The sequence below is a fragment of the Segetibacter sp. genome, assembly GCF_025963695.1.
Taxonomy (GTDB): domain Bacteria; phylum Bacteroidota; class Bacteroidia; order Chitinophagales; family Chitinophagaceae; genus Segetibacter.
This window is the reverse complement of sequence record NZ_JAOQAH010000036.1, coordinates 1-42,935: the sequence shown is the minus strand read 5'-3', so window position 1 is coordinate 42,935 and position 42,935 is coordinate 1. Positions and strand designations below refer to the sequence as shown.

Below are 42,935 nucleotides of genomic sequence, written 5' to 3'. Positions count from 1 at the left end.
GAACTTTAAAGGCAATCATTTATAGCTCAAGCCGCATAGCTTCGTTATTGCAACAGGACTGCTTCGCTTGTTTCTGAAACTGCTTCGCTGGTTTCAGAATGCCTGCGCCTTCGCTTGGCACCAACCGGCTGATGTTCCTTATGCAATAATTGTTGTCGGAAGCGAATATTATAACACTCGTCCAGGAGAAAAAACAATACGAACTTTACTCTTTTTGTTGCCACCAGCAATGCAGGTAAAAGGATTGCGACGCAACGATGATTATTATAGTACCAAAAGTTGGTATCTAAAAAAGACAAAAAATCAAGACAGTAAAAATGTGTTCATTGGTAGAACGATGCTATGGAAACAATTGCTGGTATTAGAAAAAAATAATGATAGAACTAGCAAATGAAATAGCATTATTTAAAGAGGAGATCGCAACATTCATTAAACAATTTCTGGCGGTTTATTGCAACGGTTCCTACTTCTTCGCAAACAAGGCCTCCTGCTATGTTTGCCATCGCTGCTGCAAAAGCAATGTCTTTTGTAGCAGCGTATACAAGGGAAGCAACTGCTATAACAGTGTCGCCGGCTCCACTTACATCGGCGATAGATCTTATATGCGTAGGAATGATTTTCGACGTATGATCGTCTTTAAAAAAAACGCCTTTTTCAGAAAGGGTGATCAATGAAATGGAATGCTGTAAAACGTTTTTTAGCTGCAGGTGGATATCATTTAAAAAAGCTTCATTCACATCATCAAGCAAAACATTGAGACCATCTTTAACCTCTTTTAAATTCGGTTTAAAAATGGTGGCGTTTTTGAATGAAAAGAAGTTTTTACGTTTGGGATCTACCGTAGTAACAATATTGTTTTTTAGACAAACAGTCATCATTTGCTCTATTCCCGACGCAGTGAGCACGCCTTTGTTATAATCTTCGAAAATTACTACCGACGGATTTTCAGCCTCAACAAAATCTGTGAACTTTTTTATCAATACCGCCTCTTCATCCTTGTTGATGTCTCTGGTCATTTCCGCATCTAATCGCAACATGTGCTGGTTGCGGCTGATGACACGGGTTTTGTTAGTAGTAATACGATCGTTGCTTATTACAATCTGGTTGCAATTAATATTATTTTTCTCTAACAGATTTACCAGTGAACGTCCGTCATCATCATTTCCTATAACTGAAAAGACGGTAGTAGACGCGCCCAACGAAGCCGTATTAAGCGCTACATTTCCTGCACCGCCCATTCTCAATTCTTTCTGATCTAACACCACTACCGGAACCGGCGCTTCGGGAGATATGCGCTCTACATTTCCCCACCAGTAAGTATCTAACATTACATCGCCAACTATAACCGCCTTCATTGAAGAAAACGCGGAGAACAACTGTTCAAGATCGGGCATGCTTACATCTGGTTTTTAGCAGACCGCAAAGAAAAGAAATAAATAGGAATACCTATTAACACAATGATGAGCCCGGGCCACGTATACTCGGGTTTATAAATAATGAGGGCGATACAAAATGTGGCAGCCATCATTATATAGATAGCAGGCAAAACAGGATAACCAAAAGCTTTATAGGGTCTTTCAGCTTCGGGCCGTTTTTTACGTAAAATGAAAATACCTGCTATAGTCAGAATGTAAAATAGCACCACCACGAACGAAATCATGTCAAGCAGGTCGCCGTATTTGCCACTTAAACAGAGTATAGAAGCAACCAAACACTGTAGCCAGAGCGCAGGCTCGGGAACCGCATTTTTATTTAATACACCTGTTCGCTTAAAAAACAAACCATCTTTTGCCATGGTATAATACACTCTTGCGCCTGCCAGTATCAAACCGTTATTGCAACCGAAGGTTGAGATCATAATCATGATGGCAATTATGATGGTACCGGCATTTCCAAAAATGACATTGGAGGCAGAGACTGCTACGCGATCGTTTTCAGCATGCGCAATTTCATTTAACGGAAGTACAGAAATGTACATCAGGTTGACGGTTACATAAATAACGGTAACGATAAGCGTTCCGAGGAACAAGCTAAGTCCAATGTTGCGTTTAGGATTTTTAACTTCCCCGGCAATAAAAGTTACGTTGTTCCAGGCATCGCTGCTAAAAATAGAACCAACCATTGCAGCAGCAATGCCACCCATTAAAGCAGCGCCGGTAATGCCAGATACACTAAAGCCCTGGCCAGGATTACAGGAATTAATGAGTTGATCTTTTGTAGCCTGCCAGGCATTGGCCCAATTGGCATTCCAGATCTCGCTTTTGGCAGCTAAAAGAAACCCAAATATGATCAATCCAAAAAGAGAAAGAAGCTTAGCCGATGTAAAAAGGGTTTGAATAATTTTACCACTTTTAACCCCTTTGGTATTAATATAGGTAAGCAGCACGATGATAGAAATAGATACCAGCTGTGCAGCGCTGATAGAAAAATACTTCGGATCACCGCACAGGTTTACACCTGTTTGTATGTGCCAGAGTATATTCTTTTCACTTAGAACAGGAAGCAGGTAGGCGGCAAACTTTGAAAAGGCGACACCGACAGCAGCAATGGTTCCGGTCTGAATAACTGCAAAAAAACTCCACCCGTATAAGAACCCAACAAGGGGGTTATAAGCCTCTTTCAAATAAACATACTGTCCGCCGGCTTTAGGAAACATGGCACTCAATTCGCCATAACTTAATGCAGCAGTCAGGGTCATAAAACCGGTAATAACCCAAACGAAGATCAACCAGCCAGCACTGCCTACATTACGTGTAATGTCGGCACTTACTATAAAGATACCTGAGCCGATCATGCTGCCAGCTACAAGCATGGTAGCATCTAATAAACCCAAAGTTGGTTTAAACGAAGCAGTAGTGTTAGTCATATAAAAAATTATCCCGCCTAACCAAAGGAGAGGCGGGATGAAGATATGAAAATGACTATTCTTAAAGGTTACCCTTTATCTTTCTTTTTATAACTGCCATTTAAACCTCTCAACATTTCCATAGTAATATCGTAACTGCTGTCTTTAAAATATATAGTACCAGGCTGGGCCGCGAGTATATAAGAATATCCTTTGTCTTTATTAAAATTTTTCAAAAAATCTTCGATGGTTTTGTTAACCACCTGCATTTTTTTAAATGACTCATCCTGTAAATCGCCGCCCATCGCCTGCTCTTTATTTTGAATCATCTTTTGCTCCTGCATCAGTTCCTGCTGCATTGCACCCTGCCTTTCCTGGGTCATAGTCTGCGCTTCCTGCTGAAACTTATTCACTTTTTGCATGTAACGGTTCTTCATACTATTCAGTTGGCCCGATAACTGGTTTTCTTTTGCCTTCAATTCGTCTTTAACCTCTTTAAGGTACTCGTAATTATTCTCAATTGAATCCATTTCGAAATAAGCAATTTTAAAAGGACCTGCCGGACCTGCAGGAGCATTAGAAGCATTATTAGCCATTACTTTAGTGGCTTCGGGCACGTGTGTTTTTGAAGCAGATGAAAAATGAAGGTAAAACAGCACACCTACTAAAATCAGTAAAACAACATTAAAGGCAAGGAGAAAATTTCTATTCATAAAAAAATTTGAACCGGCAAAGTAAAAGGAAAGCGGAGAATAAAAGTGTTAAAAAGCATTACCTTCCAGCTATTCGTCGATCTATTTTAAGTCTCAAAAAAGTTTTTTAGTACAGCTTTTGGGTAGTGGTGGGGCATTGTTGTGTCACTCTCTTGTACGGCAAATTTCTATTGAGCTCGGTTCTCTGCAATACCCTTTATTGCTTCATATCAGCATTGATTATATCAGCAGGAAATGGGTGGCGAAATAAACTTTCGGAGTACACCGTTATGTATTATTGCGTACGGGGTAATTGGGGCACTAATCATAGTAATATGAAACCTTTATTAAAGAGCTTCCGCTAAAAGGAAACAACAAAAGAACACATTGTTTATCTTTCGGCTTCGCAAGCGGCAAGCTTTGGCGTCTTTTCCGGTAAACGATATCTTGCCCTAGCGGTTAAATAAACCAAATTTTTTGCAATGCCTGAACCTATAAACGCTTTAGCGTTGCGGGCAACCGCATGAGAAAGCATTAAAATTTTTAGACTACTTGAAAACTAAACAATGACAGACGAAATCAATCAAACAATTCCAGACTCTTATTTTGATATAGACAAAGCGACAAAGGAAAATGGTTTTACGATGCCTTCCGACATTTTGACTTGCTCTTTGTTACGCACACTTGCGGCATCAAAGCCGGCAGGTAAATTTCTAGAACTTGGTACAGGAACAGGTCTTTCAACATCTTGGATTCTTGATGGAATGGATCATGATTCAACTATAACTTCTTTTGACAACGATGAAACTCTATTGCAAATTGCTCGCGCATTTCTTGGTAAAGACAAACGATTGAATTTAATTCAATCAGATGGCGAGGAATGGGTAATGAGTAACTTAGAACAAAAGTTTGATTATGTTTTTGCAGACACCTGGCATGGCAAGTACCTTTTACTAGACGAAGTTTTAGAAATGATAAATAAAGGGGGCTTTTACATTGTTGACGACATGCTTCCTCAACCTAATTGGCCCGAAGGACATCAGGAAAAAGCAATCAATTTTGTAAAGTATTTAGAAAGTAGAAGTGATTTAATTGTAACAAAACAACATTGGGCGACAGGAATAATCATTGCCGTAAAAAAATAATTTACAGACTCATTTGCGGACATTTTATTTGACAGGTAAAAGCCCATGGACCAACAAGCGTATTGGCAATAGCGGGCCTGAACGTTGGAGCAAGCGAAACAAATTGATAGAGTTACCCTTAAAATTGCTAATTCTTTTTCTTTCCTTTCTTCTCCCATTCCTCCAGCAATTCTTTTTCCGTTTTGAGAACAGGAATAATGTCTATTTTTTTCATGTAGATAGTAACCATTTTTTTTACTTCGGGGCGCGCTTTGAGTACGGCAGTTATAACAACCGAATCGGCTTTACTTGCGCTATCAATAATAAGATTATTGCCGTCCCATTTACCGCACGAGCTGGAGAACTGTACCTCATCTGCCATTAAAGGAAGAAATGAGCCAGAGGAAAGCTTTCCGTCAACATTTATATAATTATACACGCCTTTCTTCAGGCTGTCTACATACAGGTTGAAATAAATACTTTCTACCTTTTGAGCTTTAGTAGCAAAAGAAGCTATAATAACAACCAAAAGAATTGTGAGCTTTTTCATAATTAAAATCCGATTCGACGACTTTGGAGCGAATTGATATTAGAAATCCCGATTAACTCATCGTGACGTCCGGAAAGAGAACGGTAATAAATTAATACTGTATAATCATTTTCAGTCTCCCAGTAGTTGCCATCCGTTTGTTCAACAGACGCCACACTATTACGATTAGCAGCATCTTTAGTTACATAGGTGTATGAATAATAGCCTTGTTTTAAGTACAACGTTTTTTCGTACAAGCCTTTGGTAGCATTGTACTCCATTGCGCTGGTGTCGTTCATGTTGTACTTATTCATTTCGCCAACTACAAAAACCTTTTTATTAGGATAGGGAACATTGCCTTGCGGCATAAAAGTAAAATGAACGGCAGCGTAATCGGTTTGCCACCAGGGATTGGAAACTTCTGTTGACTCAATGAAGTACAAGCCATTGTAGTCAGTAAACTTAAGATAACGCATTTGGGTTCTTTCAGGATCAACCTGTAAATGAACATTGATATTACCAGGTTGAAAATCAGCTTTGGCCACACGCTCACTCTGGTAATGAAAGCTTCGGAGGTCGGCCCAGCGAAATTCTTTCCCGGCAGGAAAAACAAGATCATTTTCTGTACTAAACTCCATCATGTTGTTTCTAATAAAAGTTGGCGCGATATTCAACTTAGCATTGTCCCATCTAAAGTTTTGCAACACCACAGCCTTTATTTGCTGCACAGGGTTTACCACGTTCAACTGTCCTTTATTTACCTGGAACTCAATTTTTTGGTGAGTTTTAAAAATTTCAGAATTAAAAGGCTGAACTACTTTAGAACCTACTTCTGCTAACTTTTCGTACACTAAGACACGACGGGTGAAGGCAAGTTTACTGGTATCTCCATCTAAAAAAACTTTTAACAGGTAGTTGCCACTGCGGGAAGGCACGCAATTTCGATCGGGAAGAACAGCCTGGTAGTGAACGTACTTAAGCTGCGATATAGAAGAAAGCCGGTATTGATTAAGTCGGATTTGGCTAAAGCCTTTTAAGTAATCAAAAGTGCTAAGATTAACGGGCCCCCAGTCGGCATTACAAAGCTGGAAAGTATAATAATAATTCTTTACCCTTCCATCCATATCATCAAAATGCAGTTCGAGCAACTCGTTACTATTAAGGCCGATAATAGGATAGCTTAATTGGTTGCCCTGCAAATAAAGCTTGATGCCCTGCACATTAGCCATAAGGGTAACGTCGGGTATTTGTGCAGAAGAAGAAAAGTTTAGATTAAATACAATTAGGAAAGCTAATAATCGCAACATGTAAAAGTGTAATTGAAGACTCTAACCTACAACATTCCAAATGATTTTGTTGCATTGGTGCCATCAATGTAGTTTTGGCATTTATCTAAAATCATGCCGATTGAATGTTGCTGTTTTCATAGCCCGTCGTATTGCATTTAATGCTCAGCATTCATTTTCCCGCTTCATTATTCGCCTCGCTGTAACTGCCACTGCAGTAAGCGTTGCCGCTATGATTATTACACTCGCTTTTGTAAATGGGTTCCAGGAAACAGTAAGCCAAAAGGTGTTTAGTTTTTGGGGGCATATCCGGCTGCAACAGTATGAGCCAAACAAAGCTTTGGTGGCAGAAGAATCTCCTCTTGCAAAAAATGACTCTATCGCAGATGCATTAAAAAAACTGCCACAGGTGCAAACGATACAAGCGTTCGCAACCAAGAGCGCCGTGCTTCAAAGGCAGGCAAATATTGAGGGAATATTATTTAAGGGTGTTGAGAAGAACTATGACTTTACCAACCTTAAAAATTTTTTGCGTGAGGGTAAGTGGCCCGATTTCGCAGATAGTATGTACAGTCATGACATAGTAGTTTCAAGGGCGATAGCAGACCAGATGGAGATTGCAGTAAACGACAGCATTAAAATTCATTTTATAGATGCGACCGGCGGTAAAAGTAACTTCAGAAGAATGCGGGTTAGTGGTATTTATAAAACAGGTATCGAAGAATATGACAACCTTTTTGCCATTGGGGACATTCGCTTAATTCAACGCTTAAACAATTGGGAGGGGAATCAGATAGGAGGTTACGAGATTTTTTTGCATAACTACAAAACAATGGACACGGTTAATAACACCATTCTTGAAAGTACTTTTATTCCTATCAACTGGACCAGTAAGACTGTGAGAGAAGTATATCCTAACATCTTTGATTGGCTGGGTATACAAGATGTTAACCGGGATGTAATTTTTATTGTAATGGCTGTGGTTGCTATTATTAACCTAATTACCTGTTTGTTGATACTTGTGTTGGAAAGAACAAGAATGGTGGGAATCTTAAAGGCGGTTGGCAGCCCTGATATTACCATTCAAAAAATATTTTTAATACATGCTACCTACATTACTTTATTAGGCGCAGGAGCGGGTTTTTTGTTTGGTGTGGGTTTATGCCTGTTGCAACAGTACACTGGTTTAATTACCTTAAATGAGTCGGCCTATTATGTCTCTGTTGCACCGGTAAAAATAATCTGGTGGCAGGTGGGCGCAGTTTGCGCAGGTACGGTCTTCGTTTGTTTTCTTTCCTTAATACTGCCAACCCTATTGGTAAAAAGTGTACAGCCGGTTAAAGCAATACAATTCAGATAAAGTCAGGTCAAGATACAAGGATTACTGAGAAACATGAGCTTTTGTGAAGTAGCTTTTACACACATATAAGACCAGTTTCCTCACTTTTTTCATTTTTTCTTCTCTAAAACCTTGGAAAGAAATTAGCATATACTAATTGAGATATTCTTAGTATTTAAAATAATCACTAAAAACCTATATATGAAAAAATTGTTTTTTGCAAGCCTGGTATGTATAGCATTAGCCTCGTGCGGGGGTGGGTCTGAAAGTAATACTGCTGCAAGTGATAGTGCCGCCACAACCACTATGGGTAGCGGTACAGAAACCGGTATTGGGGGAGACAGTACAACAGGGCAAACTGCAACAGGAAGCGGCACCGGAATTGGCGATGGTACAGTAACCGGAACTACAGGCAGTGGAACGCCGTTAGGTAGTGAGGCCGGCGGTTCTTCAGGTACTACTTCTGGCTCAAGCTCAACCGGTAATGCATCGGGCGGAAGTACTACAGGTACAGGTGCATCAACCACTGGAAGCGGATCTGTACCTGGCGGAAATGGAACTGGTACGGTAACCGGAACCACTGGAAGCGGAACAGGAAATGCCGGAACTTCAGGTAAAGGTACCGGCACATCAGGAAGCGGAACAGGAAAAAGCGGGAGTGATAGAAAGCCCTAGGATCTTTAGAATATGAATATTGAAAGCAACCAGTAAAGGAAATCGTAAAACCTTTTTGGTTGCTTTTTATTTTTGGTTGATTATCCTTTTATGTTAGAGTAGTGTGTTTGAGTGACCGGGAAACTATTTTGAAATGAATAAGCAAAGCTGCAAAAAGATTTGCCGTTGAACGGATTGCGACGCAACGATGACGCTTTAAAAATCTGGCGCTGGTACCAGAAGAAAGGAGTAACTCACAATCAGCATGGAGGCTTTTTTTCATAAAAAAACCTTTCATTACCCTTGAACTATTTAAGCTGAAGATTTACCAAGCAACCAACAATTATCCCGGTAGCTACTGCAGCATTTAAAGACTCCGCTTCACCTGTGCGTGGTATTGTAACCGGGTGAGTAATTTTTGATAACATAGGCTCACGAATACCTTTTGATTCGTTGCCAATTACCAACAGCCCTTCAACTGTTTTATTGATAGTATAAATATTTGTGCCGTTTAACAATGCTCCAAAGACCGGAATTTCTTCGGCCGGTTCCCACACTTCCAAATCTTTATACCAACACTTTACCCGTAATATACTACCCATCGTAGACTGTACTACTTTAAGATTATATATATCCACGCTGTCTGTGCTGCATATAATTTGGTCTATTCCAAACCAATCTGCAATTCTTAAAATTGTTCCCATGTTGCCTGGATCCTGTATGCCGTCAAGCACTATAGTTAGCTTTCCTTTTAGCATCGGCTCGCCCGCTGTGATTGACTGCTTTGCAATTACAACTACTTCGTTAGGTGCCTGCAGGCCGCTGATCCGGCCAAGTTCTGTTTGCGAAATTTCTGTTACCGGTGCTTTTACAGCAGGGTTTCTTTGCAGCCATTCTTTTACGGCGTACACTTGTTTTATTTCAAACCGGCTGTTAAGTAACTCTTCAGCAAGCTTCGGTCCTTCGGCAATAAACAATCCATCCTCGTCCCTCTGTTTTTTGTGGTATAAAGATTGAATATATTTGAGTTCATTTTTCGTCAGCATAACATTTGTATAATAAATATGTTTCATTACGGCACAGCCACCTACTTTCTAATTACTGTTCTCGCTATTACGCTGCTGGCTTCGTGTACTGTTGTAAAAAACTATCCTGCAAACACGCCTTTTGTTTTCAAAAATAAGATTAATGTTACTGGCGCGATTTCGAAAGATGAGAAAAATCGTTTGCAGACTGAATTGTATAGTTACTGGGACGACAGTTTAAAAGTGAATAGCATATTGCAGTTTGGGGTTCGTACTGTTATAAAAAATCCCAACGTTTTTGATAGTGCCGACATCAATCGAAGTATCGTGTTTATGAATTCATTTCTTACGGCGCAGGGCTACTATAATTCACTTATTACACCTCAGGCACCTATAATTGATACCCTGGAAGATCAATACCGAACAACGGTGCAAATGGATATAAATGTCAATAAGAGCTTAAAAATAGATTCGGTTGCATATGACTCCTCATTTACTCCCGAACTACAACAACTTGCTTTAGCAAATAGGGATAAGAGTGCATTGGTCAGGAATAAGCCATTTACTCAATTGCTTGTATCGAGCGAATTAGATCGCCTTGTTTCACTATTCAGAAAAAACGGGTATTATAAATTTACCAGGGAGAACCTTTATGCTGAAGTGGATACTACCGATATTTCACTGTTAGAAGTAACCCTGGACCCTTTTGAGCAAGCAAGAAAAATTTCTGAATCAATTGCAAAAAGAAAAGAGAACCCTACCATCAATATCACCATCAAGCCCGATGTCTCTGCTGATACAAATGCCTTCAAAAAGTATTACACGGGCAAAATATATTACTATCCTCAAACCTTAATTAATCAGCCTTTAGACTCGGTAATAAATAAAGATTTTCCGCTGGTTACAAGTTCAAGAGAGTTTACGCTTAAACAGGAAAGCCCGATGGTTATTATGAGACCTCTTAGAGAGCATACTTATCTGAAAGAGGGAACGATTTATAATGAAGAAAGTTATTATAAGACCATTAATGCTTTTTCTCAGCTAGGGCCATGGAACCAGGTAGATGTACGCGCAATTCCCCGACGCGATTCGGCCAATATTCTCGACTTTCATTTCTTTCTTACACCTGCTTCAAAATATTCTTTTGGATACGATTTTGAGGTGAGCCGCAATAGCGGAAGCATTTATTCGAGCAACTTGCTTGGTATTACCAATGTGCTTACACTTCGTAATCGTAATATATGGAAAAGGGCTATCCAGGCAAGCACTAACATAAGGGCGGGAGTTGAATTAGGATTTACTGACACTGCTGTGCTGCAAACAATCCAGGCAAGTATTTCGCAAACCTATAGTATCCCTCGTTTTATAACACCGTTCAGAATAAATAACGTAAAAAGGTTGGATGACTATAAAACAGTAATAAACCTAAATGCTTCTTATACTGACAGAAGAAACTTTTTTCGTTTACGTTCTGCCGTTGCATCGTGGGGTTACGAGTGGAAAAAGAACAATCATGTTTGGCTTTATCGCCCCATAAATGTAGAGTTGTATAGTCTTGATACACTGTCAGGGTTATTGGCAGCATTCGAAAAAAATCCCTTTCTTAAAACCGCCTTCAATACAGGTTATGTAGTTAGCCAAAATATTACTTACAGCATTACGTTCACCAATCCGCGTCACCCAAATGTTACTAATAACCTACGAATTTCAGCGGAGGAAGCAGGCGGACTAATGGGCCGATTTGTTGGTTTAAGAAATAAGATTTATCAATACCTTAAGTTCGAAAGTGAGTTTAGCCAGGTAAAACAGTGGCGTAAGACGTCTTTTGCTTATCGCGTTTTTGGCGGTATAGGATACAACTATAGCAACGACTCTATTATTGGCCAATCGCTGCCTTTTTTCAAGCAGTTTGCGGCAGGCGGTCCTAACAGTATGCGGGCGTGGGGGTTGCGCCAGCTCGGTTTGGGTTCGTCTTTATCAAGCGATACTTCTACCGGCTTTCGTGACCGCTTTGGAGATATACAGCTCGAAGCTGATTTTGAATATCGTTTTCCGATAACCACTATCGGGGGTGTAAAATTAAATAGTGCCTTTTTTGCCGATGTTGGAAATATTTGGAATCTAAAAAACATTGTAGAAAACCCTCAAAGTAAACTTACTCTCGACCGCTTTTGGCGCGACATAGCCATTGCAGCAGGAACTGGTCTGCGCTTCGATTTCAATTATTTCCTGGTGCGCTTCGACTTTGCTTACAAGGTTAAAGACCCGGCAAGGCGTAGCAATAACGGCTGGATGAGCATTCGCGACTTTGAATGGAGAAACCGTGAATATATAAAGTACATCAACGGTAGAGAGCTTAAGCGAAATAACTTTGCTATTCAGTTAGGAATTGGGTTGCCCTTCTAAAGAAGACTCTCTTTTTTCCTGTTGCACAAATGCTTCCATTGTTTGCGCATCTGCTGCCAGGTAATTTCCAATTCTTGTCCGCCTCAGGCTGCTGAGATAGGCTCCGCAACCTAATTGTTGTCCATAGTCCTGGGCCAGGCTCCTTATATACGTACCAGTTGAGCAAACTACTTTAAAGTGCACGACAGGTAAGTCTATTTTCTCTATCGTAAAACTTTTTATAGTAACTTTTCGTGGCTCCATTACTACATCCATCCCCTTTCGTGCCATCAGGTACACAGGCTTTCCGCCTTGTTTTATAGCAGAGTGTATGGGAGGCACCTGTTGTATTTCACCTGTAAAAAGAGCAGTTGTAATATGTAGTTGTTCCTCAGTAATGTTACCTAAATCTTTTATCTCTACCGGCTCGCTTTCAAGGTCAAAGGTTGGTGTAACTGCACCCAGGGTAAAAGTACCCGTGTACTCTTTTTCCATCCCCATATACTCATTTATCTTCTTGGTAAACTTGCCTGTGCATACAATCAGCAACCCTGTTGCTAATGGATCTAGTGTGCCTGCATGTCCTACTTTCTTTATTTTTATGAGAGACCGTATTTTTCTGACTACATCAAACGACGTCCAGTCAAGCGGTTTGTCTATCAATATAACCTGTCCAACTTCATATTTATTCAATTCTTTTTGCAATGCTTTTTTGGCAAATGTAAATCTTGCTTGCTTCGAAAAGCAAATACAGCATGCTAATAAGAAGAATTGCCTGTAGGATTAAAAAGAACTGAAAAGCATTTTTGTAATTATTGGTAGATATTTTTTGTACCGGCATAAGTATTTCTGTTAGTCTCTCGTTGCGTCGCACACTTGGTACTGCACAATAAAGCTCAGCAAACACTCTTTAAGTAAGTTTTCATTTTAAATAAGTAGTGTTTTTATTTTTTCAGTTTTTCTCTTACTCTCTTCAATGTGCTTTCGGCGTAAAAGTTGAATGAAGCTTCTAAATAAAAAATTATATTAACTATGGAAAATGTCAGTAACGACAAGTATAGAACATTAACAGAGCTTACGAGGGGAGAATATAAAGCTTTCTTATACGACTGCGACGGAACCCTTGCAGACAATATGGAGGATCATAAAAAAACCTATGTAAAGGTAGCCTCGCAGGGTGGGGTACAAATTGACCCTGAAATAGTGGACGAATTAGCAGGATACCCGATCCCCGAAGTGGTTGAGGAAATAAATAAGAGATACAACAGCGATTTCAATCCACAGACATTTGAGCTATCGAAGTCGGATTTGTTTTACAAAGAATTTATACCGCAAACCAAACCTATTGCTTACGTAGTGAACCACTTAAAAGCAAGCGTAGGAAAATACAAAATTGGTGTAGTGTCAGGCAGTCCGCGAAGAATGATTCAGAAAACATTGGAAGTACTAGGAATTGACACAATGGTTGATGTTATGATATGTGCAGAAGATTACGAAAAAGGAAAACCAAGCCCCGATCCTTTTTTAATGGCCGCAGAAAAATTAGGTGTTGAACCTGGAGCATGTGTCGTATTTGAAGATGGCGATCCAGGCGTTAAAGCCGCCGAGGCAGCAGGAATGAAATGGATAAGAATTGACAAAATTTAATAAGTGCTTGTTGCAGTTGCAAACTATGCTTCTGCTACAGCATCTACACAAGTGGTTTTTTATTAAAATATGTATAAAAAACAGGGTAGTATTTCTATGCAGCCCTCTTTTTTTGTTTGAAGCCTCTGCAGGTGTAGGAGGGGGGAAATTGATTCGTGAGATATGGCAGGTTGTTAAATTACTAATACTTAATGTACAGGTTGTTCAAGAAATATTAGACAAAACAGGCGCAGTTGAAAGAGACTTTATTATTTATTCTCTTGAAGAAAACTAAAAATCGACCGGGACGAGACAACGAAGCAATGGGGAAAGCCAACAAACTACTTATGATAATACACTTTCACATTACTGCATAAACAATAGGAACTTCTTTCGAAGTAAATGTTGCAATTACTCTTTTAAACTTGTGCTGCAGGCTTGTTTTTGTTTCTACAAAAAAGTTGTCAATTTGAAAAAGCTCGTATTTTATCACTTTCCTATCAAACCTTTCGCTAACTTTTTTTGCGTCAAATATGGCTGCTTTTTTTTGCTCCTCGTCTAAATTGTTGAATTGTTCAACTGTCATTGTTCCCATTTCTTATACATATGTTAAGAATTGTGCCAATTACATACTTGCAAACAAAGATTGAAAAGTTATATAAGTAAAAGTGAGTGACACAACGATGTTGATTAAAGATGGGGACTCAACTAATAAATTTACCCATTCTATTAAAACACCTCCACATGTTTATATCCCATATTGTGAAGAAAATTTTCCATGATCATTTTAGCCTTTGCATCGGCCTTGGGTAATATATTTTGCTGTATTGCGTGCGCTATCATTTTTCTTCTTGCCTTGGCTTTTACAAGTATTACTTCATTATTTGACCATTCTCCTTTTTCTACAAAAGTCTCAAAGTCTGAAGGGTTTAGGATAGCATCTAAAATCTGAACCGCAGGTAAATCAACCCAAACCGAATCGTTTTTTACAGTGACACCAGAGTCTGTCAATAAAGAGAGATTAATGCCCGCTAAAATTTTTCCTCGCCCTATTATAACCAGTTGTTTGTCGGCAGACGGAAGTATGGGCACAGGTGTAAACCTGTTAAACGTGTTTACAAATGCAGAGCCTTTTGTCTTAATGGTAGTGTCTGCAACCACCTCGTTAAATGAAGTATAAGTAATGAGTTGCCCTATTGACTTTATCTCCTTTATAAGAATCGGCGTTTGATCTATGCTTATTTCTTTCGAAGTAAAAATAGTTTTCATATAAGGTATAACGACCCTCGTAAGGAACCAGTAACAAACAAATGCAAAAATAATTTTGGTAACAATGCTGGCCGCCTTTCTCATTGCATATTATTTTGACGCAGGCTTCCATTATAGGTAATGCTTATGTTTTGATAGCCTAGTCTTTTTAAAAAATTTGTTACAAACATTGAGGTATTTACTTTAGCCTGGTTTAGTATTCCTAACGAGTCAATGCTGTTTCTTATTTGCTGTTCGGCCTGTCTCGCCAGTGCATCACGGTCCTGCGATTTAAACTTGTCTCTAAATATCCCCGTCTCTTCATATTCCATCTTTATACCTTCAGCCGGTAGGCTTACACTTATAATTTTAGGAGCCGGCAACAACACTTCAATATTTTTATCTGTTATTGTAAAGCTGTTTTTATTAATTGCACTCATGTCAATGCCAGCCTTTATGTGCGCTTCACAGCTCATTAAAATTTTTCTGTCGCCTACTTTAAACCATGTTTTATTGTCACTTGCTTTAATCACTTTGGTTACTGTATATTCAACCGTTGCCAGGTCACTCATTTCTCTTAACGTAAGAATGCCTGGCTTTTCTTCTGCATTATTTTTTTTGCCACACGAAAAGAAAAGCAGGAAGATTATAACGATCAGTTTTTGCATATTTTAAATAAGTGCTTATTTTTTGTTACCGGCATTTGTTTTTCTGAGCGTCATTCTTGCGTCGCATTTCGTTCGTCTATACAACTTAGTGCGGCTTTTTTCAAGCGGTAGTAAAACTTCGCCGGCAGACCAATGTAAACAGGTTATCAAATTTTATGGCAACAGAATTTACAACAATGAAAATTGTGCCCCTGTTTTTATTGTTTTATAAAGTGGTTAAAAGTATGATTGTTTTAAAAGCATCTTTGTAAAATGAAGAAATATGCTGTTATAGTTGCCGGAGGTTCGGGCCAAAGAATGGGAAGCAAAGTGCCAAAACAATTTTTATTACTTAAGGGAAAACCGCTACTCCAGTACACCATTCAAGCTTTTCTCCGGGCATACAACGATGTGCAAATTATTTTAGTGCTGCCAGAACATCAATTCGATTATGGCGAGCAAATAGTGAAAGAAATGAGCCTGCAAGAAAAAATACAAATAATAGCTGGTGGGCCTACCCGCTTTCACTCGGTTAAAAGTGGGTTAACATTAGTTACTCATCCGTCTATTGTTTTTGTACACGATGCCGTGCGTTGTCTTGTTTCTGTTTCTTTAATTCAGAACTGTTATCAGCAGGCATTAGAAATGGGGAGTGCAATACCTGCTGTTGCCGCTACTGATTCCATTCGTATTGAGGAAGGTACTTCTCACACTGTAGTAGACAGAAATAAAATTCGGATTATACAAACGCCTCAAACCTTCGGCTCGCAGATTCTCTTAAAAGCGTTTGACCAGCAATATTCGGAAGCATTTACCGATGAAGCTACAGTGGTTGAAGCAGCAGGAAACAAAGTGTTTTTGATAGAAGGCGAACACAACAATTTAAAAGTAACACGTCCGCTTGACTTACATATAGCGGAAAAGTTATTGGAAGAAGGGGGTCACCGGCAATAGGGACAGCGGGGACTACAGCTAAAGACTACACGAGCCGCCTACCCGACTTCAGAAGTTTGTTGTATTAGTTGCCCTGTATTAAAGCCGACACCGGCAAGAAAGAGATAAGTTTTTATACTTCTGACCTTAGCGGTAGGTATGCAGTAGTTCTGCAGGCAATTTCAAAAAGCGGAATATCGGGAGAAAAGTGTTTACGATAGACGTGACAAAGTAGCGTACTATTGGCTGATATTCTTTATTCCACCCCTATTAAAAGTGCTAAAAAGAATTATTTTTTCAAGAGTTTTAACGGCCAGGGAAGAAGGTTATATTTTAGTGTAAAGTAGGGCTGGTTGATACTTCCGAAGTTTTGATAGAAGTTTTTCACCCCGGGCAAATCTGATCCTTCAAAATCAAAAAAGAAATCTTTGCCTGAAAATTCTTTTATGACACCGTCTAGCAAAAAATGATTTGCTTCACTTTTTCTGCCTGCGTCTGTTGTCGAGTTCATGAGGTTGTAGATCCTTTTGCCGTCAACCAATAACAATACGGTCGCCATCATTGTCCCTTGCTCATCCACTGCTTCCCTGCATATGAGCATACCATTTTCGCTGCAGTATGAACAGATCTTTTTAAAGTTGTCGTAGTCGTTATTGTTTACGTGAGGCATGCGTTTTCCGTATTGCTCCCTGTACAACTGAATAGACTTGTCGTACTCGCCTTGCTCCCGGTAAGACAATTGAAATCGCTTGCTTCTTTTAAGATTTCTGACAAGGTCACCATGATAGCTAGCGGCTGTATTTTTATAATTAGCTGAAAGGTCAAGTATGAAGTTAGTTGCGGTAGTTATTTGCAGCGAGAGGTGAGCTGGAAGTGCTGACACCTCGTAGTTCCAATTGACTTCACAGAAACGATATTGATGTTGTAAATACTCTATGATCTCTTTATAGGGCACCACAACGCCGGGCTGATAAAAGACGCCCAGTTGTTGAGTAAAAGGTGGCTGGTATAAATAAGTAATACCAAATTTTGTGCGGGCAGTTAAGGGTAGCACCCACTCATAATTTTCTCCGGTTAGAGCGTCCCAGCCGGGAGCGATATTATCGAGGTAAAAAGATCTTGCATAGATTAACTTGTTTTGAGAAAGGTTTATACTATCGTTCCATTTGGCTTTGTTTATCTCGCTGTTTGGTAAGAATTGTATGTGGGGAGAAACGCTTTTCAAAAATGTAGAATTAGCTTTTTTAGTACAAGTGTGCGACGCAACGAACGACGAAATAAGATATTCTGCTGGTTACCATAAATTTCTTCCACCTTCTCTTACAATGGAATATCCTTCACAATATCCTGAACCTTTAGTTTACTGATATTGATAGTGAAAGCGATCGTTTTTAAAAACCTTTTTTCAGTGATGGTGGATTTGTAATAGTTGCGGTAAACCTTGCTATAAACAAGCGGAATATAAATATCTATTAAAGAATGAAAAAGAGGAATTTGAATGCCTGCATCATAAATGAAACGGCCACTTGCAGGGTTTTCTTTCCATGCTTCCGCATAGGTACCTACGTCTGCAAAAATTTTAAGCGGAATTTTAATTGGCAAAATACTTAGAGGGTTAATGTTATCGGGCAGGTCGGAAGAAAGGTTCAAACTCATTAACCAATCGTCTGTTTTGCCTACTTTATTTCCTAGTAAAGCGGTATTTACTTTAAAGAAACCATCGCGCTCCATTACCTGCTGGCTTCGCCAGCCTTCGTATTCATTTCTTCCTATAAAATAGTCGCTGTAAGTATAATCCTCGTGACCGGTTGGGCCGCTCATGTTTAGAAAGTACCGATCGTTTCTAAATCTTACCAGGCTAGTAGCAGGTTTTAGATAGAAAAGCTTACCGGCAAAAAAACGTGCAGACATTCCTGATTTTCCATTAGAATAATTAAAGAATGCTTTGGCTGTTAGCCCGGTTTTAATAAATTCTTTTCCCTGGTCTGTCGAAACGGTAAGGCTGTAAGGAAACAGTACTCTATCGTCACTTACACCAATAGATAAACGGTTTATATAAGAACGATTATTTACGGTACTTACCAGGTCGGAGGTGTCAGTAGGGGTGTAGACAGTTTTAAAATTTAATGCGCCTTCGTTTAATAAAAACGTTTTCCATTGCAACACGAAACGACGGGTTGAAAGCGGATTTTTGTCAAAAAGAGTAAGCTTTACCGAAGGCGTCCACCGTTTGACACCTAAAATAAGTTTGGTATTATCTGCGGTTATGAAATCGTTTTGAGAAAAGGAAATATAGCTAAGGGCGGTGCTTAAATGAAAATTTCTTTTATACATATTATACGAAGCCCTTGCAAACCCGTTCACCTTTTTTGAACCGGTTCCATATAAGATACCTCCGAAATATTGTAATGCAGGCAAGGGTAAAGTGTAGTTGTTGACCATGCCCCCCACCATGCCTTTGTCGTAATAGTTGTAACCAACGGCAGGTGAAATATTAATGTAGTTATATTTATTATCGAGGGGGTTAAATACTAAAGAGGGTTTAAAAGCCTTTTTTGGCGGGGCATCAATTGAACCGGTTTGGTGGAGCAAGCTAAAGTGCTTGTGAAGGTTTTTACCGGTAGCTTTTTCAATACTTGTTCTAAAGTCTTCGGGGTAGGGATGTTTAAATTTCCAATCGCTATAATAAGCTTGCATCGCTTTATCAAACTGTTCACGTCCAAGTTCATCCTCTAATTTTTTTAACCACCAGGCCGCTTTGTAGTAAGCAACAAGCGCATAGTTTAGGGTTGTAAAATTTGCGGAGCTTGTTTCGATTGGCTGATCTTTTTGAATTTTTGCTATGGTTTCAAAAACCATTTCTTCACCGGCACTTGTTTCGCTGCCAAAAACAGATTTCTTTTTTTGAAGCGGAGGGTACTTCTCCCTTTCATATCTTTTTTGATAAAAGGTGTTCATTCCTTCATCCATCCAGGGATGCGTTCTTTCGTTGCTGGCAAGCGCGCCATAAAACCAGTTGTGGCCAATTTCGTGCACAATAGTAGCATCCAGTTCCTTCCCCGTTTCCTGCGCTGTGATGAGGGTTATGGTAGGGTATTCCATTCCGCCGCTGTTTTCATTTTTACTACCCTGCACAATGCTGCAGGTGCTGTAAGGGTAATCGCCCAGCCAGGCGCTGTATTTTCTTATTCCATCTTTGGCATAAGCAATACTTTCTTTCCAGCCTCCTGATCCAGGTTTGTAGAAAGAAAAGACATCAACAATTTTGTTAGATGAAAGAACGGCAGTGTCATATTGTACTATAAACTCTTTACTGGCAAACCAGGCAAAATCATGAACATTGCTTTGCTTGTAATGCCAAACTTTTGTTTTCCCCTCCACAGTATGCTTTCCTTTTTCTTTCAACTCCTGTAAAGTGGCTGCATCCTTCAATGCGCCGGTAGCACCTACTACATAAGCTGAAGGTGCTGTAATTTCTACATCAAAATTTCCGAACTCGCTGTAAAACTCTCCCTGGTCAAGGTAGGGCATAGGGTGCCAGCCTTTTTGATCGTACACGGCGGGTTTAGGAAACCATTGGGCAATTTGGTAATCGTTGCCTACATGCCCACCTCTTGAAAAATTGTAAGGAAGTTTTACTTTAAAGGGTGTGCTGATAATAGTTTTGCTTCCCGGCGCAAGCGGTTTGGGTAGCAATACTTGTATAACATCAATGTTATTAGTGTCGTTAACTACAGTAGCGTTGCTACCGTCTACTGTAAAGTTCAGTTGGTTAATGTATCCTTTTTGTCCTGGTTTTGAAAAGTAGAAATCAGTTCTCCGTTCTTTTAAAAGCTGTTCGCTAAAGGCCGTCCTGTCGTTTTTGTACGCATTCGGCCAAATATGAAACCAAATGAATTGAAGCGTGTCGGGGGAGTGGTTGATGTATTCAATCGTTTCAAATGCGTTCAGCGTATTGTCCTGGTCGTTTAACGAGGCATTTATAGTGAAGTTCACTTCCTGCTGCCAATAATTTTTTTGACCATAGATAAGATCAGAAAAAAGAGCAAGGAATATAAACAATAGTATTTTTTTCACCAAGAGTCTGATTAGTAATTGAAGATAGTTACCGACGCGAAACTAAAACGGGAGTAAGAGCGAATTAACCGGTTAACTTAAGTTGCGGTTGTGGCTAATCTTCTCAATTATTTGATGCGCTACTTCCATTGCCAAAAAGCCATCAATTTCACTTACAACCGTAGGCTTGTTATTTACGATGGAATCAACAAAAGCCTCAAGTTCCAGCTTTATAGCGTTCGTGTCCTGAACGATCGGATTGGCTACCGCTATTGTTTTCTTCCCGTGCGGAGTTTCTATGTCGAAACAAAAAGCATTCGCATCTTCAGCCTGCTTTAGTTTTATGACCTCGGTTTTCTTTTCTAAAAAGTCTATCCCGATATAACTGTCCTTTTGAAACATGCGCATCTTGCGCATTTTCTTCATACTAATGCGGCTGCTTGTGAGGTTGGCCACGCAGCCGTTGTTAAATTCTATTCGTACGTTAGCTATGTCAGGTGTATCAGTCATTACTGCCACACCACTGGCTAAGATGTTTTTTACATCACTATCAACAATGTTTAAAATAATATCGATGTCGTGGATCATCAGGTCGAGGATAACACTTACCTCTGTACCCCGGGGATTAAACTGTGCGAGACGATGAACTTCGATAAACATGGGGTTAAGGCGTGTATTCTTCAAAGCCAAAAAAGCAGGATTAAAACGTTCAACGTGTCCAACCTGCATTTTAATGTTTGCTTCCCTGGCCATGTTTACCAGTAGGCGACCTTCTTCAATTGTGTGAGCCAATGGTTTTTCTACAAATACATGTTTGCCTTTCCGGATGGCTTTTTCGCACAAGTAAAAATGATGATTGGTGGGTGCAACAATGTCAACCGCGTCGCACGCATCTATAAATTTATCGGCGTCGGTATATCTTTTTAATCCGTATTTTTCAATTACTTCTTTAGCAGTCTGCTCTACCGGTTCATAAAAACCAACCAGTTTTACGCCTTCAATTTCTTTCCAGTTATTCAAATGAAATTTTCCTAAATGTCCCGTTCCAAATACACCAACTTTCAGCATAATAATTCTTGCATTTATTGCACGTAAAGATAGTTAGAACGAAGATGTAAAGGATTATTTGTGCTTTTAGCGAAATGAGGGAATCAATGTTAGTAACCCTCCGCCATTAAATTTTTTATGAGCCTGGCTCTGTTTTTCATGAACGACATCGTTGCGTCGCACACTTGTATCTTTTAGCTATTTGTGTTGCTTTTCTAAATAAATTTATTAAAAACGATATTGCTTTTCCTGGCAATTATCCATCACTTCGTGTATCAATTAACAGTCCTTGCAGTCGGCCGCGGCTTCTTTCTTTTTCTTTTTGTGCAATTCGCGCCACTCATCTTCCAATATCCCCATTTCTACCAGGCTCCAATAGGTACCGTCTTCATATTTTAAAACATCGCGCATCACGCCTTCTTTTACAAAGCCGCATTTCTCGTAACACCTGATAGCCGATTTATTAAAATCGTAAACACCCAGGCTAATCCTATGAAGTTTCAGTTCTTCAAACCCAATTTTTAAAACTGCATTGATCATTCCTGTGCAATATCCTTTACCCCGTTCTGCAGTATTTCCCACAAGCACGCGGCTTATTCGCGCAGCCCTGTTTTTTTCACTTATGCCACCCAGAGAAATGTGCCCTACAGTATTGCCGGTTGTAGTGTCTATTGCTTTATAAATAAAAGCATCGGGGTTTTCGAGGTTATTTGTGTCCCTTATATACCATTCAAGACTATCTTCTGTTAATGGATATCTAAATAGAGAACCGGCCCAATTGGTTATCAAATGTTCACTGTTCATCCATTCTATTAGTTTCTTAAAGTCCTCCCTGTCGAAATATTCCAGCTTTACCATTCTAATTTTTTTAATCTGTAAAAGTTTAATTACTGCAACGTTATACGTAAAACAAATTAACTCAATTAAATTTTCTGATTAACGAAATGCACAGGCAATGCCAAAATTAATTGCAAAGGAGCATTATTATTTCGAGGTAAAGGAACAGGCATTGGACGGCTGCAGGAAATATGGAAAGTACAAGGCTACGGTGTACACCGATCTTCCTGGTACCGGTGTAAATGTTCAAGCGGAACATGTAGTGGGTAGAAGTTCGAAGTTTTTTTTGTTTTAGACGTCGCATCTGCGACATCCGGTGTTTCCATACCGGTTTCATTCTGCACCCAACGCTCTTGTAGAATGTGAGCACAAAACCTTTTTCTTTATAATACCTATAAAATATGGCGGCAGCATTAGAAAAAGATGTGTCTACACGGTAGGCACAAGTGTGCGACGCAACAATGAAAAATAGAACTACCAATGCCGGATCCAAAACAATTCTGGTTGTTTTAATTACTCCATTCTCAAATTTTCAGATTTCTCCATTTTCACATTGCATAACCCATTCCTTATCTTCGCCGTCGTTATGGAAGGAAAGAAACCAATAGTAATGAGTGGGATCAGGCCCACTGGTTATTTACATCTTGGAAATTATTTTGGTGCAATTCGCAACTACGTGCGCATGCAAGACGAATTTGAGTGCTTCTTTATGGTGGCAGACCTGCACTCATTAACAACACATCCTGACACTAAGGAATTAAAGGTTAATGTTCATCGCGTGCTCGCTGAAAATATAGCGTGCGGACTCAACCCGGACAAGGCCACCTTTTATTGTCAAAGCCATATTTATGAGACGGCGGAATTATACCTGTACCTGAATATGTTGGCGTACAAGGGTGAACTAGAGAAAACAGTTACGTTTAAAGATAAGGTTCGCCAACAGCCGGATAATGTAAACGCGGGATTATTAACCTACCCCGTGTTGCAGGCGGCAGACATTATTTTGCATCGCGCTTCACTTGTGCCGGTTGGGAAAGACCAGGAACAACACCTGGAAATGGCGAGGAATTTCGTCAATCGCTACAATCACCGGTATGGAAATGTTTTTCCGGAACCCCAGGCTTTTAACTACAATGTAGAATTGGTAAAAGTGCCCAGCCTTGATGGCTCCGGCAAAATGAGCAAGAGCGAAAACCAGATGTCTACCCTATACCTTGCTGACAGTGACGAGATGATCAGGAAGAAAGTAATGAAGGCAAAAACGGATAACGGACCGACTGAGACAAATTCGAAAAAGCCTGATTATATTGAAAACATGTTTTTGCTGATGAGGCTTGTGTCGGAGCAGGATGTGATTGATAAATTCGAGAGTAATTATAACAATTGCAATATCAGGTACGGTGATATGAAAAAGCAATTGGCGGAAGATATGGTGAAGTTTATAGCACCCATCCGCGAGAAGGTGGAAGGCATTTTAGGCAATGAGTCTTATCTGAAACAAATCATGGAGACGGGCGCGGAAAAGGCCAGGCAAAGCGCAAAAGCAACCATGGAAATAGTTCGCCAAAGTATGGGACTGAATTACTTTTAATAGCACTCTTAATGGAAATTTGGTTACTTTACCGACATACTTTTTACAAACTCCCGCAATAATTCATGGCAAAAGCAACAAAAGCAAAACATATAGCAGTAGCAGGTAATATTGGTGCGGGTAAGACAACACTAACGGAAGCTCTTAGCAAACATTATAAGTGGATTCCACAATTTGAAGATGTGGAAAACAATCCATACCTGAATGATTTTTACGAAGACATGCCTCGGTGGAGCTTCAATCTGCAGATCTACTTTTTGAATAGCCGGCTGAACCAGTTGTTGGAGATTGAAAGGGGATCTGAAACCATTATACAAGACAGAACGATATACGAAGATGCCAATATTTTTGCTCCCAACCTGCATGATATGGGTTTGATGAGCAAACGGGATTTCGATAATTACTACCAGTTTTTTCAAACATTGAAATCAATGGTAAAGCCCCCTGATTTATTGATATACCTACAGGCTTCTGTACCAACACTTGTTGGGCAGATACAAAAAAGAGGGCGTGAGTACGAAGAAAATATTCGCCTTGATTACCTGAAAAAACTCAATGAATATTACAATAAATGGATTGAAGGATATCGGGAAGGTCCTTTATTAATAATTAATGTAGATAAGAACAATTTTGCTGAAAAGGATGAGGATATGGGCGAAATTATACACAAAGTAGATGCACAATTATTTGGGTTATTTTAGATACACATATAGGTTTTGCCATAAACCTTTCTCGAATTACTAAACACTCACTTTTTCTCTACTTAGCACCCCAGCGATATGTAGAGATGTCTAAGCCCGCAAGATCAATTAGCCGGTCAACAACTGTCATTGCCGCTTCTTCAATTGTTTTTGGCTTGCTATAAAAGGATGGGGTAGCGGGGCAAATGATGCCGCCTGCCAATGTAATCGCTTCCATGTTTTTTATATGAATAAGGCTATAGGGTGTTTCGCGCAGCATTAAGACAAGCCTTCTTCTTTCTTTTAAAATAACGTCAGCAGAACGGGTTACAAGGTCGTTACTAATACCCGTGGCAATACGAGCAAGTGTGCCCATACTACACGGGGAAACAATCATGATATTGTATTTGGCCGAACCTGATGCAAAAGGAGCATTGAAATCGTTCTTCTCAAAAAATTTTACCGGTAGGTTTTTATAATCATCGTTGCCCAACTCGCTTTTCCAGATTTCTTTTGCATTTGTACTCATCACGACGCTTAATTCTTCCCATTGAGCTTTTATTGTTAATAGCTTGTCTATCAAAAGTTTTGGATAAATAGCTCCACTAGCTCCACTGATCACTACAAGAATTTTATTGGGCATTAAAACAATTTTTGGTAAAAGTACATGGGAAAAGAATTTTAAATAAGAGTAAGGGGTTAATGAACGTGTTTAAAGAAACAGTAACCCGAATTGTGCAGTTAAAGTTCCTTCTTTCTAATCAAGAACGGTTTCTCAATTAGCCGGTGCGAGATTTCTGAGATAATCAATGTAATAATAAGTGTGATGCAGAACTGGGTAATTAGGATATATTTTGAGTAAGGTGGCGGTAATTCTCTTGAGACCAGGTCAAAAACGTACTTCCTTAGTGGAACATGCCAGATATAAACACTATAAGAAATCATAGAAATATGAATGGCAATTTTATTTGATAAAATTTTATTAACGTAAGAAGTCTTTAGTAGTAATGTAATAACTATTAAAGCAGTCCAGGCAATATTATTTAAAGGAACTATAAGACCTCTTGGTATTGAGTGAACTGAACCGGTGAATTTAATATGCATTAAAAGGAAAATGATAATGGAAATGCAGATGATAAGTATAATGGCAAGCTTTCTGGAAGTAAATATTTCTTTATACTTTTCATAAAGCAGCGTACCAATTATTCCTAGGCCCAAACAATCAATATTTGCTGATAAAGAAGAATATAACCTGTCTTCAACATCGTTATCAAAAGAGTAATTGGTTTCGTAAAATCTGTAGATATAGCAGTACAAAACAACTATTAGAGGGATGGTAAATTTTGGTAGTTTATAGTGTTGCAGTCGAAATACGATAATCATTACCAGGGGTAACAATAAATAAAACCTCACCTCTACCAATAGAGACCAGATAACTGGATTGATTTTTATGGTGTCTTCAATGAACAAAACATACCTGATAACAGCCACTACCGCTAGCGTGGAAGTATTAAAATTTATTACAGTTAAGGCAATAAAAGAAAAAATAAAAAGAGGAACAATACGTAAAAATCTTTTTTTAAAGAACTTTAATACAAAACTTTTCTTACTGTCACTTTTGGGATAGGTGATTAAAAATTGCCTGGATAATAAAAAACTACTTAATATAAAAAAGATTTGAACTCCCAGGTAGCCCGACCCCACAATACTATTGAAGCCAGGTATAGCCCGTGTGTAAAATCCCAGATGAAAAAAAACAACCAAAAGGACCGCTATAGCTCTAAAACCATCCAATTCTTTTAGCATCTTATATTTTTATAGCGATAGATTAATTATTAGAATTCACCTAATAAACGAGCCTTACTAAAGCTATGTTGTTTCTATAAGTTTTTTACGAAATTAAATTTTTGGACAGCGTTGGCCTTTATTGGCTGTATAGCCACACACCCAACGTACTTTTCATTCTGTCAAACATGTAGTGGTAACTGTGTTTCATTTTTTTATTACTTCGAAGTAACTGCTTTTTGCCTTTTGTCTTCGGCCTTGCAACCTAACGATTACTTCACGCCTCTATGTAAGTGGTTTTTCATAGAATATTGGATTAAAACGGGGCTGGATTTCTATCCTGGCCCCTTTTTGTTTTTAACCCAGCCAACGAAATTTATGGACGTTTTAAAGTTATTGACGTACAATAAGTAATAAAAGAAACATCTCTCTACTCTTGCAACTATGCGGTTCCCGCCATCATCTATATAAGTGGTTTTTCATAGAATATTGGATTAAAACGGGGCTGGATTTCTATCCTGGCCCCTTTTTGTTTTTAACCCAGCGAACGAAACTTATGGACGTTTTAAAGTTATTGACGTACAATAAGTAATAAAAGAAACATCTCTCTACTCTTGCAACTATGTGGTTCCCCCCATCATCATATAAGTGGTTTTTCATAGAATATTGGATTAAAACGGGGCTGGATTTTTATCCTGGCCCCTTTTTGTTTTACAGGGCGCCAGTTGCGTAAACCGGATAAGTGCTTACTTTAGGAAGCTCCTCTCAAAGCATCTGCAATGCAAGCTCCCCGAAATTTAATATGAGTCTCTAACCTCTTTTCTGCTGGGCTGAATGGTGAATTGCTTCGAGCATTACTGGTAATTTTCTTAATGCTGAGTAACGAAAAAATTGTATAAGTGTGCGACGCAAGAAAAGTAGATTGACGATTTACTGCTGACTTCAAAAAGCATTTTCTGCTTTCTCTTCTTGTTTTTAATGATTAGGGTACAAATAAAAAAGGTTCACCGTTTAGGGTGAACCTCGAAAGTATAAGATGAGCCTTCTTAGTAGTTGTAAATGATCTCGTAATATTCGTTGGCCATACGGTTACTTTCGAATTGAAAGCGAACATCGCGCATGCCATTTTTAGTAATTTGTCTCCAGGTATCCCGGTTGTGGTAGTATACAGGAAGAATCTCGTTTTCAAGAATTCTGTATAAATGATTTAGATCATGCTCATCCTGATCCTGCACATGCATATTTTCATAGTCTGCTTGTGGTACCACAAATCCGTTATTACCATGATTGATAAATTCAGGTATCCATCCGTCGTCGGTGCTAAAGTTAACAGCACCATTCATGCAGGCTGTCATTCCACTCGTTCCCGATGCTTCTCTTGGAACTCTCGGATTATTGAGCCATATATCGGCGGCCTGTTTAAGACGTTTACTTAAACCAAGTTCGTAACCAATCAGCACTGCCACATTTTTGAAGCCTTTACTTAAATGGATCAGGTTATTGAAATCAGAGATCGCCGGGTAATCAAGCGGGTAAGGTTTACCCGCCCAAATGATTTGCACAGGGTATTTCGTATCGGCCATTAATTTTTTAAATCTTTCGACATCTCTTGTTATCAGTTCAGCTCTTTTATAGCCCGCAAAGCGGCGTGCCCAAACAATGGTTAGCACGTTAGGATCAAATACTTTGCCTGTTTGGTCGGCAACGATATCAAAAGCTCTTTTCTTCAAGTGCTTTTTCCTATCGTCGAACAAGACATCGTTGCCTTGTTCCATGTAGTTATACAATTGCTTGTCGGCCCAATACAAATAGTTTTGGGCATTTGTTATAGACTTGATAGGACAAATGTTATCATAGCTCTTCCACATCTCGCGGCTTACATGACCGTGCAGTTGTGATACTCCATTTGCTATTTTAGCAAGACGTAGTGCAGCAAGTGAATGATTAAATACATCGTCATGAATGCCTGTAACTCTTCTCACTTCATCCAGGCTAAGTCCGCAGAAGTAACTCATTCTTTGGCACAAGTAAATGTCGTGTTTTTCGTTACCGGCTTCTTCAGGAGTATGCGTTGTAAAAACCAAATGCTCTTTTACCTGCTCAAGGCTTTTGAATTTACTATACAGATAAAAAGCTGCAGAAACCCCATGCGCTTCATTAAGATGATATTTATCGGGGTTATAGTTCATCTCGTCTATCAACTTTGCTCCTCCTACGCCCAGCAAAATAAACTGGGCAAGCTTGGTAGAAACATTGGCGTCATACAAACGATGACAAATAGTTTGAGACATGTAGTCGTTCTCCGGAAGGTCTGTTGATAACAGAAATAGGGGAGCACTGTTGAAAACCGTAGGAGGCAGGTAAAATGCTTTAACCCAAACTGGAGACTCGTGAATTAAAATCTGGTATTTTATGCCAGTATCTTCAAGATAGCTATAAATTTTTTCCATCCAAGTTACCTGCAGGCTTTGGTCCTGGTTGCGTGCCTGGTCATAATATCCGTACTTCCAAAGTATGCCAACACCAATAAGATTTTGACGTAATTCGTATGCGCTGCGTAAATGAGAACCTGCCAAAAAACCGAGGCCTCCGCTATATATTTTTAATGGTTGATGAATTGCGAATTCCATCGAAAAGTAAGCGACACGTTTCGAATAACGGTCGTCGACCGTGTAAGGAATTGAATAATTTCTGAAGTTCATAGTTGTTTTTTGCTTAGAAAAGGGTGCAATATAAAAGGAAATATTTTAACGGGAATTTTTGCGGGTTACGACATCGATAGAAGCGAAGTTCATTTTTAGCGCTCAATTTAGTTACACATTAGATTCTACTTTTAGCTAAAAAGTTGCGTCAAAAATTATGGCAGCCATTATAAGAGCTTTTATTGTTTTTTATTTCTTTTTGAAGGTTGCTTTTACTTCTTTCTTTTTTGTGTAAGTATCATTAAAGAAGCATTTAATACCGCGGTAATTACCGCAGCTGCCTGTTTCTTTTACCTTAACCCCGTTTGCAGTAAAACTAAAGTCAAGTTTGCAAGGGTCTCCTTCACCCTGGTAAATTCCTGCTTTTTCTGAGACCATTTTCATCATACCTCTCAGTTCTCCCCCACATGACTCTTCCTCATTTGCGTTTTCGAAATATACGAAGAAGAGATACTCGTCCGGATTTTTACCATCTCTTACGGAAACTATGTTTCTGCTACCTTTTACATAATCTCCACTGTATTTGTATTTCTTAGGGAAGGTATCTAGTGGATTACTTACCGTCTTTTCTACTCTTCGGTCTTCGTTTGTTTCGGTAAGCACTGTGGTGAAAAGTCCTACGTTATTATAAGCATAAATTATCCTGTTGTAATAAATGTCATTATTAATTGTCCATTCTTTATTAATACTAATAGAAAGTTTCTTATCAACAGATGCAGTTGTTACCCTTTCATCATCATCTGAAACAACCAATGGCATGCTAGCCATAAATTTATTTTTATCGTACACTGAGAGATAAACGCCAGCATTATTCTTTCCGGTCACTAAAGTAATAAAGTAGGTTTCCTTCTCCCTTTCTCCAAATTTGCCTACCGGATGTATAACTAGTTTTCTATCCTTACCAAAGGGGTTATTGAAGATGCTATCAGGAATAAATTGGCTAAAAACGCTGTAGCTAATAGTATTAGTGTCTTTAAGTTGTTGCAAACTAGTATCTGAAACAGTAAACGGTAGTTTTAAGTCACTATAAGCATTAAAAAATTCGTCTGCTTCTATATGCCCGGGGTCTAACGACTGTTTTTTATTCTTACAGCCAAACAATGATATTAGTATAACCGCCCACAACAAATATGTCCTCATTAAGAAGTATTTAAAAAAAATGAAATTAGCAATTATTGGATTGTGTTTAAACAATCAATTTCAGTACCGGGGTATTTGAATATTATAAAAAAAAGTTTTAGGTTTGTCTAAATTTATTTTTATAGAATGAAGTTTTCTACAAGTGAAGAGAATTATATCAAGTCAATCTATCACTTACAGCAGCAGGGTGGGGTTGTAAGTACCAACAATTTAGCTTCGGAACTACAAACAAAAGCAGCTTCGGTAACCGACATGCTGAAAAAGTTAAACGCAAAAAATCTGCTTCATTATGAGCGTTACCAGGGATTTACGTTGAGTGATGAAGGCATTAAAGTAGCCTTGGGCATTGTAAGGAAACATAGGTTATGGGAATACTTTTTAGTGCACAAGCTTGAGTTTGGGTGGGATGAAGTGCACGCAATAGCAGAAGAACTGGAGCATATTACCAGCCCCCTGCTTGTTGAAAAGCTAGACACTTATTTAAGCCACCCAAAGTTCGATCCTCATGGCGATCCCATACCCGATGTAAATGGCAAGATGGAGCTAAGACAACAAGTTAATTTAATAGACCTGGCACTAAACCAGGAAGCTGAAGTAAGTGCCGTTGGAAGCCAGTCAACAGAATTACTTGAATTACTGAAACATAAAAATATAGGAATAGGAACACTGCTTACTGTTGTTAGAAAATTCACATTTGATAATTCTCTTGAAGTCAAGGTTAAAAATTTTCCTCCATTTTCTATCAGCCAGCAATTGGCACAAACTTTATTTCTAAAACCAACATATGGGTCAACAACAGTCGGAAGCATCTCTAAGTGAGGTTCACGGAAGTATAGATGTGACTAAATCGCAAAAAGGTTGGAGAAGAATGTTAGCTTACCTGGGTCCTGCATACCTGGTAAGCGTTGGTTATATGGATCCGGGCAATTGGGCCACTGACCTGGCAGGAGGTGCAAGATTTGGATATTCCCTGTTATGGGTTTTGTTAATGAGTAACCTGATGGCCCTTTTACTGCAGGGGCTAAGTGCACGTTTAGGTATTGTACGAAGAATGGACCTGGCACAAGCCAACCGTGAAGTATATCCTCGTGTTGTCAACTTTGCGTTATATATTCTTGCCGAACTTGCTATTGCAGCATGCGACCTTGCAGAGGTGCTTGGAATGGCGATAGGCATTCAATTGCTAACCGGCCTTCCACTTATTTGGGGCGTATCAATCACCGTTCTGGATACATTTCTTCTATTTTATTTGCAACGATTGGGCATGCGTAAGATGGAAGGATTTATTATCGCCCTTGTGGCCATTATCGGATTTTCGTTCTTAATACAAATGATTATCGCAAAGCCACAATTAGGATTGGTGATAAAAGGCTTTATTCCCTCTATTCCCGGCGGCGATGCTTTATATATTGCTATAGGCATTATCGGCGCTACCGTTATGCCACATAACTTATACCTGCATTCGGCCCTTGTGCAAACCCGCAAAATTGGCAATTCAAAACCTGCAATCAAACAGGCGCTACGGTATAACAGGATTGATAGTACCATTGCCCTTAATGCAGCTTTTTTTGTAAATGCTGCCATTCTTATTCTTGCTGCTTCCGTCTTTCACGCTTCAGGAAATACAGACATAGCGGAATTAAAGGAAGCTCACCGCATGCTTGCACCCTTGTTGGGAAACACTTTAGCTCCTACTTTATTTGCAATCGCATTGATTGCGGCCGGTCAAAGCTCTACTATAACAGGTACGCTCGCCGGGCAAATTGTAATGGAGGGGTATCTTAATCTTCGCATCAACCCCATGATAAGAAGATTAATTACGCGCTTGTTAGCTATTATTCCTGCATTCTTTTGTATCCTGTATTTTGGCGAAGAGCGCATAGACCGGCTGCTTATTTTAAGCCAGGTTGTCTTAAGCGTGCAACTAGGTTTTGCAGTCATTCCATTAATTCATTTTGTTAGCGACAAAGAAACCATGGGCGATTTTGTTATCAAATGGCCAATCAAAATTCTTGCGTGGTTGATTGCTACTGTACTTATTTACCTTAATGTTAGGATGGTAGTGAATGAACTAAGTGCAGCTATCACAAACGACCTTAATATTGTGTGGTTGATTCTTATCATCATTGCGGCTATCTTTTTTATTGCTCTGTTTATATTAATGACTACGCTGCCCTTAATTAAAAAACGTAAGAAGACAGAGACGGCAAGAATGCACATGAACGCCGGCGTTTTACAAAAGTTTACCATTCCTCAGTTAAACTGTATTGCTGTAGCGCTAGACTTTAGTAAAAACGATGAGAACCTGATTGCAAATGCTTTATCGCAGGGAAATACGACCACAAGATTTTTGTTGCTTCATATTGTCGAAAGTCCTTCAGCACGCGCTTTTGGAGAAAATTCTGACGATTTTGAAACAAGAAAAGATCGGCAACATTTACAGTCGTATGTAGAGCAATTGCAAAAGAAAGGGTTTTTGGTAGAAGGCAAACTTGGATACAGGCATCGAACAAAAGAAATCGTCAGAATTGTGAAAGAAGCAAACGCAGATATGCTGGTAATGGGCGCTCACTTTCATACGGGCGTGTTCGACTACCTGTATGGAGAAACCGTTGACAAAGTGCGCCACCAGCTAAGAATACCGGTTTTGGTTGTAAGTTAGTAAGTTATTGCCCCAACGTTTGCTGATACACCGTTTGCTATTAAATTGCTTTTGCCAATAATTTTTTTCGTTGCCGGCTGTAAATGTATTTTCAACATTGTTGTGTCACTCACTTATACGGCAAATAATAATGCAGCTTTTTTAAAGAAGGGCTACAAGCTGCAATCTGCAAGCTACAAGCAGCAATGGTGGCGCCTGGCAACAATTTGCCATGGGGCTTGTATAAATCCGAAATGATAGTCCAAAAAATAACTGGACAAATAACAAGTAGGCGCAAAAGCTTGAGGCTTGTGGCTAGTAACTACAATCAGCCAGCCTGCACCAAAATTTCACCTAACTTTATTACTATGAATACCAATAAAAAAATTCTCATAATCACTGGTGACGCCGGTGAAAGTTTTGAAATTTTGTATGCGTCCCATCGCCTGCTGGAAGCAGGTTATCAGCCCGTAATTGCAGCTCCCTCTGTAAAACGAATGAACCTTGTAATTCACGACTTTGAACCCGGTTGGGATACTTACGTAGAACGTAAAGGTTATCTGATTGAATCTGACATTTCCTTTGACGATGTAAATACAGATGATTACCATTCTGTACTTATTCCCGGCGGCAGAGCGCCCGAATTTTTGCGCAACGATCAGCGCGTAATAGGCATTGTGAAAGCATTTTACAACAGCAACAAATATGTGTTTGCTATTTGCCACGGTGTTCAGATATTAGTAACCGCCGGCCTTGTAGATGGTAGAAAGATTGCCTGTTATGAACACGTGAAATTTGAAGTTGAGTCGGTGGGAGGTATCTATGTTACTCCAGACCAGGCAGTTCAGGACGGAAGAATTATTACCGGTAAAACGTGGCAATCTCATCCCGAATTTTATCAACTTGTATTTAAGTGTCTTGAAAAGTCAAAAGAGGCTGAACCCGAGGTGCAGGCAGTGCTAAACTAAAAGGCTTTCATGCACGTTTATAAGCAATACAACCAGGATGAGCTTGACAAACAGTTCAATAACAGGCTTCATGTTCCTGATTATGCTGATTACTTTCGACGATGGGAACTGTTAAGCGCGGAAGCGGTAAGAAAATTACCAGTTACAAAAGATGTTCAATATGGGGCACTACCGCGCGAAAGATTAGATGTATTTCCATCGCCATTGCCCCATTCAAAAACTTTGGTGTTTGTACATGGGGGTTATTGGCAAATGTTGAACAAGTGCATGTTCAGCTTTATTGCAAATAGCTTTCATTCTTCAGGGGTTACCACTGTTGTATTAACCTATCCGCTGTGCCCCGAGGTTTCAATAGATCGCATTATATCATCCGTTACCAATGCCGTTAGTTGGGTCTATAAAAACATTGCTGCTTTCAATGGAGATCCTAATCAAATACACATAGCCGGACACAGTGCAGGAGGACACCTTGCAGCAATGCTAATGACAAAGAACTTTACGCTTTTAAATCCGCAACTTCCGGCAGACCTATTAAAAGGGACCTGTGTTATTAGCGGCTTATTTGATTTGGTTCCGGTTCGTTTGTCTTACCTGAACAAGGGTTTACATATGGACGAAGAAACGGCTCTTCGCAATAGCCCTGTTCTTTTACATCCGTTGAATACCTGTCCTTTAATTATAGCCGTGGGTGGCGAAGAAACAGCCGCTTTTAATGATCAAAGCAAAGGGTTATTCGAGGCATGGAAAGACCAGGGCGTTGATGTTCAGTTGCTACAATTACCTCAATTAAACCATTTTTCGATTATCGAAACAATGAGTCATCCTGGTACTAATCTTAACAAGGCAATCCGCCAATTGATGAAGATTGAGTGATTGCTTTGTTTAGCTAAACTTTAAAATTTTCTCTACAACGACCGGAATTAAAGAAGTGAAGTTTAATATGAAAATTCTGTTGGTTTTATGATAGGAGCTGTAATAATAGAAGCCCTTTAACTAATGTACAAAAGTTAAATAGACCTTTAATGATCAGCGGTGTCGATAATGGCGAAACCCATCTGAAGTAAGTAGAAGACTGTGGGACTACTATTCAACAAAATGCCAGCAAACGCCGGCAAGGTCAATAATATTAAGTTCTTTGCCATAAGGTTGAGAAGTGATCTTGCCTATTTTAATTCCGAACTTTTCTGCCAATTGCTTTTCTTTTAATACTGCTGAAAATGCTTCTATATCGTCTACATGTACGGTTAGCATAAAGTTTTCAGCAAAGTCGTTGTTGTCGTACTTCTGTAAAATAAATTTACACCCCTCTCTTTCAAAGCCTGTGTAATCACCCGCATTCCAGCTGATCTGAAACCCTAACTCCACGAACAAATTTCTTGAAGCTTCATAATTTTTTCCGGATGGAACAAACGGCTCGAGAGATAGGAATTTCATAAGTGAAACAGATTTAGTTGAAAGTAAAATAACAATATACGTTAAGGGTGGGTTGAGACTAGTGAACTATTATTTCAATGTTATGATGGTAAAGGTTTTTCAATTTCCCCGTGAAGACAAAAGGGATCAACCAGCATTAACGGTGGTATCATTCTCCTCGACTTGCTGCCACTAACTGAAGCAGTCACAGTTTTCTCGTTACAACATTTCAGCGGATTGTTTAGTCGCCCTTGCTGCAATTGGGTTTGCAGTGCCGTTCTTTTCATTAAATACCTAATGTTTCAAAGGTCGTTTTTTAATCATTCCTCCCTTAGTATCTCTAATACTGCTCATTACAACAAATGCATTTCGGTCAATTTTTTCCAGTTCTGTATTAAACCGGTTTACTTCCAGCCTGGTTAGTACAGTATATATTATTTCAAGATCTTTTCTTTCTCCTCTGTTGCCATAACCGCTTTTTCCGTTGTAAACCGTCACACCTCGTCCCAGGATTTCAATTATCATCCGCTTTATTTTTTCGCTGTTTGGTGATATGATAGTAACGCCTGTGTATTCTTCAATTCCTTCTATTATAAAATCAAGTGTTTTTGAAGCGGATAAATAAGTAATCATCGAATAAAGTGCAATTTCTACTGACAGAAAATAAGCTGCTGCCGAAAATATCAGCACGTTTATAATCATGATCACATCGCCTATAGTCGTTCCAAATTTTCGACTTAAATAAATTGCCAACACCTCTGTTCCGTCGATGACTGCACCACCCCTTACTGATAGGCCTATTCCTGCTCCAAGAAAAAAACCTCCAAAAACTGCAACCAGCAAATTGTCTTTTGTTATATCAGGAAAGGTGACGGTGGCAACAACTAAGGCAAGACCTGAAATAGCGAGCATTGTTTTAACTGCAAAAGCTTTCCCTAAAATGTTGTAGCCAAGAATAATGAAGGGAATGTTAACACAAATGAGGAGAATATAAAGCGGTATTGTTGTTAGTGCTGATATTAGTAGGGAAATGCCTGTAGCTCCACCGTCAATAAAATGGTTGGTAAGCAGAAAGCCTTTGAAACCAAAAGCAGCCGAAAATATTCCAAAAGTGATTAAAGCAAAGTCTTTTAGATGTCGTAGCGTATCCGTCTTAAATTCCAGCAATCCTTTAGCAAGTTCATAATCAGAATAACCGATCTTGCTACCCGCATTTTTGTTCTTGCGCTTAAGTGTTGTTAGAATTATTATTTGTTTCCAAAATGCATTCATGGGTCTCTCTTTTACGCTTACAGATAGTTGCAACGTACTGGAAAGGGCAATTTAGCACGGATGTTTAATAGAAGTGCCAAATTAATTCTTACACATGCTTTTTGGAGATCTTCAAAACCGGCAAAACCATAGGGGTGCTGCCCCCTTTACCTTTTCTTCGAAGCTTTTACTATGCTATCTTAATGAAGCGCAATTTGGACCCAATGGTTAAATTCTTGCGAGCTTTTATTACGTCTTCGTTACGGCGAAAGATATTCTTTTTATTATCGTTCTTTCATTTTCGGGTTTCTTTGCCTCTTTGCATGAAACCGTCCCATACGCTGCGATTGCTGAAGACAGAAAAAAGTGTACAAGGGTGCGACGCAACAATGAATCATAGTAGCACGTAAGCTGGGCTCAAAAAAAGCTTACGCATTTTTAGCGAAAAATAGCAGACATGCTTTGATGTATCCCTTTATCGAAATTGAAATAGGAGCGGAAATAAAAAGGTTACAATAATTGCCCATACCAGGTAGATAGGCAGGTAGGATGCAATGCTTTTTCCAACTCCGGTTATATCGGCCTTTTTTAAAAGCACGTTGAAAAGTTGCGCAGTTACCAACAAGAGATTTACCAGGATCAACACATCGCCGCCCAGAACTGCAGCTCTATTTGGCGTTATTCCCCCCTCTGATATGCGAAATACAATGGCAGACAATGCAACGCAATTGACAACTACTGTTACAACGGACAGCAGAAAAAGGATCCAAACTTCTACGGGGCTTTTGGTGCTGGATAATTCGGAAACGGAAAAGAAAATAATGGCCATAACGCCAATCAGCAAGGCATTAAAAATTAATAGAAATTCGCGGTCGTTATATGGGTTTTTGCCCGAATAAACTACCGCTACGAGATAGATTACCAGCATCACTAATACCAGCGGACTGAATATTTTAGCGATGACGGGAGAGACTTTGCCTACTAATTGTGGATTGGTTTGGGTAAGGTAAGTGCCTAAAATTGGTGCGGCGGGAAGCCCAAAAACGACCACGTTTTCAAACCAAAACGTTTCAATACTAAAGCCGATGAGCGAGAAAAGACCGATGGTTATACCACTCATTATTCCCCCCGCAATCACTATAAGCGCTGTCATTACAACCAGGTCGCCGTTGTACTTTAGATAGCCAAGCCGTTTTTTATGGTTATTGGGATTTTCGCCAGCAAAGGCAAAACCTAATACACCCCATAGAAACAACAGTAGGTGAATGCACGATAAAATTAAGGTATCACTGTTTTTTACATTTGGAAGAAGGTTGATAAAAAACAGGCTAACGAGGGTTAGGCCAGCAATAAAACCAATCTTGCTTAATGCTAATTTATTCTTCCCTACAAAGTAGGCCATCAGCATGGGGAAAATGATAAAGCCAACATTTCTGGGGTAGAAAAAGTCTTCGTTTATAGATAAAATCTTGGGCAGTTTTGCAATAAGGCCCGACAGCAGCGAAGCGATTATCACAAATAACAATTCCCTGCCGTTGCCCCAGTTAATCTCATCACTTTCGTAGTGTAGTCTCTCATTCCAGAAATCGGCGAGTTTGTTGCCTTTAACCTCCAGGTATATTGTACTGAATTCTTTCTTAAACTGTGCCTTGTTAGATCGGTATAGCTTTTCGAGTTGCTTTGGGTCGTTTAAGCCGTTGAGTATTTCGCCTTTCATGAGTTTATAGTTTTAAAACTTTTGGTTAAACCTTTAATTCCGCGAGAGTACGGGTTCTTTAATTCCACAGCGTGCCGTCTAATCCTAAAACGAATCCAAGAAACAATCCAACCATACATACAACTACACTCAATATGATGGCAACTGTACTGGTTACTCCAATCGTGCTATGAAAATGAACAGCGAAGTAATTACATCAGCCTGCCATTGCCCCTGCCAGCGAAACAATAATTAACGGCCGTATCATCCATAGCTTTCCCCATTCAGGTTTGGGTTCATCTACTGAAAGCAGCAACAATGTAATTAGTAATAAACCGATGCCTGCACCTACCAGCATTCGATTGATTAATGAAGCTTGATTTAGACCTGATGTTGCATTGTTTAATAGTGTCATAACAAATGAGCTTTAAAGTTTATAACGATGTTTTTCTAAAGTTATCAAAAAGTGCTTTGGCGCGCAAAGTATATGGATAAAAAAATTTTAGCTGTTGTATATTTTTATTAAAAACATCTTATCATACCAATACTGTATCATTAAAAAGCACTTTGTGCCTCAAAGCTAAAACAAAAGTGGTAACTAACAAATATCTCTGTAATTTATTTTTATGTTTCAACAAGTAATCCAAGTTGCGTTGGTAGAAAGGGGGGTAGAGTTTTTTTATGTACTTAGCCTTTGTTGTACTATTATGCATTGTTGCGTCGCACACTTTTACTGTAGTTATTTTTCTCAGCCAAAAAGGTCTCGGTGCTTACCCACCCATACCCCCTGGAGTCGCTAACATAACAAAAGCTCTGTGTTGGGCGCTTTTCGTTTACTCCTCTTAATGTTAGCCGTAGTAATCGCTGCAATAAGACTTTTTGTACAAATAATTATTGAACACAGGTGCATTGCTGTAACACCTTTTTATTACCTGCGTCGAAATCAATTTTTCTCCTGATCTCAATGATGGCATCTACCGTTCTTCCTCCATTTCCGGTAGGCTCGGCCCGGGCAGTATATACGCCAATCCATTTGTCTACCGGCAGATACAATGGGCCACTGGTAAAAGTCAAAGTTCTGCTTTTAGGGTCGTATAGATACTTTCCCACCTTATTCATTGTCTTATATTGATTGCCTTCGAGAATGACGATATCTTCCGCTACTTCGTTTCCAGTGATCGTTAGACGGTAACACTGGTAGCGGGCTGTAGCCGGATAAACTGCAGCAGTGGAAGCGAGGCGGGGCTTATCTTTTGGCTTAGGACAGAGGCTTTGTAAGGCCTTCATGCCTGTATAATTTGGATGACTGGAAGCTGTCTTCCGGTTTAAATATTCACTGATAGCCCCACACATGAGTTCCTTATTCCTGCTCCTATTGCGCATGGCAATTTGCACAAGCGCTTCATCTGATTTTGATTCCAGTGCACCTTCCTCGACTGATAAGACTTGAAAAGTGGAAGAACGGGCAGATACAACACCTGGTTTTTCATAAATATAAACACGGGCCTCATATTGACCGGCTTTAGGAATGGTAAACTCTGCTTGTCCGTTTGGCTTGGTCGCGTACACTCGTTGTGCTTGGTTATATTTGTCATCGGGCGTACCGGCAGGCACAATAATGACGTCATCAAAACGTCCACTGTAGGTATCTCTGGCAGGCAGGCCAGAAAATTCTACTATTACCTTCTCGTTCCATTCATACGTTGATTTCAATGGTTTTACATAAATCGTTTCGTTATTCTGTGCATGAAGAATGAGGCAATTGAAAAGAAAAGAAAAAATCGGTACGGTTTTAAACAGTGTTTTCAAAGTCATATCTAATATAAAAATTTGGGGTTCATTTATGCTGACTAACGTTAAAATGTTTATGAAGTGGTGGTATTTGAAAAACGTCAGGTTCAATTACCCATAAAAGCAAAATAGCCATTTATAGTTGAATGCTGCCATCTAACGCCATTTTGTAAACACTCCTGTTGTACCAAACCCCCTGCGGGTAGTTAGGCGAGTGCTTTTGCCAAAGTGGCGCTTAATTTCGTTTCCCTTACACTTGTTGCTTAATATTCTGAAACCATTGCTACCCAGCATTTGGTATAGACTAAAAAAAGTAATCCCTACATTTATAATCCTGCTTAGATGATAGAGGCTACAAGCACGCTGATCGCCGCCAGGGGTCCCGTACAATCATATACTTCGTGGTCGGTGCTTTCCACGCTACACGAAGTATACGATTGGTAGTGGCTGCGGTTATCCGTCTATTATTTGTCGTAAAATTTTTCATGTAGCACAAGGCGATCAATTGTTTTAGCAATTCTGTCCACTTTAGTTTCATCTGTCTTGGCAGAATAAACCCACTTAACGTAAATCAGCTTTTCGTTATCATTAAGCGAATTGAAAAAGCGAAAGGCTTCCGGCTCATCTTGTAAACACAAAAGCATTTCCTCGGGAATTTCTGTCGGTTCGTTGTCGTGATAAAGCATTACATGCACATAGTCACCTGCTTCTTTTTTTATTTTCCTTCTTATTTCTGCTTTTACAGGTAGAAACAGTTTACCCTTGCCAAAGGGCATTAAATGATACTTCTTTATTTCAATGCCGTCAATCGTTCCTTTCACTTTCACCCAACCAAAAGGGGCTTTCTTGTCAGGAGGTACTTGTGGCAGGTCAAGGTAAGTCCAACCACCTTTTCCCGGAATTTTTTGAAGTAAGTATTTCTGATTGACTAAAGGCTTTTCCATTAAGTTAACTATTTCCCATTCGCAAAGCTTCAATCACTTTGCCCCCGAATTTGTAAATTAATCTTTGAGCAATGCCATTATTCAATGCTTGTTCTAACGAAGAACCATTCATTTGTAACAAGCATTGATTTTTACAATCAAAGTGTTTCATCAAATTTGTCACTAACATTAAACTTGCCTTTTGTTTAGTAAATGGCAATGTTAGTGTCAACCAGATATTTCTTTAGAATTTTCCGATTTGCCTGTTAAATGTTTTGCTGCTTCGAATTTCATTTATGCTGTCAAAGATAGGAGAGACGGATGTCAGAAGTACTGAGTGCTGCATTTCTGACATCCGTTTTTCGGCTTTATGCAGTAGTGATATTCACTGTTTTCTAAGGGAACTATTGTGCTAAAGCTCAATAGGGACGTTCTGTTTAAATTATTCCTCAAGCCACTACTGCATAAAGCTGTGGTTGGAAGTAGTGCTTTTAATTTGCGGTTTTAAAATCAATTAAGTAAGGTTTAAGCCTAACTCCATTTTCTTTTCTGAAATTGTTTGAAATTAATATTTGGTAATGTTGATTTGGTTTTATATCTGCTTCAAATGTCCACGATTTCCCATCTTCTCCAAAAACTCTTTCCGATTTAATGTTTGGGAAATGTGCTTGTCCAAGAGGTCCAAAATCCAGGCCTGTATTATACTTTACTATTGGTTCAGAAAATACAATTGTAATTTTTGTAAGCCCTGGTTTTACAACTTGACTACCATTCTCAAACGGTGTTAATTGAATTACGGTTGGTCGTTTGTTTTCGTAATCATTGTATAGTTGCGCTAATGTTTCAGGCAATAATTTAGTAGTATCTACAATGCGTTCAACTTCTTTTTCATTTGTGTAATCAAGCTCAATAAGTTCTTTAATTGCTTTTGCTTTGTCTTTTGACAAATTATAATAGCGTTCGCAAATCTCATAACCTATATAATAACCCAAGTCCCTAACTTGTAATTCATTTCTATTTTCACCCCACATCCAATTGTAATTATTGGTCATGATAAATAAATCTGAAACAAATCTGTCAACAACTATTTTTTGTTTTGCTTTTCCAAATTCAATTGCTGGAGCATCCGATTTTTTTCCTGTCACTTTGCACGATATAAATTCTGCAACTCCTTCATATAAACACATAGAAATCAGATTTTCGACTAATTCTTTCTGTTGTGTGTGTATGTATTCGTGCGTACACAATAAGGGTATTTCATTGATAGGATTTTGTGTTTTGTAAAACGGTTGGCGCCAACCTGGAAGTTCGTCAATTACTGTGCTTTTATCTGCCAGCGATAATTCACTTCCAATTAAAACCTTATTACCTTTAATTGTTCCACCTGTTCTAAAAGCTCCAATTGTAAAATATATTGTCGAAGGTTTTAAATTAGGATATGCTTTTTTAAGTTTTTCGATATCGGAGTTTATTTCAGGATAAAGACTTCTGACTTTTAAGGTGTTGGGTCTTATGGAACTCCAAAATTTAGGATTTTTTATTATCCATTCCATAAATTCTTTTTCTGTATAATTACGAACCTCAATTATGCTTTTTAGGCCTTGTGTTCCTTTGTCAATGTAAAGCTCTTTTAAAAGTGCATATTGTTTAAGACTGTCTTTTGTAGAATTAATTTTATCGTAAGCAATCCAAAAATTGTCAATATCGGTTGATACAAAGGTCTGTTTACTTTTTTGAGCAAATGAAAGAGAAGTCAAACTTGAAATTATTATAAATAAAAAGGCTTTATTCATATGCAATGCATTTACTATTTTAGGGTTTGTTACTCACGCATTACGTTTAGGTACCTATGAAGTTGTGGCAATTGAAAAACGTCGGTTCAATTAACCACAAAAGAAAAATAGTGATTTAAAGTTGAATGCGTAATGTCGCGCCGCAATTTAATAAACACACGGTTGTACGTTCGCTGGCTCTTCTGGTGTTACATTTATTGCTTTAAGAAGTTGGCGCTTTCATAGGCTGGATTGGGATAGGTATAAAACCCTTCGCCTGTTTGCACACCAAGTTTTCCTTTATCAATA

39 protein-coding genes are annotated in these 42,935 nt (G+C 39.1%); 14 read left to right on the top strand and 25 right to left on the bottom strand.

All coding sequences use genetic code 11. The annotated features are described in order from the left end of the window. Window positions 1–401 precede the first annotated feature (401 nt). The 3 genes from JWR87_RS06450 to JWR87_RS06440 form a co-directional block, all read right to left on the bottom strand. Complete coding sequence (locus tag JWR87_RS06450) at window positions 402–1,394, bottom strand: PfkB family carbohydrate kinase (RefSeq protein WP_297817121.1); 993 nt, start codon at window positions 1,392–1,394, stop codon at window positions 402–404. A 2-nt stretch (window positions 1,395–1,396) separates the two neighbouring features. Further along, on the bottom strand, window positions 1,397–2,866 hold the full coding sequence (locus JWR87_RS06445; RefSeq protein ID WP_297817118.1) for an amino acid permease: 1,470 nt from the start codon (window positions 2,864–2,866) through the stop codon (window positions 1,397–1,399). A gap of 68 nt (window positions 2,867–2,934) precedes the next feature. Continuing rightward, window positions 2,935–3,558 (bottom strand): OmpH family outer membrane protein, encoded by a 624-nt coding sequence (locus tag JWR87_RS06440; protein WP_297817115.1) that lies wholly within the window; start codon window positions 3,556–3,558, stop codon window positions 2,935–2,937. Between the two features lie 545 nt (window positions 3,559–4,103). On the opposite strand from JWR87_RS06440, the gene JWR87_RS06435 reads away from it, so the two are divergent. Beyond that, entirely contained in the window at window positions 4,104–4,682 is a 579-nt protein-coding gene (locus tag JWR87_RS06435; RefSeq protein ID WP_297817112.1) for a class I SAM-dependent methyltransferase, read from the top strand. Between the two features lie 127 nt (window positions 4,683–4,809). Here JWR87_RS06435 and JWR87_RS06430 read toward each other — a convergent pair whose 3' ends face one another. After that, window positions 4,810–5,211 (bottom strand): hypothetical protein, encoded by a 402-nt coding sequence (locus JWR87_RS06430; protein WP_297817109.1) that lies wholly within the window; start codon window positions 5,209–5,211, stop codon window positions 4,810–4,812. Window positions 5,212–5,213: 2 nt separating this feature from the next. Continuing rightward, complete coding sequence (locus tag JWR87_RS06425) at window positions 5,214–6,497, bottom strand: DUF5103 domain-containing protein (RefSeq protein WP_297817107.1); 1,284 nt, start codon at window positions 6,495–6,497, stop codon at window positions 5,214–5,216. A gap of 100 nt (window positions 6,498–6,597) precedes the next feature. Between JWR87_RS06425 and JWR87_RS06420 the strand changes: the two genes are divergently transcribed. Continuing rightward, a complete protein-coding gene (locus JWR87_RS06420) occupies window positions 6,598–7,836 on the top strand; it encodes an ABC transporter permease (protein WP_297817103.1) in 1,239 nt (412 codons plus the stop codon). 180 nt (window positions 7,837–8,016) lie between these two features. Further along, window positions 8,017–8,490, top strand: a complete 474-nt coding sequence (locus JWR87_RS06415) for a hypothetical protein (RefSeq protein ID WP_297817100.1) — start codon at window positions 8,017–8,019, stop codon at window positions 8,488–8,490. 287 nt (window positions 8,491–8,777) lie between these two features. On the opposite strand, the gene JWR87_RS06410 is transcribed toward JWR87_RS06415, so the two are convergent. Beyond that, window positions 8,778–9,515: an RNA methyltransferase gene (locus tag JWR87_RS06410; protein WP_297817097.1), complete on the bottom strand. Its 738-nt coding sequence runs from the start codon at window positions 9,513–9,515 to the stop codon at window positions 8,778–8,780. 18 nt (window positions 9,516–9,533) lie between these two features. On the opposite strand from JWR87_RS06410, the gene JWR87_RS06405 reads away from it, so the two are divergent. After that, a complete protein-coding gene (locus tag JWR87_RS06405) occupies window positions 9,534–11,900 on the top strand; it encodes a BamA/TamA family outer membrane protein (RefSeq protein WP_297817094.1) in 2,367 nt (788 codons plus the stop codon). On the opposite strand, the gene truB is transcribed toward JWR87_RS06405, so the two are convergent. Next, entirely contained in the window at window positions 11,877–12,584 is a 708-nt protein-coding gene (gene truB, locus JWR87_RS06400) for a tRNA pseudouridine(55) synthase TruB (protein WP_297817090.1), read from the bottom strand. The genes JWR87_RS06405 and truB overlap by 24 nt on opposite strands. A 327-nt stretch (window positions 12,585–12,911) precedes the next feature. Here truB and JWR87_RS06395 point away from each other — a divergent pair, with 327 nt between their 5' ends. Next, window positions 12,912–13,526, top strand: coding sequence for an HAD family phosphatase (locus JWR87_RS06395; RefSeq protein WP_297817087.1), 615 nt, complete (start codon window positions 12,912–12,914; stop codon window positions 13,524–13,526). 25 nt (window positions 13,527–13,551) lie between these two features. Then, entirely contained in the window at window positions 13,552–13,800 is a 249-nt protein-coding gene (locus tag JWR87_RS06390; RefSeq protein WP_297817084.1) for a hypothetical protein, read from the top strand. A 66-nt stretch (window positions 13,801–13,866) separates the two neighbouring features. Here JWR87_RS06390 and JWR87_RS06385 read toward each other — a convergent pair whose 3' ends face one another. From JWR87_RS06385 to JWR87_RS06375, 3 genes are all read right to left on the bottom strand, one after another. Beyond that, window positions 13,867–14,091, bottom strand: coding sequence for a hypothetical protein (locus tag JWR87_RS06385; RefSeq protein ID WP_297817082.1), 225 nt, complete (start codon window positions 14,089–14,091; stop codon window positions 13,867–13,869). 143 nt (window positions 14,092–14,234) lie between these two features. Further along, complete coding sequence (locus tag JWR87_RS06380) at window positions 14,235–14,774, bottom strand: DUF4230 domain-containing protein (RefSeq protein WP_297817079.1); 540 nt, start codon at window positions 14,772–14,774, stop codon at window positions 14,235–14,237. An 80-nt stretch (window positions 14,775–14,854) separates the two neighbouring features. Then, the gene (locus JWR87_RS06375) at window positions 14,855–15,421 is read right to left on the bottom strand and encodes a DUF4230 domain-containing protein (protein WP_297817076.1); all 567 of its coding nucleotides are present in this window, start codon (window positions 15,419–15,421) and stop codon (window positions 14,855–14,857) included. Between the two features lie 252 nt (window positions 15,422–15,673). Between JWR87_RS06375 and JWR87_RS06370 the strand changes: the two genes are divergently transcribed. Beyond that, on the top strand, window positions 15,674–16,354 hold the full coding sequence (locus JWR87_RS06370; protein ID WP_297817073.1) for a 2-C-methyl-D-erythritol 4-phosphate cytidylyltransferase: 681 nt from the start codon (window positions 15,674–15,676) through the stop codon (window positions 16,352–16,354). A 268-nt stretch (window positions 16,355–16,622) separates the two neighbouring features. On the opposite strand, the gene JWR87_RS06365 is transcribed toward JWR87_RS06370, so the two are convergent. From JWR87_RS06365 to JWR87_RS06350, 4 genes are all read right to left on the bottom strand, one after another. Further along, complete coding sequence (locus JWR87_RS06365) at window positions 16,623–17,558, bottom strand: hypothetical protein (RefSeq protein ID WP_297817070.1); 936 nt, start codon at window positions 17,556–17,558, stop codon at window positions 16,623–16,625. 95 nt (window positions 17,559–17,653) lie between these two features. Next, window positions 17,654–20,410, bottom strand: a complete 2,757-nt coding sequence (locus tag JWR87_RS06360) for a M1 family metallopeptidase (protein WP_297817067.1) — start codon at window positions 20,408–20,410, stop codon at window positions 17,654–17,656. 72 nt (window positions 20,411–20,482) lie between these two features. Then, window positions 20,483–21,457, bottom strand: coding sequence for a Gfo/Idh/MocA family oxidoreductase (locus tag JWR87_RS06355; protein WP_297817063.1), 975 nt, complete (start codon window positions 21,455–21,457; stop codon window positions 20,483–20,485). A gap of 258 nt (window positions 21,458–21,715) precedes the next feature. After that, the gene (locus tag JWR87_RS06350) at window positions 21,716–22,294 is read right to left on the bottom strand and encodes a GNAT family protein (RefSeq protein WP_297817060.1); all 579 of its coding nucleotides are present in this window, start codon (window positions 22,292–22,294) and stop codon (window positions 21,716–21,718) included. A 97-nt stretch (window positions 22,295–22,391) separates the two neighbouring features. Between JWR87_RS06350 and JWR87_RS06345 the strand changes: the two genes are divergently transcribed. The 3 genes from JWR87_RS06345 (at window position 22,392) to JWR87_RS06335 (ending at window position 24,565) form a co-directional block, all read left to right on the top strand. Further along, window positions 22,392–22,568 (top strand): hypothetical protein, encoded by a 177-nt coding sequence (locus JWR87_RS06345; protein WP_297817057.1) that lies wholly within the window; start codon window positions 22,392–22,394, stop codon window positions 22,566–22,568. Window positions 22,569–22,859: 291 nt separating this feature from the next. Next, on the top strand, window positions 22,860–23,864 hold the full coding sequence (trpS, locus tag JWR87_RS06340) for a tryptophan--tRNA ligase (protein WP_297817054.1): 1,005 nt from the start codon (window positions 22,860–22,862) through the stop codon (window positions 23,862–23,864). Window positions 23,865–23,929: 65 nt separating this feature from the next. Next, the gene (locus tag JWR87_RS06335; protein ID WP_297817051.1) at window positions 23,930–24,565 is read left to right on the top strand and encodes a deoxynucleoside kinase; all 636 of its coding nucleotides are present in this window, start codon (window positions 23,930–23,932) and stop codon (window positions 24,563–24,565) included. Between the two features lie 58 nt (window positions 24,566–24,623). Here JWR87_RS06335 and JWR87_RS06330 read toward each other — a convergent pair whose 3' ends face one another. The 4 genes from JWR87_RS06330 to JWR87_RS06315 all read right to left on the bottom strand — a co-directional run bounded on the left by JWR87_RS06330 (window position 24,624) and on the right by JWR87_RS06315 (window position 30,171). Then, window positions 24,624–25,187 (bottom strand): UbiX family flavin prenyltransferase, encoded by a 564-nt coding sequence (locus JWR87_RS06330; RefSeq protein WP_297817048.1) that lies wholly within the window; start codon window positions 25,185–25,187, stop codon window positions 24,624–24,626. 98 nt (window positions 25,188–25,285) lie between these two features. Then, window positions 25,286–26,350 carry an acyltransferase gene (locus JWR87_RS06325; RefSeq protein ID WP_297817044.1) on the bottom strand — a complete coding sequence of 355 codons (1,065 nt, stop codon included), beginning with the start codon at window positions 26,348–26,350 and terminating at the stop codon, window positions 25,286–25,288. A 1,025-nt stretch (window positions 26,351–27,375) separates the two neighbouring features. Further along, window positions 27,376–29,031 carry an alpha-glucan family phosphorylase gene (glgP, locus tag JWR87_RS06320; protein WP_297817041.1) on the bottom strand — a complete coding sequence of 552 codons (1,656 nt, stop codon included), beginning with the start codon at window positions 29,029–29,031 and terminating at the stop codon, window positions 27,376–27,378. Between the two features lie 189 nt (window positions 29,032–29,220). Further along, window positions 29,221–30,171: a hypothetical protein gene (locus JWR87_RS06315; protein WP_297817038.1), complete on the bottom strand. Its 951-nt coding sequence runs from the start codon at window positions 30,169–30,171 to the stop codon at window positions 29,221–29,223. Between the two features lie 126 nt (window positions 30,172–30,297). Between JWR87_RS06315 and JWR87_RS06310 the strand changes: the two genes are divergently transcribed. The 4 genes from JWR87_RS06310 to JWR87_RS06295 all read left to right on the top strand — a co-directional run bounded on the left by JWR87_RS06310 (window position 30,298) and on the right by JWR87_RS06295 (window position 34,653). Next, complete coding sequence (locus JWR87_RS06310) at window positions 30,298–30,990, top strand: metal-dependent transcriptional regulator (protein WP_297817035.1); 693 nt, start codon at window positions 30,298–30,300, stop codon at window positions 30,988–30,990. After that, window positions 30,956–32,833, top strand: coding sequence for an Nramp family divalent metal transporter (locus JWR87_RS06305; protein ID WP_297817032.1), 1,878 nt, complete (start codon window positions 30,956–30,958; stop codon window positions 32,831–32,833). The genes JWR87_RS06310 and JWR87_RS06305 overlap by 35 nt, the downstream gene beginning before the upstream one ends. Window positions 32,834–33,180: 347 nt before the next feature. Beyond that, window positions 33,181–33,780, top strand: a complete 600-nt coding sequence (locus tag JWR87_RS06300) for a DJ-1/PfpI family protein (protein ID WP_297817030.1) — start codon at window positions 33,181–33,183, stop codon at window positions 33,778–33,780. A gap of 9 nt (window positions 33,781–33,789) precedes the next feature. After that, window positions 33,790–34,653: an alpha/beta hydrolase gene (locus JWR87_RS06295; RefSeq protein ID WP_297817027.1), complete on the top strand. Its 864-nt coding sequence runs from the start codon at window positions 33,790–33,792 to the stop codon at window positions 34,651–34,653. A 210-nt stretch (window positions 34,654–34,863) separates the two neighbouring features. Here the strand turns inward: JWR87_RS06295 and JWR87_RS06290 are convergent, their stop codons facing one another. The 7 genes from JWR87_RS06290 to JWR87_RS06260 all read right to left on the bottom strand — a co-directional run bounded on the left by JWR87_RS06290 (window position 34,864) and on the right by JWR87_RS06260 (window position 42,647). Further along, window positions 34,864–35,214 carry a hypothetical protein gene (locus JWR87_RS06290; RefSeq protein ID WP_297817024.1) on the bottom strand — a complete coding sequence of 117 codons (351 nt, stop codon included), beginning with the start codon at window positions 35,212–35,214 and terminating at the stop codon, window positions 34,864–34,866. A 273-nt stretch (window positions 35,215–35,487) separates the two neighbouring features. Further along, a complete protein-coding gene (locus JWR87_RS06285; RefSeq protein ID WP_297817022.1) occupies window positions 35,488–36,465 on the bottom strand; it encodes a YitT family protein in 978 nt (325 codons plus the stop codon). 454 nt (window positions 36,466–36,919) lie between these two features. Continuing rightward, a complete protein-coding gene (locus JWR87_RS06280) occupies window positions 36,920–38,161 on the bottom strand; it encodes a hypothetical protein (RefSeq protein WP_297817020.1) in 1,242 nt (413 codons plus the stop codon). A gap of 196 nt (window positions 38,162–38,357) precedes the next feature. Continuing rightward, complete coding sequence (locus JWR87_RS06275) at window positions 38,358–38,555, bottom strand: hypothetical protein (RefSeq protein WP_297817018.1); 198 nt, start codon at window positions 38,553–38,555, stop codon at window positions 38,358–38,360. Between the two features lie 476 nt (window positions 38,556–39,031). Beyond that, window positions 39,032–39,955: a hypothetical protein gene (locus tag JWR87_RS06270; RefSeq protein WP_297817016.1), complete on the bottom strand. Its 924-nt coding sequence runs from the start codon at window positions 39,953–39,955 to the stop codon at window positions 39,032–39,034. A gap of 440 nt (window positions 39,956–40,395) precedes the next feature. Then, window positions 40,396–40,875 carry a YdeI/OmpD-associated family protein gene (locus tag JWR87_RS06265; RefSeq protein ID WP_297817014.1) on the bottom strand — a complete coding sequence of 160 codons (480 nt, stop codon included), beginning with the start codon at window positions 40,873–40,875 and terminating at the stop codon, window positions 40,396–40,398. Window positions 40,876–41,345: 470 nt separating this feature from the next. Then, window positions 41,346–42,647 carry a DUF2268 domain-containing putative Zn-dependent protease gene (locus JWR87_RS06260; protein WP_297817011.1) on the bottom strand — a complete coding sequence of 434 codons (1,302 nt, stop codon included), beginning with the start codon at window positions 42,645–42,647 and terminating at the stop codon, window positions 41,346–41,348. Between the last annotated feature and the right edge of the window lie 288 nt (window positions 42,648–42,935).

Excerpts from the sequence above, each read along its gene's own strand:
- JWR87_RS06450 (WP_297817121.1), bottom strand. The coding sequence starts at position 1,394 with ATGCCCGATCTTGAACAGTTGTTCTCCGCGTTTTCTTCAATGAAGGCG.
- JWR87_RS06445 (WP_297817118.1), bottom strand. The coding sequence starts at position 2,866 with ATGACTAACACTACTGCTTCGTTTAAACCAACTTTGGGTTTATTAGAT.
- JWR87_RS06440 (WP_297817115.1), bottom strand. The coding sequence starts at position 3,558 with ATGAATAGAAATTTTCTCCTTGCCTTTAATGTTGTTTTACTGATTTTA.
- JWR87_RS06435 (WP_297817112.1), top strand. The coding sequence starts at position 4,104 with ATGACAGACGAAATCAATCAAACAATTCCAGACTCTTATTTTGATATA.
- JWR87_RS06430 (WP_297817109.1), bottom strand. The coding sequence starts at position 5,211 with ATGAAAAAGCTCACAATTCTTTTGGTTGTTATTATAGCTTCTTTTGCT.
- JWR87_RS06425 (WP_297817107.1), bottom strand. The coding sequence starts at position 6,497 with ATGTTGCGATTATTAGCTTTCCTAATTGTATTTAATCTAAACTTTTCT.
- JWR87_RS06415 (WP_297817100.1), top strand. The coding sequence starts at position 8,017 with ATGAAAAAATTGTTTTTTGCAAGCCTGGTATGTATAGCATTAGCCTCG.
- JWR87_RS06410 (WP_297817097.1), bottom strand. The coding sequence starts at position 9,515 with ATGCTGACGAAAAATGAACTCAAATATATTCAATCTTTATACCACAAA.
- JWR87_RS06405 (WP_297817094.1), top strand. The coding sequence starts at position 9,534 with ATGTTTCATTACGGCACAGCCACCTACTTTCTAATTACTGTTCTCGCT.
- JWR87_RS06395 (WP_297817087.1), top strand. The coding sequence starts at position 12,912 with ATGGAAAATGTCAGTAACGACAAGTATAGAACATTAACAGAGCTTACG.
- JWR87_RS06390 (WP_297817084.1), top strand. The coding sequence starts at position 13,552 with ATGCTTCTGCTACAGCATCTACACAAGTGGTTTTTTATTAAAATATGT.
- JWR87_RS06385 (WP_297817082.1), bottom strand. The coding sequence starts at position 14,091 with ATGACAGTTGAACAATTCAACAATTTAGACGAGGAGCAAAAAAAAGCA.
- JWR87_RS06380 (WP_297817079.1), bottom strand. The coding sequence starts at position 14,774 with ATGAAAACTATTTTTACTTCGAAAGAAATAAGCATAGATCAAACGCCG.
- JWR87_RS06375 (WP_297817076.1), bottom strand. The coding sequence starts at position 15,421 with ATGCAAAAACTGATCGTTATAATCTTCCTGCTTTTCTTTTCGTGTGGC.
- JWR87_RS06370 (WP_297817073.1), top strand. The coding sequence starts at position 15,674 with ATGAAGAAATATGCTGTTATAGTTGCCGGAGGTTCGGGCCAAAGAATG.
- JWR87_RS06355 (WP_297817063.1), bottom strand. The coding sequence starts at position 21,457 with ATGCTGAAAGTTGGTGTATTTGGAACGGGACATTTAGGAAAATTTCAT.
- JWR87_RS06350 (WP_297817060.1), bottom strand. The coding sequence starts at position 22,294 with ATGGTAAAGCTGGAATATTTCGACAGGGAGGACTTTAAGAAACTAATA.
- JWR87_RS06345 (WP_297817057.1), top strand. The coding sequence starts at position 22,392 with ATGCCAAAATTAATTGCAAAGGAGCATTATTATTTCGAGGTAAAGGAA.
- trpS (WP_297817054.1), top strand. The coding sequence starts at position 22,860 with ATGGAAGGAAAGAAACCAATAGTAATGAGTGGGATCAGGCCCACTGGT.
- JWR87_RS06335 (WP_297817051.1), top strand. The coding sequence starts at position 23,930 with ATGGCAAAAGCAACAAAAGCAAAACATATAGCAGTAGCAGGTAATATT.
- JWR87_RS06330 (WP_297817048.1), bottom strand. The coding sequence starts at position 25,187 with ATGCCCAATAAAATTCTTGTAGTGATCAGTGGAGCTAGTGGAGCTATT.
- JWR87_RS06325 (WP_297817044.1), bottom strand. The coding sequence starts at position 26,350 with ATGCTAAAAGAATTGGATGGTTTTAGAGCTATAGCGGTCCTTTTGGTT.
- glgP (WP_297817041.1), bottom strand. The coding sequence starts at position 29,031 with ATGAACTTCAGAAATTATTCAATTCCTTACACGGTCGACGACCGTTAT.
- JWR87_RS06315 (WP_297817038.1), bottom strand. The coding sequence starts at position 30,171 with ATGAGGACATATTTGTTGTGGGCGGTTATACTAATATCATTGTTTGGC.
- JWR87_RS06310 (WP_297817035.1), top strand. The coding sequence starts at position 30,298 with ATGAAGTTTTCTACAAGTGAAGAGAATTATATCAAGTCAATCTATCAC.
- JWR87_RS06305 (WP_297817032.1), top strand. The coding sequence starts at position 30,956 with ATGGGTCAACAACAGTCGGAAGCATCTCTAAGTGAGGTTCACGGAAGT.
- JWR87_RS06300 (WP_297817030.1), top strand. The coding sequence starts at position 33,181 with ATGAATACCAATAAAAAAATTCTCATAATCACTGGTGACGCCGGTGAA.
- JWR87_RS06295 (WP_297817027.1), top strand. The coding sequence starts at position 33,790 with ATGCACGTTTATAAGCAATACAACCAGGATGAGCTTGACAAACAGTTC.
- JWR87_RS06290 (WP_297817024.1), bottom strand. The coding sequence starts at position 35,214 with ATGAAATTCCTATCTCTCGAGCCGTTTGTTCCATCCGGAAAAAATTAT.
- JWR87_RS06285 (WP_297817022.1), bottom strand. The coding sequence starts at position 36,465 with ATGAATGCATTTTGGAAACAAATAATAATTCTAACAACACTTAAGCGC.
- JWR87_RS06280 (WP_297817020.1), bottom strand. The coding sequence starts at position 38,161 with ATGAAAGGCGAAATACTCAACGGCTTAAACGACCCAAAGCAACTCGAA.
- JWR87_RS06275 (WP_297817018.1), bottom strand. The coding sequence starts at position 38,555 with ATGACACTATTAAACAATGCAACATCAGGTCTAAATCAAGCTTCATTA.
- JWR87_RS06270 (WP_297817016.1), bottom strand. The coding sequence starts at position 39,955 with ATGACTTTGAAAACACTGTTTAAAACCGTACCGATTTTTTCTTTTCTT.
- JWR87_RS06265 (WP_297817014.1), bottom strand. The coding sequence starts at position 40,875 with ATGGAAAAGCCTTTAGTCAATCAGAAATACTTACTTCAAAAAATTCCG.
- JWR87_RS06260 (WP_297817011.1), bottom strand. The coding sequence starts at position 42,647 with ATGAATAAAGCCTTTTTATTTATAATAATTTCAAGTTTGACTTCTCTT.